45 protein-coding genes and 2 rRNA genes are annotated in these 46,251 nt (G+C 72.9%); 16 read left to right on the top strand and 31 right to left on the bottom strand.

Features of this window, described 5'->3' with window-relative positions:
* Window positions 1-72: 72 nt before the first annotated feature.
* The 7 genes from ccsB to hemL all read right to left on the bottom strand — a co-directional run bounded on the left by ccsB (window position 73) and on the right by hemL (window position 7,858).
* Entirely contained in the window at window positions 73-1,116 is a 1,044-nt protein-coding gene (gene ccsB / locus ABT160_RS17820; protein ID WP_351648607.1) for a c-type cytochrome biogenesis protein CcsB, read from the bottom strand.
* A gap of 32 nt (window positions 1,117-1,148) precedes the next feature.
* Window positions 1,149-2,828 carry a cytochrome c biogenesis protein ResB gene (gene resB, locus ABT160_RS17815; protein ID WP_351648497.1) on the bottom strand — a complete coding sequence of 560 codons (1,680 nt, stop codon included), beginning with the start codon at window positions 2,826-2,828 and terminating at the stop codon, window positions 1,149-1,151.
* 4 nt (window positions 2,829-2,832) lie between these two features.
* Window positions 2,833-3,606 (bottom strand): cytochrome c biogenesis CcdA family protein, encoded by a 774-nt coding sequence (locus ABT160_RS17810; protein ID WP_351648495.1) that lies wholly within the window; start codon window positions 3,604-3,606, stop codon window positions 2,833-2,835.
* Between the two features lie 5 nt (window positions 3,607-3,611).
* Complete coding sequence (locus ABT160_RS17805; RefSeq protein WP_351648494.1) at window positions 3,612-4,217, bottom strand: TlpA family protein disulfide reductase; 606 nt, start codon at window positions 4,215-4,217, stop codon at window positions 3,612-3,614.
* 87 nt (window positions 4,218-4,304) lie between these two features.
* Window positions 4,305-5,552: a polysaccharide deacetylase family protein gene (locus ABT160_RS17800; protein ID WP_351648492.1), complete on the bottom strand. Its 1,248-nt coding sequence runs from the start codon at window positions 5,550-5,552 to the stop codon at window positions 4,305-4,307.
* A gap of 297 nt (window positions 5,553-5,849) precedes the next feature.
* On the bottom strand, window positions 5,850-6,545 hold the full coding sequence (locus ABT160_RS17795; protein ID WP_351648490.1) for a histidine phosphatase family protein: 696 nt from the start codon (window positions 6,543-6,545) through the stop codon (window positions 5,850-5,852).
* Entirely contained in the window at window positions 6,542-7,858 is a 1,317-nt protein-coding gene (hemL, locus tag ABT160_RS17790) for a glutamate-1-semialdehyde 2,1-aminomutase (RefSeq protein WP_351648488.1), read from the bottom strand. The genes ABT160_RS17795 and hemL overlap by 4 nt, the downstream gene beginning before the upstream one ends.
* 189 nt (window positions 7,859-8,047) lie before the next feature.
* Here hemL and ABT160_RS17785 point away from each other — a divergent pair, with 189 nt between their 5' ends.
* The gene (locus ABT160_RS17785; RefSeq protein WP_351648486.1) at window positions 8,048-8,602 is read left to right on the top strand and encodes a hypothetical protein; all 555 of its coding nucleotides are present in this window, start codon (window positions 8,048-8,050) and stop codon (window positions 8,600-8,602) included.
* 40 nt (window positions 8,603-8,642) lie between these two features.
* Here the strand turns inward: ABT160_RS17785 and ABT160_RS17780 are convergent, their stop codons facing one another.
* Window positions 8,643-9,638, bottom strand: a complete 996-nt coding sequence (locus tag ABT160_RS17780) for a glycoside hydrolase family 6 protein (protein WP_351648484.1) — start codon at window positions 9,636-9,638, stop codon at window positions 8,643-8,645.
* 78 nt (window positions 9,639-9,716) lie between these two features.
* Window positions 9,717-10,562: a substrate-binding domain-containing protein gene (locus ABT160_RS17775; RefSeq protein WP_351648483.1), complete on the bottom strand. Its 846-nt coding sequence runs from the start codon at window positions 10,560-10,562 to the stop codon at window positions 9,717-9,719.
* Between the two features lie 251 nt (window positions 10,563-10,813).
* Between ABT160_RS17775 and ABT160_RS17770 the strand changes: the two genes are divergently transcribed.
* From ABT160_RS17770 to ABT160_RS17760, 3 genes are all read left to right on the top strand, one after another.
* Window positions 10,814-11,044 (top strand): hypothetical protein, encoded by a 231-nt coding sequence (locus tag ABT160_RS17770; RefSeq protein WP_351648481.1) that lies wholly within the window; start codon window positions 10,814-10,816, stop codon window positions 11,042-11,044.
* Between the two features lie 15 nt (window positions 11,045-11,059).
* The gene (locus ABT160_RS17765; protein ID WP_351648480.1) at window positions 11,060-11,659 is read left to right on the top strand and encodes a GNAT family N-acetyltransferase; all 600 of its coding nucleotides are present in this window, start codon (window positions 11,060-11,062) and stop codon (window positions 11,657-11,659) included.
* Between the two features lie 105 nt (window positions 11,660-11,764).
* Window positions 11,765-12,547, top strand: a complete 783-nt coding sequence (locus ABT160_RS17760) for a Mut7-C RNAse domain-containing protein (RefSeq protein WP_502984254.1) — start codon at window positions 11,765-11,767, stop codon at window positions 12,545-12,547.
* 64 nt (window positions 12,548-12,611) lie between these two features.
* Here the strand turns inward: ABT160_RS17760 and ABT160_RS17755 are convergent, their stop codons facing one another.
* Window positions 12,612-13,106 carry a MarR family winged helix-turn-helix transcriptional regulator gene (locus ABT160_RS17755; RefSeq protein WP_351648477.1) on the bottom strand — a complete coding sequence of 165 codons (495 nt, stop codon included), beginning with the start codon at window positions 13,104-13,106 and terminating at the stop codon, window positions 12,612-12,614.
* Window positions 13,107-13,245: 139 nt separating this feature from the next.
* Between ABT160_RS17755 and ABT160_RS17750 the strand changes: the two genes are divergently transcribed.
* Both ABT160_RS17750 and ABT160_RS17745 read left to right on the top strand, forming a co-directional pair.
* On the top strand, window positions 13,246-14,715 hold the full coding sequence (locus ABT160_RS17750; RefSeq protein ID WP_502984253.1) for an FAD-dependent oxidoreductase: 1,470 nt from the start codon (window positions 13,246-13,248) through the stop codon (window positions 14,713-14,715).
* Window positions 14,716-14,760: 45 nt separating this feature from the next.
* Window positions 14,761-15,480 (top strand): AAA family ATPase, encoded by a 720-nt coding sequence (locus ABT160_RS17745; RefSeq protein ID WP_351648475.1) that lies wholly within the window; start codon window positions 14,761-14,763, stop codon window positions 15,478-15,480.
* A 47-nt stretch (window positions 15,481-15,527) separates the two neighbouring features.
* Here the strand turns inward: ABT160_RS17745 and ABT160_RS17740 are convergent, their stop codons facing one another.
* The gene (locus tag ABT160_RS17740) at window positions 15,528-15,995 is read right to left on the bottom strand and encodes a hypothetical protein (protein WP_351648474.1); all 468 of its coding nucleotides are present in this window, start codon (window positions 15,993-15,995) and stop codon (window positions 15,528-15,530) included.
* Between the two features lie 64 nt (window positions 15,996-16,059).
* Here ABT160_RS17740 and ABT160_RS17735 point away from each other — a divergent pair, with 64 nt between their 5' ends.
* Together ABT160_RS17735 and ABT160_RS17730 are read left to right on the top strand one after the other, a co-directional pair.
* The gene (locus ABT160_RS17735) at window positions 16,060-16,395 is read left to right on the top strand and encodes a YnfA family protein (RefSeq protein ID WP_351648473.1); all 336 of its coding nucleotides are present in this window, start codon (window positions 16,060-16,062) and stop codon (window positions 16,393-16,395) included.
* Between the two features lie 53 nt (window positions 16,396-16,448).
* Window positions 16,449-17,213, top strand: a complete 765-nt coding sequence (locus ABT160_RS17730) for an SDR family NAD(P)-dependent oxidoreductase (RefSeq protein ID WP_351648471.1) — start codon at window positions 16,449-16,451, stop codon at window positions 17,211-17,213.
* 81 nt (window positions 17,214-17,294) lie between these two features.
* On the opposite strand, the gene ABT160_RS17725 is transcribed toward ABT160_RS17730, so the two are convergent.
* Window positions 17,295-18,488, bottom strand: coding sequence for an RtcB family protein (locus ABT160_RS17725; RefSeq protein ID WP_351648470.1), 1,194 nt, complete (start codon window positions 18,486-18,488; stop codon window positions 17,295-17,297).
* 191 nt (window positions 18,489-18,679) lie between these two features.
* Between ABT160_RS17725 and ABT160_RS17720 the strand changes: the two genes are divergently transcribed.
* The 3 genes from ABT160_RS17720 (at window position 18,680) to ABT160_RS17710 (ending at window position 21,883) form a co-directional block, all read left to right on the top strand.
* Window positions 18,680-19,528, top strand: coding sequence for a DUF3558 domain-containing protein (locus ABT160_RS17720; RefSeq protein ID WP_351648469.1), 849 nt, complete (start codon window positions 18,680-18,682; stop codon window positions 19,526-19,528).
* 135 nt (window positions 19,529-19,663) lie between these two features.
* The gene (locus ABT160_RS17715) at window positions 19,664-20,389 is read left to right on the top strand and encodes a DUF3558 domain-containing protein (RefSeq protein ID WP_351648467.1); all 726 of its coding nucleotides are present in this window, start codon (window positions 19,664-19,666) and stop codon (window positions 20,387-20,389) included.
* A gap of 168 nt (window positions 20,390-20,557) precedes the next feature.
* Window positions 20,558-21,883, top strand: coding sequence for a DUF2637 domain-containing protein (locus ABT160_RS17710; protein ID WP_351648466.1), 1,326 nt, complete (start codon window positions 20,558-20,560; stop codon window positions 21,881-21,883).
* 7 nt (window positions 21,884-21,890) lie between these two features.
* Here ABT160_RS17710 and ABT160_RS17705 read toward each other — a convergent pair whose 3' ends face one another.
* Both ABT160_RS17705 and lysS read right to left on the bottom strand, forming a co-directional pair.
* Window positions 21,891-22,130, bottom strand: a complete 240-nt coding sequence (locus ABT160_RS17705) for a hypothetical protein (protein WP_351648465.1) — start codon at window positions 22,128-22,130, stop codon at window positions 21,891-21,893.
* A gap of 242 nt (window positions 22,131-22,372) precedes the next feature.
* The gene (gene lysS, locus ABT160_RS17700; protein ID WP_351648463.1) at window positions 22,373-24,100 is read right to left on the bottom strand and encodes a lysine--tRNA ligase; all 1,728 of its coding nucleotides are present in this window, start codon (window positions 24,098-24,100) and stop codon (window positions 22,373-22,375) included.
* Window positions 24,101-24,324: 224 nt separating this feature from the next.
* On the opposite strand from lysS, the gene argS reads away from it, so the two are divergent.
* Window positions 24,325-26,088, top strand: coding sequence for an arginine--tRNA ligase (gene argS, locus ABT160_RS17695; protein WP_351648462.1), 1,764 nt, complete (start codon window positions 24,325-24,327; stop codon window positions 26,086-26,088).
* Between the two features lie 180 nt (window positions 26,089-26,268).
* Here the strand turns inward: argS and ABT160_RS17690 are convergent, their stop codons facing one another.
* Window positions 26,269-27,669: a helix-turn-helix domain-containing protein gene (locus ABT160_RS17690; protein WP_351648461.1), complete on the bottom strand. Its 1,401-nt coding sequence runs from the start codon at window positions 27,667-27,669 to the stop codon at window positions 26,269-26,271.
* A gap of 354 nt (window positions 27,670-28,023) precedes the next feature.
* Between ABT160_RS17690 and ABT160_RS17685 the strand changes: the two genes are divergently transcribed.
* Complete coding sequence (locus tag ABT160_RS17685; protein WP_351648460.1) at window positions 28,024-28,722, top strand: DUF4232 domain-containing protein; 699 nt, start codon at window positions 28,024-28,026, stop codon at window positions 28,720-28,722.
* Between the two features lie 30 nt (window positions 28,723-28,752).
* Here ABT160_RS17685 and hemB read toward each other — a convergent pair whose 3' ends face one another.
* The 6 genes from hemB to ABT160_RS17655 form a co-directional block, all read right to left on the bottom strand.
* Entirely contained in the window at window positions 28,753-29,748 is a 996-nt protein-coding gene (gene hemB / locus ABT160_RS17680; protein ID WP_351648459.1) for a porphobilinogen synthase, read from the bottom strand.
* Between the two features lie 123 nt (window positions 29,749-29,871).
* Complete coding sequence (locus ABT160_RS17675) at window positions 29,872-31,527, bottom strand: bifunctional uroporphyrinogen-III C-methyltransferase/uroporphyrinogen-III synthase (protein WP_351648458.1); 1,656 nt, start codon at window positions 31,525-31,527, stop codon at window positions 29,872-29,874.
* A complete protein-coding gene (hemC, locus tag ABT160_RS17670) occupies window positions 31,524-32,483 on the bottom strand; it encodes a hydroxymethylbilane synthase (RefSeq protein ID WP_351648456.1) in 960 nt (319 codons plus the stop codon). Before hemC ends, ABT160_RS17675 begins: the two co-directional genes overlap by 4 nt.
* Window positions 32,480-33,835 (bottom strand): glutamyl-tRNA reductase, encoded by a 1,356-nt coding sequence (locus ABT160_RS17665; protein ID WP_351648455.1) that lies wholly within the window; start codon window positions 33,833-33,835, stop codon window positions 32,480-32,482. The genes hemC and ABT160_RS17665 overlap by 4 nt, the downstream gene beginning before the upstream one ends.
* Window positions 33,832-34,593 (bottom strand): redox-sensing transcriptional repressor Rex, encoded by a 762-nt coding sequence (locus ABT160_RS17660; protein WP_351648454.1) that lies wholly within the window; start codon window positions 34,591-34,593, stop codon window positions 33,832-33,834. The genes ABT160_RS17665 and ABT160_RS17660 overlap by 4 nt, the downstream gene beginning before the upstream one ends.
* A 271-nt stretch (window positions 34,594-34,864) precedes the next feature.
* Window positions 34,865-35,143 (bottom strand): glutaredoxin family protein, encoded by a 279-nt coding sequence (locus ABT160_RS17655; RefSeq protein ID WP_351648452.1) that lies wholly within the window; start codon window positions 35,141-35,143, stop codon window positions 34,865-34,867.
* Between the two features lie 125 nt (window positions 35,144-35,268).
* On the opposite strand from ABT160_RS17655, the gene ABT160_RS17650 reads away from it, so the two are divergent.
* The 3 genes from ABT160_RS17650 to ABT160_RS17640 all read left to right on the top strand — a co-directional run bounded on the left by ABT160_RS17650 (window position 35,269) and on the right by ABT160_RS17640 (window position 38,779).
* A complete protein-coding gene (locus ABT160_RS17650) occupies window positions 35,269-36,201 on the top strand; it encodes an HAD family hydrolase (RefSeq protein ID WP_351648451.1) in 933 nt (310 codons plus the stop codon).
* Between the two features lie 404 nt (window positions 36,202-36,605).
* Window positions 36,606-37,391 (top strand): ECF subfamily RNA polymerase sigma factor, BldN family, encoded by a 786-nt coding sequence (locus ABT160_RS17645; protein WP_351648450.1) that lies wholly within the window; start codon window positions 36,606-36,608, stop codon window positions 37,389-37,391.
* Between the two features lie 215 nt (window positions 37,392-37,606).
* Window positions 37,607-38,779: a DUF5667 domain-containing protein gene (locus tag ABT160_RS17640; RefSeq protein ID WP_351648449.1), complete on the top strand. Its 1,173-nt coding sequence runs from the start codon at window positions 37,607-37,609 to the stop codon at window positions 38,777-38,779.
* A gap of 83 nt (window positions 38,780-38,862) precedes the next feature.
* Here the strand turns inward: ABT160_RS17640 and ABT160_RS17635 are convergent, their stop codons facing one another.
* The 10 genes from ABT160_RS17635 to ABT160_RS17590 form a co-directional block, all read right to left on the bottom strand.
* Entirely contained in the window at window positions 38,863-39,957 is a 1,095-nt protein-coding gene (locus tag ABT160_RS17635; RefSeq protein WP_351648448.1) for a lysophospholipid acyltransferase family protein, read from the bottom strand.
* A gap of 62 nt (window positions 39,958-40,019) precedes the next feature.
* Window positions 40,020-41,063 (bottom strand): NAD-dependent epimerase/dehydratase family protein, encoded by a 1,044-nt coding sequence (locus ABT160_RS17630; protein ID WP_351648447.1) that lies wholly within the window; start codon window positions 41,061-41,063, stop codon window positions 40,020-40,022.
* 288 nt (window positions 41,064-41,351) lie between these two features.
* The gene (locus ABT160_RS17625) at window positions 41,352-41,450 is read right to left on the bottom strand and encodes a 30S ribosomal protein bS22 (protein WP_003948845.1); all 99 of its coding nucleotides are present in this window, start codon (window positions 41,448-41,450) and stop codon (window positions 41,352-41,354) included.
* A 151-nt stretch (window positions 41,451-41,601) separates the two neighbouring features.
* Entirely contained in the window at window positions 41,602-41,811 is a 210-nt protein-coding gene (locus ABT160_RS17620; protein ID WP_351648446.1) for a helix-turn-helix domain-containing protein, read from the bottom strand.
* Window positions 41,812-41,939: 128 nt separating this feature from the next.
* Window positions 41,940-42,755 (bottom strand): phosphatase, encoded by an 816-nt coding sequence (locus tag ABT160_RS17615; RefSeq protein ID WP_351648444.1) that lies wholly within the window; start codon window positions 42,753-42,755, stop codon window positions 41,940-41,942.
* Between the two features lie 94 nt (window positions 42,756-42,849).
* Window positions 42,850-44,028: an acetoin utilization protein AcuC gene (locus ABT160_RS17610; protein ID WP_351648443.1), complete on the bottom strand. Its 1,179-nt coding sequence runs from the start codon at window positions 44,026-44,028 to the stop codon at window positions 42,850-42,852.
* Entirely contained in the window at window positions 43,997-45,193 is a 1,197-nt protein-coding gene (locus ABT160_RS17605) for an MFS transporter (protein WP_351648442.1), read from the bottom strand. Before ABT160_RS17605 ends, ABT160_RS17610 begins: the two co-directional genes overlap by 32 nt.
* 43 nt (window positions 45,194-45,236) lie before the next feature.
* Entirely contained in the window at window positions 45,237-45,881 is a 645-nt protein-coding gene (locus ABT160_RS17600) for an HAD family hydrolase (protein ID WP_351648440.1), read from the bottom strand.
* An 84-nt stretch (window positions 45,882-45,965) separates the two neighbouring features.
* Window positions 45,966-46,082, bottom strand: a 5S ribosomal RNA gene (rrf, locus tag ABT160_RS17595).
* Window positions 46,083-46,157: 75 nt separating this feature from the next.
* Window positions 46,158-46,251 (bottom strand): 23S ribosomal RNA (locus ABT160_RS17590); the annotation flags it as partial.

Raw genomic sequence — 46,251 nt, 5'->3', positions numbered from 1 at the left:
ACACCCCCCCCCCGCGCGCCCCGCCCTCCGCGCGCCGCGCCCCCCCGCCGACTCGTACGTACGCCTACGGGCTCAGACGCCCGCGTAGGAGTGCTTGCTGCTGACGAAGATGTTCACGCCGTAGTAGTTGAACAGGAAGCACCCGAAGGCGATCAGCGCGATGTAGGCGGCCTTGCGGCCCTTCCAGCCGGCCGTGGCGCGGGCGTGCAGGTAGGCCGCGTACGCCACCCAGGTGATGAAGGACCAGACCTCCTTGGCGTCCCAGCCCCAGTAGCGGCCCCAGGCGTCGCCCGCCCAGATGGCGCCCGCGATGATCGTGAACGTCCACAGCGGGAAGACCGCGGCGTTGATGCGGTACGAGAACTTGTCCAGCGACGCCGCCGAGGGCAGCCGCTCCAGGACCGAGCGGGCGAAGGAGCCCGGGTTGCCGCCGGAGGCCAGCTTGTTCTCGTAGCTGTCGCGGAACAGGTAGAGCACCGTGGCGACCGCGCCGAGGTAGAACACCGCGCCGCAGAAGATCGCGGTGGAGACGTGGATCCACAGCCAGTACGAGTGCAGCGCCGGGACCAGCTGGTCGCTGTCGGTGTAGAGCCAGGTGGTGGCGATGCCCAGGTCGAGCAGGACCGTGGTGACCAGCGGCAGGCCGATCCAGCGCACGTTCTTCTTGGCGACCAGGAAGCCCAGGTAGGCGCCCACGATCACGGTGGAGAAGGTGGTGGAGAACTCGTACATGTTGCCCCAGGGGGCGCGCTGCACCGACAGGGCGCGGGTGACCACGCCCACCGCCTGGACCAGGAACGCCAGGACGGTCAGCGAGATCGCGATGCGGCCGTACAGGTCGCCCTTCTCGGTGCCACCCGCGGCGCCCGGGCCGTCCGGCACGTCGCGGCGCCCGGCCGCGGACCGGGTCACCACCTTCGGCTTCTCCAGCACGGCGGTCCCGCCGCCCTGCTGCTCGACCCGCACCTCGACCGCGGCGGCGGTCTGCTGCTCGGCGGTCAGCGCGGCGGCCGTGCGGCCCACCTTGCTGCGGCTGCCGAGGACCCACTCGGCGATGTGCGCCAGGAAGGCCAGGGTGTACACGGCCATGGACGAGTAGACGAGCACGTTGCTCATCTGCGCCAGGTTCTCGTTGGCGGCGGCGAGGATCACTTCTCGGCCCCTTCGGCAGGAACGTCAGCTGGTTCGGGCGCGGTCGGCGCCTGTTCGTTGAGCGTGACCGCGAGGTCGGCCAGCTCCTCGGCGAGCTTCGGCGACTCACTGCGCCCCAGCCCCGCCATCTCGACGACGGTCACCCCGTCGTCCCCCCGCACGGCCCTGACCCAGACCCGGCGCCGCTGGATGAACAGCGAGCCGACCAGGCCCAGGATGGCCGCGATCGCGCCGGTCAGCGCGAGGCTGTTGCCGGGCTGCTGCGACACCTGGAAGCTGGCCCACTCGCGGACCTCCTTCTCGAAGGTGATCGAGCCCGCCCCACCCGGCAGCTTCATGGTCTCGCCCGGGAGCAGCCGCTGCGCGAGCGCCTGGCCCTTCCCGGCCGTGAACTGCTTCATCTCCTTGGTGTTGAGCTGGTACACGTTCTGCGGCAGGCCCGAGTCGACGCCCAGGTCGCCGTGGTAGCCGGTGAGCGCCATGACGGGGAAGTCCAGGCCCGGGTACTGCGAGAACATGCTGCCCTTGCCGGCGCCCGCGAAGGTCGGCACGAAGAACGCCTTGAAGCCGAGCTGCTCCTTCGCGCCCTTGGCGTCCCGGTAGCCGTCCATCACCTTGATCGCGCCGGTGGAGGTGATGTTGTTGTCGATCGGCAGCAGCGGCACGGCGCCGTTGAAGACCACCTTGCCCCTGCCGTCCTTGACGGTGACGACCGGCGCGTAGCCGTGCGAGATCAGGTAGACCTTGGAGCCGTCCACCTGGAGCGGCTCGTTGACGCGGATCACCGCGTCCTTGTCCGGGCCGCCGTCGACGTGGTACTTCACGGCCGCCTCGAAGGTGCGCGGGGTGCCGCGCTGCGGGCCCGAGCGCTCGTAGGTGCCGGTGAACTTCTTCAGCGTGAAGCCGAACCGCGCCAGCTCGTCGGTGTCGAAGAGCGAGCCGGAGCGGAAGTCGTCGTACTGGGTGAGCGTGTTGGAGAAGCCGTCGCCCTCGACGATCAGCTTGCCGCCCTCGGACTTGAAGAGCTGCCCGGTGGCGAAGGCCACCAGGATCACGATCAGCGCGACGTGGAAGAGCAGGTTGCCCGCCTCGCGCAGGTAGCCCTTCTCGGCGGCGACCGCGTCCCCGGCGACGTGCGCCCGGAAGCGGCGGCGCTTCACCAGCCGCAGCGCCGCCTCGCGGACCTGCTCGGGGTCGGCCTCGGTGCGCCAGGTGGTGTACGCGGGCATCCGGGTCAGCCGGCCCGGGGCGCCCGGCGGGCGGTTGCGCAGCTGGCCGACGAACTGCCAGGTGCGCGGCACGATGCAGCCGATCAGCGAGACGAACAGCAGGATGTAGATCGCGGAGAACCACACCGAGCTGTAGACGTCGAACAGCTGGAGCTTGTCGTAGAGGGGGCCGAGCGTGGTGTGCGCCTGCTGCCAGGTGCGCACCTTCAGCTCGTCCGCGCTGTTCTGCGGGATCAGCGAGCCGGGGACGGCCGCCAGGGAGAGCAGGAACAGCAGGATCAGCGCCACCCGCATCGAGGTGAGCTGGCGCCAGTACCAGCGGATCCAGCCGATGACGCCGAGCCGGGGCCCGCCGACGGCCGTCTCCTCCCGGGGCGCGGTGGAGAGCTGGGCGCCCGCGGCGGCCTCGCCGGGGTCCTTCTCGTCCTGTGTCTCTGTCGTGCTCATGTACCTAGATCCCCACCGTGAAGCCGGACGACCAGACCTGCATCTGCTGCACCACTGTGTCCCACGCGCCTGTGAGGAGCAGGAGACCGGTCGCGATCATCATTCCGCCGCCGATCCGCATGACCCACGCGTAGTGCTTCTTGACCCAGCCGAAGACGCCCAGCGCCTTGCGGAAGGCGATCGCGGCGAACACGAAGGGCAGTCCGAGCCCCAGGCAGTACGCGACCATCAGCAGGGTGCCACGCCCGGCGCTGGCCTGGTCGGTGGCGAGCATGTTCACCGAGGTGAGCGTCGGCCCGAAGCAGGGTGTCCAGCCGATGCCGAACAGCGCGCCGAGCAGCGGTGCCCCGGCGAGCCCGGACACCGGCCGCTTGTGGATGCGGAACTCGCGCATCGTGAGACCGGGAACGGCGCCCATGAAGAAGAGGCCCATCACGATCATGAGCCCGCCGAGCACCTTCGTCGTGACGTCCCGGTAGAGCAGCAGCTCGTTGCCGAAGGCGCCGAAGAGCGCTCCGGTGGAGACGAAGACGGCGCTGAAGCCGAGGACGAACAGCGAGGCCCCGGCGACCATGCGGCCCCGGCGCGCCTGCGCCAGGTCGGTGCCGCTGACCCCGGTGACGTACGAGAGGTAGCCCGGGACGAGCGGCAGCACGCAGGGCGAGAAGAAGGAGACCAGGCCGCCCAGGACGGCGATCGGCAGGGCGAGCAGCAGCGCGCCGCTGTAGACGGTCTCGTTGCGGCCCAGCTCGGCGGCGAGGGTGGTGACGGGGTGCACGGGGGTCACTTCTCCGCGAGGACCGGGTCGATCATCGCGCGGAGCTTCTCCTCGGTGAGCGCCTGCTGGGCCCGCGCGGCGATCTTGCCCTCGCGGTCCAGGACGATCGTGGAGGGGATGCCCATGGGGTTCAGCGACCCCTTGGGGAACCCGGTGAGCACCATCCGCCCGTCCGGGTCGTACAGGCTCGGGTAGCCGATCCCGTAGCTCTCCTCGAAGCTGCGCGCGGGCGACTTGCTGATGTCGCGGGTGTTGATCCCCACGAACTGGACGTCCTTGCCCTTGAGGGACTCGGACACCTTCTTGAAGTTGGGTGCCTCGGCCCGGCAGGGCGAGCACCAGGAGCCCCAGACGTTGAGGACGACGACCTTGCCCTTGAAGTCGGCGACGTCGAGCCGCTTGTCGTCGATGGTCTCGCCGGCGATCTCGTTGACGCCGACGCGCTTGCCCTTGGCGACGGTCGCGATCCCGCTGGAGTTCGTCACGAAGTTGGTGTTGCCACCGCCGCCGGACTTGCCGTTGGAGTCGCCGCCGCACCCCGACAGGGCGAGCGCTGCGGCGAGGGCTCCGACGGCGAGCAGGGTGCGTCGGGGGGCACGGCTAAGGCTCATGTGAAAAGTTTCGCATGGGCGTTCCAGGGATCTTCCGCGCCCCCCTCACTGCCCGCAAAGCCCCTTGTCAAGAGGGCGTGAGTGAGGTTATGCGGTCGCCTTGAGGAAGGTGTTCCAGCCTCCGGCGGGCTTCTGTCCCACTTCCAGCCCGCGCAGCTTCTCCAGCACCTTCGGGTCCTGTACGTCGAGCCAGTCCACGAACTGCTTGAACGACACCAGGCGTACGTCCTTCTTGCCCGCCATCCCCTTCAGCGCGGCCTCCACGGCGTCCATGTAGATGCCGCCGTTCCACTGCTCGAAGTGGTTGCCGATGTAGAACGGCGCGCGGTTGGTGTCGTACGCCCGCTGGAATCCCGCGAGATACGCCTCGGTGGCCTGCTTCTTCCAGCCCGGATAGCGCGAGGGCATGCCCTTGGTCGAATTCTTCGACTGGTTGGCGAGCATGTTGTAGTCCATCGAGAGGACCTCGAAGGAGTGGCCGGGGAAGGGCACCTGCTGGAGCGGCAGGTCCCAGATCCCCTTGCGCTTGACGGGCCACATCTGCCGGCCGCCGGGCGAGGAGGCGTCGTAGCGCCAGCCGAGCTTCTTGGCGGTGGGCAGCAGGTTGTCCTGGCCCAGCAGGCAGGGGGTGCGGCCGCCGACGAGCTCCTTGCGGTAGTCGAAGGGCAGCGGGTCCTCGTCCTGCCAGCCGGTGTTCGTCTTCCACTCGGTGACGAACTTCACGGCCTGGTCGATCTCGCTCTGCCACTGCGCGGACGTCCAGTGCTCCACGGAGCCGTGCCCGGCGCAGAAGTGGCCGTTGAAGTGCGTGCCGATCTCGTGGCCGTCGAGCCACGCCTGGCGCACGTACTTCAGCGTCTCCTTGACGTGGCCGTCGGTCAGGTAGCCGATGTCGGAGGCGCCGGTGCGGTTGTTCGGCGGCTTGTAGAGGTTCTTCTTGCCCTCGGGCAGCAGGTAGATGCCGGAGAGGAAGAAGGTCATCGCCGCGTCGTGGTTCTTCGCGAGCTCCAGGAAGCGCGGGAACAGGCCGTTGCCGACCTCGCCCGCCCCGTCCCAGGAGAAGATCACGAACTGCGGCGGGGTCTGCCCCGGCTCCAGCGGCACCGGCTTCTCCGGCTGGTGCGGCTGCTTGCCGGTGTCGGAGGTCGAGCCGTCGCCGATCGGGCGGCCCTCGGGCTTCTGCGACGGCGACGCTCCACCGCCGCCCGACTCGTCCTTGCCCGGGCCCGACCGGCCCTCCTTGTCGTTGCCCGTGAGCCCGCACCCGGCGATGCCGACCGCCGCGGCCGCGCCCAGGCCCGCGCCGAGCAGGTTCCTACGACTCATGTCCCGCATTACGTCCCCATCCGCGCTCGCTTCGCGCCCGAAATCCCGTCCAGACGGCAACGACTGAGATGCGGTGCGGAACACGCGGGTTCCGGGATTTAGCACGTCTTTGCCAAAGCGGACTGGATTTTCGACAGCATTCGACGTGCGCCCCTACCCGTGAGGGGCGCGGTTACTCACGTATGTCCCATGAGTTCTACCGCGCCCCCCCGGCGCGCGCCGGTACCGGCTGATATTCCGTCAGCGGAATCTGGCCGAAAACGCGCGCCGGTCCGGGCGCACCGGAAAACGACCCCGGCAGCCCCGTCAGGCGCCGAAGGCCTTCGACTTCCCCTTCACCGGCTTCGCGCCCGCCAGCAGGTGCGCGGGCACCAGGTCCCTGGCCGGCTCGCCGTACCCGACCGAGACGATCTCGTCCCCGCGGTACGTGAACGTGGTCAGCGACGCCAGCGTGCACTGCCTGCGGCGCGGGTCGTGCCAGAGCCGGCGGCCCTCCACGAAGCTGCGCACGATCCAGATCGGCAGCTGGTGGCTGACGCAGACCGCCTCGTGGCCGCGGGCCGCGTCCTTCGCCGCGTTCAGCGCGCCCATCATCCGTACGACCTGCTCGACGTACGGCTCGCCCCAGGACGGCCGGAACGGGTTCGTCAGGTGCTTCCAGTTGGCGGGCTTGCGCAGCGCGCCGTCGCCCACCCCGAAGGTCTTGCCCTCGAAGACGTTGCCCGCCTCGATCAGCCGCCCGTCGGTCGCCAGGTCCAGGCCGTGGCTCTTGGCGACCGGCGTGGCCGTCTCCTGCGCCCGCTCCAGCGGCGAGGCCACCACGTACGTGACGTCCCGCGACGCCAGGTGCTCGGCGACCTTGTCCGCCATCCGGCGGCCCAGCTCGGACAGGTGGTAGCCCGGGCGGCGGCCGTAGAGCACGCCCTCGGGGTTGTGCACCTCGCCGTGGCGCATCAGGTGCACCACGGTGATGTCGTCGGCGTTCCCCGGCTGCTCGCTCATGCCGTGGCCTCCGCGGCGGCGCGGGCGGCGGCGGGCAGCGCGGCCGCGATCCGCTCGATCGCGCGCTCGTCGTGGGCGGCCGAGACGAACCAGGACTCGAACGCCGAGGGCGGCAGGTAGACGCCGTCCGACAGCATCGAGTGGAAGAACGCGTTGAAGCGGAACGCCTCCTGCTTGCGGGCGTCCTCGTAGTTCCTGACCTCGCGGTCGGTGAAGAACACCGAGAACATGTTGCTCGCCGTCTGCAGCCGGTGCGCCACGCCCTCCTTGGCCAGCGCGTCCGTCACCAGGGAGCGGACCTCGGCGGAGACCGCGTCGACCTTCCCGTACGCGGCGTCGTCGAGCAGCCGCAGCTGGGCCAGGCCCGCCGCCGTCGCCACCGGGTTCCCCGACAGGGTGCCCGCCTGGTAGACCGGGCCGGCCGGCGCGAGGTGCGCCATCACGTCGGCGCGGCCGCCGAACGCCGCGGCCGGGAAGCCGCCGCCCATCACCTTGCCGAAGGTCATCAGGTCCGGGGCCACCCCGTCGACGCCGTACCAGCCGGCCTTCGAGGTGCGGAAGCCCGTCATCACCTCGTCGGAGACGTACAGCGCGCCGTTCTTCGCGCAGGCGTCCTTGAGCGCCTGGTTGAAGCCCGGCAGCGGCGGCACCACGCCCATGTTGCCGGGCGACGCCTCCGTGATCACGCAGGCGATCTCGCCCGGGTGCGCGTGGAAGGCCTCGTGCACGGCCTCGATGTCGTTGTACGGCAGGACGATGGTGTCCCCGGCCTGCGCGCCGGTCACGCCCGGGGTGTCCGGCAGCGCGAACGTCGCCACGCCCGACCCGGCCGCCGCGAGCAGCGCGTCGACGTGGCCGTGGTAGCAGCCGGCGAACTTCACGACCTTGGCGCGGCCGGTGAAGCCGCGGGCCAGCCGGATGGCCGACATGGTCGCCTCCGTACCGCTGGAGACCAGGCGGACCTGCTCCACCGGGGCGACCCGGGCCACGATCTCCTCGGCGAGCGCGACCTCGCCCTCGCCGGGCGTGCCGAACGAGGTGCCGCGGGAGACGGCGGCCTGGACGGCGGCGGTGACCTCCGGGTGCGCGTGGCCGAGGATCATCGGCCCCCACGAGCACACGAGGTCGACGTACTCGCGTCCGTCCGCGTCCGTCAGGTACGGACCCGTACCGGACACCATGAACCGGGGCGTACCGCCCACGGCGCGGAACGCGCGGACCGGAGAGTTCACGCCGCCGGGCGTCACGAGGGACGCGCGGTCGAAAAGCGTCTGCGAAACTGGGGCGTCATAGGGAAAGCTCACGGAATCCATGGTGTCAGAGCCTCCGACGGATCCGCGGACCGGTGTTTCGCCGCACGTCCACTGGGGAGGTCACTGTCACGATGATCGGATCGCGCGGGCGCCGGGCCGGTCCCGGCCGGTGCCGTCCGGACCGGGTTGCGCGGCGAGGGCCGCTGCATCTACAAAACAGTCGGGCGACAAAGCAGTCGGGTGAAAGATATGCATCGCGGTGGCGGACTGGGCGAGGGGACCGACGACCTGGGGCCCGAGCCTGCCCGGCGGGGGAAGCACCGGCGACGTGAGGCGCGCGAACCCGCGGGGAGCAGGGGTGGCCGGTTGGGGGTGACGTACAAGTACTTCGGTGCGCCCGACGGTGCCACGGCGGCACGCGTGCCCATCTCGATGCGCCCGGAGGAGCTGGGCGGCGACGAGCTCGGCATGGGCGGGATGTTCACCAAGATCAAGCCCGAGACCATAGCCGCGATGGTGCTCACCGGCATCCAGGGCATGCCCCTGCACAAGGTGCCGCCGCTGGAACTGGTCGTCCTGCACCCCGACTACGCCGTGGTGAAGCTGCCCATGACCGTGGTCGACCCGCTGCGCGGGATCGGCGAGGAGTCGGTGGGCGCGGCGGCCTTCATCTGGTCCACCGTCCCGGACCGGGGCGGACCGCGGGACGCCTTCAACGTCTACCGACTGCTGCACGAGTGGCAGCAGTTCAGCGAGCGCCTCCACGAGAACGGGCACCAGCCCTACTGCCTGGTCTGGCCGTAGACCCTTCCCCCCTCCCCCGAGGCCCCCTCCCCCGATGGCGCTAGCGCTTGGCGTTGCGCGCCAGGGACAGTGCCGACGCCGGCCACCAGTGCCCGGCCGGCGGCCCCCCGCGGCAGCTGCCGTCCGACTCGCCCGGCCGCTTGACCCACAGGTAGGCGTCCAGGAGCCGGTCGCGCGTGCGGCGCGTGGGCGCGGTCCCCAGTCCCCGCCCCGGCGGATTGCACCAGGCCTCGGGCCCGGCGAACGGCCCCCGCCCGTTGCGGCTGCTGTCGATCACGAAGTGCTTGCCGCCCAGCGCGCGGCTCAGCGCCCTGCCGTACGCCAGACTCGTCGCGTCCGTCTGGTAGTTGGAGACGTTCAGCGCGAACCCGTGCGCCCGCGCGATGCCCGCCTTGCGCAGCGGCGCCACCAGCCTGCGGTGGTCCGGGATCCAGCTCGCGTTGCCCGCGTCCAGGTACACCTCGGCGCGCGGCTGCCGGCGCAGCCGCTGGACGGCGTACGAGAGCAGCGCGAACCGCTCGTCGGCGTCGCGCACGGCCCGGCACCCGGCCTCCAGGTGCGCCACCGCGTCCGGCTCCACGACCACCAGCGCGGGCCGGTCGCCGATGCCCGCCGCGAACGCGTCGATCCACCAGCGGTACTCCGCGGCGTCCCCGGAGCCGCCGTGCGAGTAGGCGCCGCAGTCCCGGTCGGGGATGTTGTACGTGACGAGGACGGCCATCCGCCCCACCCGCGCCGCACTGGTGGTGAGCCGGCGCACCGTGGGCCCCGGGTCGGGCCCGCCGGGCCACTCGGCGAGCGGGCGGCCGGAGATCCTGGTGAGCAACCGGGCGTCCCCGCCGCGCCCCTGGCGCCGCCAGGCGGAGACCTGCTGGGCGGCGACCGAGTCGGGGTTGATCCAGAACGGCGGCGGCCCGGGCCTGACGGGGGCGGGTCGCCGCCCGGCCAGGGGGCCGGTTTCCGGGGCGTGCGCCGCCGGGGCCAGCAGGCCGGCGAGGGCCGCCAGGGCGACGGCGGCGGTACGGACGGACGGCACGCGGCCCCTCCTCGGTGAGCGCTCGGCGCCGTGGCGCGGGGGCGCCGGGCGCGGTCACCTCGGAGTGTGCGGCCGGGGTCAGCGTTCGGCGCGCAGGTGCTCCAGCGCGTCGGCGACGGCCCGGAAGAACCGCCCGTACGCCACGGGGCTCGGCGGCGTCTCCGGGTTCCACGGCAGCGCCGCCGCGTCCAGGGCGGGGGGCCGCGCGGCGTGCGCGCGGTCGTCGACGAGCAGCAGGTCGGGGCGCAGCTCGCGGACCCGGTCCCAGCCGGTGGTCAGCCAGTTGACGCCGGGCCCCTCGTCCGGCTCGGCCAGGTCCACCCCGAGCGCGCGCAGCCGGCGCAGCTCGGGCCAGGTGTCGGGGCGGGCCAGGTAGACGGTGTCGGGGCCGGCGCCGGACAGGGCGAGCACCCGGGGCCCTCCCCCGTCGCCCGCGGCCCGGCGCACCGCGTCCTCGGCGTCCGCGTCGAGCAGCGCCCCGGTGCCGCCGAGCGCCGCGGCCAGGTCCCCGAAGCGCTCCACGACGCCCGCGAGGGGGCGGTCGCCGGAGACCGCGAGGGCGGCCACGGGGACGCCGAGGCGGGCGAGCGCGTCCTCGTCGCACGCGTACGCGCCCTTGCCGTCGTAGGTGACGTCCACGACCAGGTCCGGCCGCTCCCGCTCCAGCGCGGCCAGCGCGCCGGCGTCCGGGAAGCCGGTGCCGAGGTAGCCGGTCGCGGCGGGCAGCCCGCCCGCCTTGGCCGGGTCGAGGCGCGGTCCGTCGTGCCCGGAGCCGTACACCGCGACGGGCGTCACGCCCAGGTCGTGCAGGGCCGCCCCGGCCCGTACGTACGCCACCACCCGACGTGGCCGCGCGGGCGCGCGCACCAGCGCGCCCCGGTCGTCGGTGAACCGCCACTCCGTCGCTCCGGCTGTGCCTGCCATGCCCACGCTCCTCCCGGCCCGTTCCCTCCCCCACCTTGGTGCGGGCGCGCACCGGCGCACAAGGGCGCCGTGGGCAGCGGGCGTGCGGTGCGGGGGTGCCCGGTGTGACGCGTCCCTCGGGACTTTCGTCCCGGCCCCCCTGCCGAAGGTCCCGGTCGCTGGTGTTCACTGGGGCCGTCGGGAGGAAGCAGTGGGGACCGTGCGGTCCCGCCTGTTCGCGTTGCCTGCCTGGTACCCAACTGGAGGCCCTCATGTCCGACCACCTCACCGACCCGCGCGTGCTCGCCCTGATCGCCGCCCTGGCCGGTCTCGCCGTCGCCGCGGGCGTGCGCACCGTGCGCCGGATGCGCCGCCCGGTGGCACCGGTCCTCGAACGGGTCTGGCACCCCCTGGAGTCCACCCGCCTCAGCCTCGACGAGCAGGCCGCGTTCGGCCGACTGACGGCGGGGCTCTCGTTCCGCGCACCGGGCCGGCTGGGCTAGGCCCGGGAGCGCGGCGTGGTGTCGACGCGGGACCGGGGGCCGGGCGCCGGGCGTCCGGCGGGTCCGTCGGGTTCGGTGCGGATCGACCCGTGGAGCGAGGACGACTGGGACCTGCTGGTGGCCGCCAACGCCCCCGCGCTCATGGGCCACCTGGGCGGTCCCGAGACCCACGAGCAGCTGGTGCGGCGCCACCGGCGGTACGTGGAGCTGAGCGCGGACCGCACCGGGGCGGGGCGGATGTTCCGGGTCGTCGTGCTGCCCGAGGGCGTGCCCGCCGGGACGATCGGCTTCTGGGAGCGCCAGTGGGACGGCACGGCCGTGTACGAGACGGGCTGGGCGGTCCTGCCGGGCCACCAGGGCCGGGGCGTCGCGACGGCGGCCACGCTGGCGGTGGTCGAGCAGGCGCGGGCGATGGCCGGGCACCGCGACGGCCACCGCTACCTGCACGCGTTCCCCTCGGTGGACAACGCGCCCTCCAACGGGGTGTGCGCGAAGGCCGGGTTCACGCTGCTGGGCGAGCGGGACTTCGAGTACCCGCCGGGGACGCCGCTGCGGACGAACGACTGGCGCCTGGACCTGTGGACGTCGGCACCGGTCAGCGCGCACGGGTCCTGAGGCGCGTCCCGGGTCGTTCCCCGGGGCGCTTCCCGGGCGCTTCCCGGAGCGCCCGCCCGCGACGGCGTTCCTCCGTGGCGGCATGCCCGGGGCGCGCGCCCTGAAATGCCGTGGCCGGGACGGTGTCCGCGCTGGCATCCTGCCCCCGTGACCGCGCGCCCCGAGATCCGCATCAGCTTCGCCCCCGGCCTCCACCTGTTCGTCCCGCCGAGGCACCGGGGCGCCCCCGCCGCCCACCCCACGGACGGCTCCTCCACGCTGGGGCACGTCGTGGAGTCCCTGGGCGTCCCGCTCACCGAGGCCGGGATGCTGCTCGTGGACGGCCGTCCTGTCCCGTCCTCGCACGTGCCCGGCGCGGGGGAGGACGTGGAGGTGCGGGGCGTGGAGCGCCCGCAGCGGGTGCCGGGCGCGCCCCTGCGGTTCCTGCTCGACGTGCACCTGGGCACGCTCGCCCGCCGGCTGCGGCTGCTGGGCGTCGACGCGGCGTACGAGAGCGAGGACATCGGCGACCCGGCGCTGGCCGCGCTGTCGGCGCGCGAGCGGCGCGTGATGCTCTCGCGCGACCGGGGGCTGCTGCGGCGCCGTGAGCTGTGGGCCGGCGCGTACGTCTACAGCGACCGGCCGGACGACCAACTGCGGGACGTGCTCTCCCGGTTCGCGCCCGCCCTCGCGCCGTGGACCCGCTGCACGGCGTGCAACGGGGAGCTGGGGGCCGCGGACAAGGACGACGTGCGCGAGCACATCGAGCGGGGCACGGAGCGCACGTACGACGTCTTCGCCCGGTGCACCGCGTGCGAGCGCGTCTACTGGCGCGGGGCCCACCACGCCCGCCTGGAGGCGATCGTGGACGGGGCGCTGGAGGAGTTCGGCGGCGGCGCGGCCGCCTGACGCGGACGGTCCGGTGGCCGGGTCTCGCGGGCGGTGCGGCCCGTGGCGGGCGGGCCCGGTCGGGTCAGGTGCGGAACTCGTCGCCGCGCAGCCGCTCCACCTGCGCCGCGCTGAGCTCCACCGTGCGCCGCATGTGCGCGGTGAGCAGGGCGACCTCCTCGTCGTCGTAGACGTCGAACATGGTGCTCCAGGCCTGGTTCAGCCGCCCCCAGAAGGCGCCCAGCTCGGCCGCCTTCTCCGGGACGGTCCGTACGAAGACGCGCCGCCGGTCCTCGCTGTCGCGCTCGCGCGTGACCCAGCCCGTGCGCTCCAGGCGGTCCACCAGCCGGGTGGCCGAGCCGGTGGTGAGGCCGGTCATCTCGGCGATGCGCCCGGTGGTGACGGGCCCCTCCTCCAGGGACAGCAGGTTGAGGCACTGCAGGTCGGTGGGGTGCAGCCGCAGGTGGTCGGCGACGGCCTGGTTGAACAGGGCGTAGGAGGCCATGTAGCGGCGGGACTGCGTGGTCAGCTCGTCCATCAGCCGCTCGCGCCCGGACCCCGGTGACTTCTTCTGCGACATGCAGAGAGTGTACGGCGCAGACGTGACCGGCACGGCGCGGACGCACGCGCGGAGACGGCGGAGACGGCGGAGACGTACGCGCCGGGGACGGCGGAGACGTAGCGTTGAGCGACGACCGTCGGCAGTCGGGGAGGCAGCCGTGAACGGACCGACGCACGACCGCACCAGCACCAACAGCGGCACCAGCACAAGCACCGGCACCGGCTCGGACCCCGGGCTCCTGGACGTCCTCGTGGTGGGCGCGGGCCCGACCGGCCTGCTGCTCGCGGGCGACCTCGCCGACCGCGGCCTGCGCGTCGCGCTCGTCGAGCGCCGCCCGGGCACGGGCACCAACACGACCCGCGCGTTCGCCGTGCACGCCCGGACGCTGGAGCAGTTCGACGCCCGCGGCCTCGCCGACGAGCTGGTCAAGACCGGCACCCCGCTGTCCCGGCTGCGCCTGTTCGGGCGGCTCGCCCTGGACCTCGGCCGGCTGCGCTCCCGCTTCCCGTTCGTCCTGATCACCCCGCAGTACCAGGTGGAGGCGGTGCTGGAGCGGCGGGCCGCCTCCGCGGGCGCGGACTTCCGGTACGGGACGGAGCTGCTCGCCCTGGCCCAGGACCACGAGTCGGTGACCGCCCAGGTGCGCGGCCCCGACGGGCGGCCCGCGGCGCTGCGCGCCCGGTACCTGGTCGGCACCGACGGGGTGCGCAGCACGGTCCGCGAGGCCCTCGGGCTGCCGTTCCCCGGCGAGTCGGTGATCCGCTCCCTGGTCCTGGCCGACGTCCGCCTCACCGACCGGCCGGACACGCTCCTGACGGTCAACGGCAACGGGAAGGCCTTCGCGTTCGTCGTCCCGTTCGGCGACGGCTGGTACCGGGTCATCGGCTGGAACCCGGAGCACGAGGCCCCCGACACCGCCCCGGTCGGCATCGACGAGCTGCGCGAGATCTGCCGGCGCGCGTTCGGCACGGACTTCGGGATGGGCGAGGCCCGCTGGATCTCCCGCTTCCACAGCGACGAGCGCCAGGTCCCCGCCTACCGCACCGGCCGCGTCTTCCTCGCCGGGGACGCCGCGCACGTCCACTCCCCCGCGGGCGGCCAGGGCATGAACACCGGCCTGCAGGACGCCGCCAACCTCTCCTGGAAGCTCGCCGAGGTGCTGGGCGGCCGGGCCGGGGACCCCGAGGCGCTGCTCGACAGCTACCACGCCGAGCGCCACCCGGTCGGGGCCGCCGTGCTGCGCAGCAGCGGCGCGCTGGTCCGCCTCGCCATGGCGCACACCCCGCTGCGGCTCGCCGCCCGGGACGCCGCGGCGCGCCTGGCCGGTGCGCTGGGCCCGCTGTCGGGGCGGGCGATGGGGCAGATCAGCGGGATCGGCATCCGTTACGGGGCCGGGCGCGGCGCCCACCGGCTGACCGGGCGGCGCGTGCCGGACCTGCGGCTCGCCGAGGGGCGGCTGTACGAGCTGCTGCGCGAGGGCCGGTTCGTGCTGGTCGCCCCGGAGGGCGCGGACACCTCGGACGCCCCGGCCACGGCGGCCCGGGCGGTGCGCGCGACCTGGACGGGCCCGCGGCGCACGGCCCTCCTGGTCCGCCCCGACGGGTACGCGGCGTGGGCCCGGGACTGAGGCGGACGGTTCGCCGGAGGGGCGGGGGTTGCCGACAATGGGGGCGTGATCGTCGAACGCGCGTACGCCCACATCGCCTCCCACGACGAGGCCGAGTGGCCCTGGTCCGTGCCCTGCGTGCGCCAGCTCCTCGCGGAGGGGCTGCGCTTCACCGCCCCGGTGACCTTCCTGGTCGGGGAGAACGGCTCGGGCAAGTCCACCCTGGTGGAGGCCCTCGCCGAGGGCTTCGGCCTGGACTCCTGGGGCGGCTCGCACGACTGGCGGTACGCCACCCAGCGGGGCAAGTCCGTCCTGGGCGAGCGGGTCCGCTTCGACGCCGCGCCCGGCGGGCGCCGGATGCTGGGCAGCCGGGCCGCGCGCAAGGGCTTCTTCCTGCGGGCCGAGACCGCGCTGGACGCCCTGGACCGGGAGGGCCTCGGGCCCGACGAGCTCAGCCACGGCGAGGGGTTCCTCGCGGCGTTCCGCGGGAAGTTCCTGGTGCCCGGCCTCTACGTGATGGACGAGCCGGAAGCCGCCCTGTCCTTCACGTCCTGCCTCGAACTGATCGGCCACCTCGACCGGCTGGTGGCCCGGGGCGGCCAGGTCGTCTGCGCCACCCACTCGCCGCTGCTCACCGCACTGCCCGGTGCCGACGTCGTGGAGGTCGGCGAGCACGGGATGCGCCGCACCGCCTGGGGCGACCTGGCCCTGGTCGACCACTGGCGCCGCTACCTGGCCGACCCCCGCGCCTACCTGCGCCACATCGTGGGGCCCGACGCGGTCTGAGGACGCGCCGGCCGGTCCCGGCGGCCGGGGGGTGATGGCCGCGGGCCTCAGAACACGTACGCGTCGCCCGTGGCGGGCACCAGGACCTGGTGCTCGTTGTTGTCCGGGTTCCCGTCGACCGCCCCGCCGTTCCACTGCGTGGAGATCCGCACCGTCACCTCCTGCGGCAGCCCCGCCGCCTTCAGGTCGAGCGCGATCTCGTGCGCCGCGCCGTCCGCCCGCAGCGGGCCCGTCCGGCACACCACGGCTCCCGCGCCGCTCCACGCGCAGCCCCGCGGCAGCGCCTGCGCCGCCGCCAGCGGCACCGAGAAGGCGAGCCGGACCGTGGTGTTCGGGACCGTCGAGGGGCCGTGGTTGCCGCTCGCCAGCCACACTCCGATCCGTCCGTCCCACAGCGTCACGTGTCCGTGGTGCGCCACGTCCGCCTCGGGACCGGCCGCCCGGGCCGCCCCGCCCGCACCCATCACCGTCGCCGCCGCGACGGACACCAACAGCGCCTTGCGCATCGCCACCATGTCGCGTACATACCCATTTCCACCCAAATGTGTTCATGATCGACCGTCATGACACCCTGAGCCCATGCTGATCGCCCGTTCCGCCGCCCTCTTCGTCGCCGCCGCCCTCTTCGAGATCGGCGGCGCCTGGCTCGTCTGGCAGGGCGTGCGCGAGCACAAGGGGTGGATCTGGATCGGCGCCGGGGTCATCGCCCTCGGCGCCTACGGCTTCGTCGCCACCCTGCAGCCCGACGCCGCGTTCGGCCGCGTCCTCGCCGCCTACGGCGGGGTCTTCGTCGCCGGCTCCCTCCTCTGGGCCAGGGTCGCCGACGGCTACCGCCCCGACCGCTGGGACGTGGTGGGCGCCCTGGTCTGCCTGGCCGGGACGGCCGTCATCATGTACGCCCCCCGCGGCCGCTGACCACGCCGCCTGCCTATCCTGGCGGCACACCGACCCACCGCGAGGAGCACGTCATGACTGCCGCCGGGACCCCCATCGCCGTCGTCACCGGAGCGAGCAGCGGCATCGGCGCCGCCACCGCCCGGCAGCTGGCCGCCGCCGGGTACCGCGTGGTGCTCACCGCCCGCCGCACGGACCGCATCGAGGCACTGGCCGCCGAGATCACCGAGGCCGGCCACCAGGCCACCGCGTACGCCCTGGACGTCACCGACCGCGCCGCCGTCGACGAGTTCGCCACGGCCTTCCGCAGCCTCGCCGTCCTGGTCAACAACGCCGGCGGCGCGCTGGGCGCCGACCCGGTGGCCACCGGCGACCCCGACGACTGGCGCCGGATGTACGAGACGAACGTCATCGGCACGCTCCACGTCACCCAGGCCCTGCTCCCCGCCCTCACCGCCTCCGGCGACGGCACGGTCGTGGTCCTGTCCTCCACCGCGGGCCACGCCACCTACGAGGGCGGCGCGGGCTACGTCGCCGCCAAGAACGGCGCCCGCGTCCTGGCCGAGACCCTCCGCCTGGAGATCGTCGGCACCCCGGTCCGGGTGATCGAGGTCGCCCCCGGCATGGTCAGGACCGAGGAGTTCGCCACCACCCGCTTCCGCGGCGACGCCGACAAGGCCGCCAAGGTCTACGCGGGCGTGGCCGAGCCCCTCACCGCGGACGACGTCGCCGACACCATCACCTGGGCCGTCACCCGCCCCCCGCACGTCAACATCGACCTCCTGGTCGTCCGCCCCCGCGCCCAGGCCTCCAACACCAAGATCCACCGGGAGCCGTAGGCCCGGACGGGCCCGAGCGGAAGGGGCGGCGCCGTACCCCCGTACCGGCGCCGCCCCCGCTCTCCCCCGTCCGCGTGCGGGTCAGCCCTTCACGCAGATGACCTGCTTCAGCTTCGCGACCACCTGGACCAGGTCGCGCTGCTGGTCGATGACCTTCTCGATCGGCTTGTACGCCCCCGGGATCTCGTCCACCACCCCGGAGTCCTTGCGGCACTCCACGCCCTGCGTCTGCTCCGCCAGGTCCCGCGTGGTGAACCTGCGCTTCGCCGCCGACCGGCTCATCCGGCGGCCCGCGCCGTGCGAGGCCGAGTTGAAGGACGCGTCGTTGCCGAGGCCCTTCACGATGTACGAACCGGTGCCCATCGAGCCCGGGATGATCCCGTACTCCCCGGACCCGGCCCGGATCGCGCCCTTGCGGGTGACCAGCAGGTCCAGGCCGTCGTACCGCTCCTCCGCCACGTAGTTGTGGTGGCAGGAGATCTCCTGCTCGAAGGTCACCCGCGCCTTCTTGAACTCCTTGCGCACGACGTCCTTGAAGAGCGCCATCATGATCGCGCGGTTGTTCTTCGCGTACTCCTGCGCCCAGAAGAGGTCGTTGCGGTACGCCGCCATCTGCGGGGTGTCCGCCACGAACACCGCCAGGTCCCGGTCCACGAGACCCTGGTTGTGCGGCAGCTTCTGCGCCACGCCGATGTGGTGCTCGGCCAGCTCCTTGCCGATGTTCCGGGAGCCGGAGTGCAGCATCAGCCAGACATTTCCCTCTGAATCGATGCACAGTTCACAGAAGTGGTTTCCGGACCCGAGCGTCCCCATCTGCTTCGCGGCCCGCTCCTGACGGAACTTGACCGCGTCCGCGATCCCGTCGAACCGCCCCCAGAAGTCGGCCCACCCCGACGTCCCGAACCCGTGCAGCCTGCCCGGGTCCACCGCCTCGTCGTGCATGCCGCGGCCCACCGGGATGGCCTGCTCGATCTTGGTGCGCAGCCGGGAGAGGTCGCCCGGGAGGTCATTGGCCGTCAGGGACGTCTTCACGGCGGACATGCCGCAGCCGATGTCCACGCCGACCGCCGCCGGGCAGACGGCGCCGCTCATCGCGATCACCGAGCCGACCGTGGCGCCCTTGCCGTAGTGGACGTCCGGCATCACGGCCAGGCCCTTGATCCACGGAAGGGTCGCGACGTTGTGCAGCTGCTGCATCGCGGACCCCTCGACCGTCGAGGGGTCGGCCCACATCCGGATCGGGACCTTGGCGCCCGGTACCTCTACGTACGACATAATTTCCTCTATCCCCCGAAAAGTCCGTGATCGCAGAGCCGGTGCCCTGGCCGCGAATGGACGGCGGCCCGGCAGCGACGGCCGTGCGTGCGATAGACATTGTGTCCACCGCCGCGCGAGGGGCGGCAACCCGTTTTCGGCGCGGCCCGCGCCGGAACAGGGGCGAGAGCAGCGTGAGAGGAGTCCGACGCGTGCAGCGGAAGACGTACGTTTCCGGTCGCGTCCCCGGCGTGGCGGTGCTCCTGGCCGCGCTCGTCACGGGCTGCTCCACGGGCGGCGCCGACGACGGCGCCCCGGGGGACACCAAGCCGAACGGGGAGGCCCAGTCGGCCGCCGCGCCGGGCAGGTACCGGAACCTGTTCGAGCCGTGCGGCGCGGTGTCCAGCGCGACGCTGAAGGACCTGCTGCCGGGCGCCGCGGAGCTGCCGCAGGCCCAGCAGGAGCGGGTGCTGCGGGGCACGGCCGCGCTGACGTACGACAACGACCGCCGGGTGGGCTGCTCGTGGCAGGCGGAGTCGCCGGACGCGACGCACCAGCTGTCGGTGGACATCGAACGGGTGGTGTCGTACGACGCGTCGGTGAGCGACGACACCCGGGCGCAGGAGGTGTTCGCGCGCAAGCAGGCGTCGTCGTCGCTGGGGACGGCGTCCGCCCCGCCCGCGACGGGCGGGAAGCAGCCGCTGGGTTCGCCCGGGCCCTCGGCGCCCGCGGGCAGCCCGTCGGGCACGCCGTCGCCGTCCTCCTCCGCACCGTCAGGGACGCCCTCGGGCTCCGCCTCGGAGGGCGCGGACCAGGAGGACCTGCGGCCGCGGGCGCTGGAGGGCCTGGGGGACGCGGCGTTCCTCGACGACGTCGCGGGGAAGGCCGGGTCGGCGGCCCAGGGGCGGACCGTGAGCGTGGTGTTCCGCACATCCAACGTGATCGTGACGGTGCGGTACGCGGAGCAGCCGGGGCGCTCCGCGGAGGCGCCGGACAGCAGGGAACTGCAGGACAAGGCGCGGGGACTGGCCCGGAAGCTGGCCGAGCGCTTCAACGAGTAGCGGCGTCCGGGCGGGCTCCGCGGCCGGGGGCGGATCGCCCGCAGTGACCCCGGCCACGTCCGCTGTCGGGCTAACGTGGCCGGGCTGTCCGTTCTGCCGGACGGTGGACCCGTACGCCGAGCGACTGAAGGAACCATGCGCCGATCTGCCCGACTCTCCCGCATACTCGCCTGCGCAGCCGTCCCGGTGGTGCTCGTGGCCGCCGGCTGCTCGTCGGACTCGGACAAGGACGCGAAGGGCACGAAGGACGGTGCCGCGTCGGCGTCGTCGTCGGATGGCTCGGCGAAGAAGGAGTCGGCGCCCGCCGTGGCCCCGGCGAAGTACACCAAGCTCCCGGTGGCCTGCAAGGTCGTGGCGGCGAAGACGGTGGACGAGCTGGTGCCGAAGGCGGCGTCGAAGTCGGGGACGCCCGGGACGTCGAAGGACCTGATGAGCCGGGCGAGCTGCCGGTGGAACGGTCTGGTGGACAAGGGCGTGGACGGTTCGCAGTACCGCTGGCTCGACGTGTCGCTGCTGCGCTACGACTCGGACGCGGCGCTGGGCTCCGGCGAGAAGCGCGCGCAGCAGAACTTCGCCAAGGAGCTGTCGAAGGCCCAGGCGACGCAGGGCGCGAAGAACGTGAAGACGGCGCCGGTGGCGGGCCTGGGCAGCCAGGCCAGCGTGGTGACGTACGACCTGGAGCGGGGCGCCTCGTTCCGGTACGCGACGGTGGTGACGCGTACGGAGAACGCGGTGGTGACGCTGTCGTACAACGGCGCCGGCTACGCGGGCGCGGACAGCCCGAAGGGCTCCGACGTGCTCGCGGACGCGCAGAAGGCCGCGAAGGAGGCCGTCGCCGCGGTCGTCGCGGCCAACAAGTGACCGGTCGTCACGGCTGACGGCCGACCCGTCGCGTGACCCGTCGCGCGCCCCGCAAGTGGACGGCGGCGCAGGCGTTTTGCGGAGCCCGGACCTCCCCAGGGGGCCGGGCTCCGCACGCGTGTGCCAGGCTGTGCCCCGCAGTATGCCGACGACGGGAGGGGATCGCGGGTGGCCGCGATGCAGTTGACACGTACGCACCGGATACTCATCGGCGTGGTGGTGGCCGGTGCGGTCGTCATCGCCGGGATCGGTTTCGCGGGCTCGTACGCGGCGGTGCGCGAGCTCGCGGAGCAGAAGGGGTTCGGCGACTTCTCGCTGGTCTTCCCGATCGGGATCGACGCGGGCATCTGCGTGCTGCTCGCCCTGGACCTGTTGCTGACCTGGATCCGCATCCCGTTCCCGCTGCTGCGGCAGACGGCGTGGCTGCTGACGGCGGCGACGATCGCGTTCAACGGCGCGGCGGCCTGGCCGGACCCGCTGGGCGTGGGGATGCACGCGGTGATCCCGGTGCTCTTCGTGGTGTCCGTGGAGGCCGCCCGGCACGCGGTGGGCCGGATCGCCGACATCACCGCCGACAAGCACATGGAGGGGGTGCGGCTGACCCGCTGGCTGCTGTCGCCGGTGCCGACCTTCCGGCTGTGGCGGCGGATGAAGCTGTGGGAGCTGCGCTCGTACGAGCAGGTGATCAAGCTGGAGCAGGAGCGGCTGATCTACCAGGCCCGCCTCCAGGCCCGCTACGGGCGCGGCTGGCGCCGCAAGGCCCCGGTGGAGGCGCTGATGCCGCTGCGCCTGGCGCGGTACGGGGTGCCGCTGGCCGAGACCGCCCCGGCGGGGCTCGCGGCGGCGGGCGTCGACCCGGTGCTGCTGCCCCCGGCGCCGCGGCCCGAGCGGCCCGAGCTGGAGCAGGCGCCGGCACCGGTGGAGCGGCCGGGGGCCGAGCCGCCGGTGGAGCCGGAGCACCAGGCGGCGGGGGCGCCGCTGCCCCAGGAGCAGGGGGCGGCGCAGCACGGCAGCCCCTGGTTCGCGGCGCAGCAGCTGCCGCAGCAGGCGTACGAGGGCGCGTACGACCCGACGTACGTGGAGGGTCTCGAACCGACGCCGGTGCGGGTGCCCGCGGGCCCCGGGCCCGAGCAGCAGCCGCGGCCCGAGCCGGTGGCGCAGCAGGTCCAGGAGCAGGTCCCGGCGCAGAGGCCGGGGCAGGTCCCCGCACCGATGCCGGCGCAGGTCCCGGCGCAGGCCGGGGCGCCCGCCCAAGAGCCGCTGCCCGAGGAGGAGTACGAGCCCTCGGAGGCGGAGTTCGCCAAGCTGGCGTACGACGTGTTCGGCACCTTCGTGAAGGAGCAGGGCGCCTTCCCGAGCCCGGAGCAGCTCGACATACTCCTGGCCGACAACTACGGCTTCCAGCACCCGCGCAGCGCCTCGATGCTGCGCAAGCTGACGCCGGAGTTCCAGCAGCGCTACAACGCCGACATGGCGGCCGAGCACATCGCCTGACGGCCGGTCAGGCCCCTGGGGCCCCCGGGGCCGCCTTGGCCCCGCGCTTGCGCCCGGCCTCGGCGGTCAGCGCGATCGCGAGGCCGACGGCGAGGAGCACGACGTACCCGGGGGTGGGGATGTCCCACCACTTGTGCAGCAGCCCCCAGGGCTGTTCGCCCCAGAGGCGTCCGGCGGTGCCGAGTCCGCCCTGGACGGCGCTGATCCAGCCGACGGCGCTGACGATTTCGTAGGTGGCCTTGTCCATGGCTCCACGCTCTCGCGCGGACCTGCGGCTTTCGTCGTGCGCGCGGGGGAAGCGCGGGTACGCCGAAGGGTGCAGTCCGGGTGGAGCGCCCGCGGCCCGGCGGGTGGAGCGGGGTGCGGACGAAAGGCGCCGCCGCCCGTCGCGTCCGGTGGGCGCGGTGGTACGCGTCAGTACGCGGAAGGGCCCGCGCCCCGGTGGGGTGCGGGCCCTTCCGCGCACGCCTCGCGCGCGTACGTCCTCGGTTACGCGCCGAGCAGCTTGCGCACCCGGTCGGCACCGACCGCGAGCAGCAGGGTGGGCAGGCGCGGGCCGGTCTCGCGGGTCACCAGGAGCCGGTAGAGCAGGGCGAAGAACTCGCGCTGGGCGACCTTGAGCTCCGGGGTGGGCTTGGCCTCGGGGTCGAGGCCGGCCATCACCTTGGGGACGCCGTAGACCAGCGTGGTGAGCCCGTCGAGCGACCAGTGGCTGTCCAGGCCCTCCAGGAGCAGCCGCAGCGACTCGCGTCCGCTGTCGTCGAGGCCGCCGAGCAGCTCGGCGTCGGGCTCGGTGCGCACGATGGTGCGGGCGTCGGCCGGGACCTGGGTGGTGATCCAGTTCTCCGCGCGGTCCAGGCGCGGGCGCACCTCGTCGAGGCCGGCGACCGGGTGGGCCGGGTCGAGCTCGGTGAGGATGCGCAGGGTCTGGTCCTCGGCGCCGGCGGTGATGTCGGCGACGGAGGCCAGCGTGCGGTACGGCAGCGGGCGGGCGGTGCGCGGCAGCTCGCCGGCCGCGGTGCGGGCGGCGCGCGCGTGGGCGGCGGCGTCGGCGGGCAGCACCGTGCCGTCGGCGACCTTGGCCTCCAGCTTGTCCCACTCGTCGTACAGCCGCTGGATCTCCTGGTCGAAGGCGATCTTGAAGGACTGGTTGGGCCTGCGGCGGGCGTAGAGCCAGCGCAGCAGCTGCGGCTCCATGATCTTCAGGGCGTCGCCGGGGGTGGGCACGCCGCCCTTGGAGGAGGACATCTTGGCCATGCCGGAGATGCCGACGAACGCGTACATCGGCCCGATGGGCTGCTCGCCGCCGAAGATGCCGACGATCTGGCCGCCGACCTGGAAGGAGGAGCCGGGCGAGGAGTGGTCCACGCCGGAGGGCTCGAAGACCACGCCCTCGTACGCCCAGCGCATGGGCCAGTCGACCTTCCACACCAGCTTGCCGCGGTTGAACTCGCTGAGCTTCACGGTCTCGGTGAAGGAGCACTCCGCGCAGACGTAGGTCAGCTCGGTGCTGTCGTCGTCGTAGGCCGTGACGGTGGTGACGTCCTTGCCGCAGCCGCCGCAGTAGGGCTTGTACGGGAAGTAGCCGGCGGAGGTCGCGCCGTCGTCCTCGGAGGCGGCGCCGGAGCCCTCGGCAGCCTCCAGCTCGGCCTCGTCGACCGGCTTCTGGGACTTCTTCTGCTGCTTGGGCTTGGTGCGGTACTGGGCCAGGATCGCGTCGATGTCGCCCCGGTGCCGCATCGCGTGCAGGACCTGCTCGCGGTAGACGCCGGAGGTGTACTGCGCGGTCTGGCTGATGCCGTCGAACTCCACGCCCAGCTCGGCCAGGGCGGCCACCATGGCGGCCTTGAAGTGCTCGGCCCAGTTGGCGTGCTCCGAGCCCGCCGGGGCGGGCACCGAGGTCAGCGGCTTGCCGATGTGCTCCGCCCAGGACCCGTCCACGCCCTCGACGCCGTTGGGCACCTTGCGGTAGCGGTCGTAGTCGTCCCAGGAGATCAGGTGGCGCACCTCGACGCCCCGGCGGCGGATCTCGTCCGCGACCAGGTGCGGGGTCATGACCTCGCGCAGGTTGCCCAGGTGGATGGGGCCCGACGGGGAGAGGCCGGACGCGACCACGACCGGTTTCCCAGGCGCACGTCGCTCCGACTCGGCGATGACCTCGTCCGCGAAACGGGAGACCCAGTCGGTCTCGGTGCTGCTCTGAGCCACGATCGGCACGTCCTTGGTTGCTCGGGATTCTCGAAGCTGTGTGTAGCCATCCTCCCAGACGGAAGAACCCGCTCCGGGGTTGTCCACAGGGCGGCACCGGCTCGTCCACAGGCGAGGGAAACAGGTTGCCCGCCCGTGGGACACTTGACTACCTGATTCAGGGACGTCAGCGCCGGGACACCGGACCCGGCGCGGCGGCCCAGCCCGACCAGACTCGACCAGAACGGAAGCTCATGGCCTCGGTCCCTTCCCTCGCTTCGACCGTTCAGCAGCACCTCGCGGACGCCCTCGCGGCAGCCCTGCCGGACGCCGGCGCCGCGGACCCCCTGCTGCGACGAAGCGACCGGGCCGACTTCCAGGCCAACGGCATCCTGGCGCTGGCCAAGAAGCTGAAGGGCAACCCGCGCGAGCTGGCGACCCAGGTCGTCGGGGCGCTCGGGGAGAGCGGCACGCTGAAGGAGGTCGAGGTCTCGGGCCCCGGCTTCCTGAACATCACGGTCGCCGACCGGGCGATCACCGAGACGCTGGCCGCCCGCTGGGCCGACGACCGGCTCGGCGTGCCGCTGAAGGAGAAGCCGGGCGTCACGGTCATCGACTACGCCCAGCCGAACGTGGCGAAGGAGATGCACGTCGGCCACCTGCGCTCCGCGGTGATCGGCGACGCCCTGCGCGGGATGCTCGACTTCACCGGCGAGAAGACGATCGGCCGCCACCACATCGGCGACTGGGGCACCCAGTTCGGCATGCTCATCCAGTACCTGATCGAGAACCCCGAGGAGCTGGACGCCGACGCCCCCGACGCCGACGGCGCCCGGGCGATGTCGAACCTGAACCGGGTCTACAAGGCCTCGCGCGCGGTGTTCGACGCGGACGACGACTTCAAGGAGCGCGCCCGCAAGCGGGTGGTGGACCTGCAGTCGGGCGACGAGCGGACCCTCGCGCTGTGGCAGCGGTTCGTGGACGAGTCGAAGGTGTACTTCTACTCGGTCTTCGAGAAGCTCGACATGGAGATCCGCGACGAGGAGATCGTCGGCGAGTCCGCGTACAACGACATGATGGCCGAGACGGCGCGGCTCCTGGAGGAGTCGGGCGTCGCGGTGCGCTCCGAGGGCGCCCTGGTGGTGTTCTTCGACGAGATCCGCGGCAAGGACGACCAGCCGGTGCCGCTGATCGTGCAGAAGAAGGACGGCGGCTTCGGCTACGCGGCCTCCGACCTGTCCGCGATCCGCGACCGGGTGTTCGGCCTGCACGCCACGTCCCTGCTGTACGTGGTGGACGTGCGCCAGTCGCTGCACTTCAGGATGGTCTTCGAGGCGGCCCGCCGGGCCGGCTGGCTGACCGACGAGGTCACCGCGCACAACATGGGCTACGGCACGGTGCTCGGCGCGGACGGCAAGCCGTTCAAGACCCGTGAGGGCGAGACGGTGCGCCTGGAGGACCTGCTGGACGAGGCCGCCGAGCGGGCCACGGCCGTGGTGCGCGAGAAGGCCGAGAAGGTGGGCCTGAGCGAGCAGGAGATCGTGGAGAACGGACGGTACGTGGGCATCGGCGCCGTGAAGTACGCGGACCTGTCGACCTCGGCCAACCGCGACTACAAGTTCGACCTGGACCAGATGGTCTCGCTCAGCGGCGACACCTCGGTCTACCTGCAGTACGCGTACGCGCGCATCCAGTCGATCCTGCGCAAGGCGGGCAAGGCGAAGCCCGCGGCCCACCCGGAGCTGGCCCTCGACCCGGCCGAGCGCGCGCTGGGCCTGCACCTGGACTCGTTCGGCGAGCAGCTCGCGGAGGCCACCGCGGACTACGCGCCGCACAAGCTGGCCGCGTACCTCTACGAGCTGGCGACGCACCTGACGAAGTTCTACGACCAGTGCCCGGTGCTGAAGGCGGACACCCCGGAGCAGGTGGAGAACCGGCTGTTCCTGGTGGACCTGACGGCGCGCACGCTGCGCCAGGGCATGGCCCTGCTGGGCATCCGCACGCCCGAGCGCCTCTGAGCACGCACGCGTGACGAACGGCGCGGGGCGCCACCGGGATCCCGGTGGCGCCCCCCCCCCCCAAACCCCGGGGGCGGCCCCACCAGGGCGTTGACCCACCCCCGCCCCACCCCCGCGAGGGGGCGGGGAGCCACCGGGATCCCGGTGGCGCCCCGCGCCGTCATGCCGTGGTGCCGGACCTCAGGAGGCCTTGCCCCAGGCCGTCCACTCGCCCTTGTCGGGCAGGTACTGGTACTGGTCGTGGCCCGCGATGGCGCTGAGGCGGAACGGCTTGCCGTCGTCGTCGATCCGCAGCGTGCCGTGGCGGTCGCCCAGGCTCCAGTCCAGCTCCAGGTACCAGCTGACGTCGTGACCCTTGGTGTGCAGGTCCAGGTTGAAGACCTGCGGGTCACTGGCGGACACCTTGTACGGGAAGTCCTTGGCGGGCACCTTGAGTTCGCCGTCGGTGCCCGCGACCGCCCTGGCCACCGGCCGCCCCGCGTCGAGGTCGACGTCGAAGGTCTGCGGGGTGATGCCGCCGCCGCAGCCGTTGTCCAGCGTGTAGACGTCCCAGTCCAGCGGCTGGGAGCGGCCCACCATCCGCACGTGCAGGCCGTTGAGTACCGCGGCCCGGTCGAGCTTGCCGGTGGCGGTCAGCTGGAGGTACATGCTGCCGCCCTGGACGGCGCCCAGGGTGCCGGCCCAGCGGTGGGCGTCCTGCGGCGCGGGCGGCGGCACGACCTCGTCGGGCTTGCGGTCCATCAGGTAGTTCTCGCCGCAGGGCAGTTCCCAGTTGTACGCGCTGATGCCGACGGCCACCGGGGTGCCCGTGTACTCCGGCCCGGAGTCCCGGCCCCGCGCGTCGTCCGACGGCGAGGGCGGACCGCTGGGCGCGGGGGCCGAGGAGGACGCGGAGGCCGACGGCGAGGGGGACTTCCGCGCCGGCAGGTCACGGGGGGCGGCGGTGCCGGTCGGGGCGCTGGCCCCGGCGACGGGGCGGCGGCCGGGGTCGGGGTCCTCGTCCCGCTGGGTGACGACGGCGGCGGTCGCGGTGACGGCCAGCACCACGACGGCGGAGGCCGCCGCGACCAGCACGGCACGCTTGCGCGGGAAGCGCCCGGAGGAGCCGGAGGAGCCGGAGGGCGGGGCGGCGGGGCGGTCGGTGACGACGACGGTGGCGTCCGGGTCCGCGCCGGAAGCGCTCCCGGGAGCGGGCTCGGGCTCGGTCGCCGAAGCGGGCTCGGGCTCCGCAGCGGGCCCCGGGGCCTGCGCGGCCGTCACGGCCTCCGGCGCGGGACCGGGGGCCGCCGGGGCCGGTGCGGGCGTCGGGGCCGCCTCCGCCGCGCTCCCCCTCCCCCGCCGGGCCTCGTCCGCCAGGATCCAGCTGCGGTGCAGGGCCACCATCTCGTCGCGGGTCGCCCCGCACGCCCGGGCGAGCCGCTCCACGGGGGCGAACTCGGTGGGGACCGCGTCGCCGTTGCAGTAGCGGTGCAGGGTCGACGTACTCATGTGGAGCTTCTTGGCCAGGGCCCCGTAACTGAGCCCCGAGCGCTCCTTGAGCTCCCGCACCCGCTCGGCGAAACCGCCCGCAGCAGTCGTCACGCCGCCGTCCCCCTCACTCGTACCGTCCCGGGAACGCGTTCCAGGCGGTGGTCTTCGCCGCAGGTCACCGTGTGCGCGACCGTTCCAGCTTCCCCCATTGTCCCGTGCCGATTGCGGGCCCCTGACGGCGCCCCACAGGCTGGGGACATGCGAACAAGCCCCGTCGACGCGATGGCGCTGACCGTGCTCGTCATCTGCACCGCGATCGTCATCGCCCTGCTGCACCGGCACTGAAGCGCCCGGCCGCGCCACCACGAAGACCTCACGCACCGGTCACCGGACGCACACCGCCGGACCGGCCCACCGCCCCACTCCCACCACGATCCGCACCACCCACGGGGAGACCTCACCGCCATGCGCACCGCCAGGAAGCACGCCCTCGCCGCCGCCTCCACCCTGCTGGCCGCCCTCGCGCTCACCGCGTGCCAGGGAAACGACGCGGCGGCCCCGGCCGCCGACAAGCCCGCCGCCGCACCGTCCGCCCAGGGCGCCGCCGACAACGCCCCCGGCAGCGACGGCAGTACGGACCAGGCCCCACAGGCCCCCTCGACGCCCCGGCCGGAGAAGCCCGCGCCGAGGCGCGAGGCGCCGAAGCCGGTGTCGAAGCCCAGGCCCAAGCCCGACACCACCCCGGTCACCTGCACCGGCGCCAACGTCAAAGTGCGCGCCACCGTGGTGGCACGCCCGCTCGATCACCTGCTCGTCACCGCGACCAACACCGGCTCGCGCCCCTGCTACGCGTACTACGCCCCGGCGCTGCGCTTCGGCGACGCCCAGGCCGCCGCGCGGGTCGACCGCGACTCGGTGCCGCAGGCGGTGGTGACCCTGGAGCCGGGCGAGTCGGCGTACGCGGGCGTACGGACCTCCCGGGCCGACGGCGGCGCCGGGAAGGGCTACACGGCCACGTCCCTGGAGGTGTGGTTCACCGGGCGCGACGACAAGGGCTCGGAAGGCCCGGCGGCCCGGCCCGCCCTGCCGGCCGCCGGGGTGTACGTGGACCCGTCGGTGACGGTCTCGTACTGGCAGACGTCCATGGACGCGGCCCTCGACTAGGACGGAACGCGCGGACCGGCCCTGCGGAGCCTACGGGCGCAGCATGAGGGCGGCCTCGGTCGCCCAGTAGGTGAGGACCATGCGCGCCCCGGCCCGGCGGATGCCGGTGAGAGTCTCGATGATCGCCTTGTCCCGGTCGATCCAGCCCTTCTCGGCGGCGGCCTCGACCATCGAGTACTCCCCGCTGATCTGGTACGCCGCGACCGGCACGTCCACCGCGTCGGCGACCTTGGCCAGCACGTCGAGGTAGGGACCCGCGGGCTTGACCATGACCATGTCGGCGCCCTCCTCCAGGTCCAGCGCCAGCTCCCGCAGCGACTCGCGGACGTTGCCGGGGTCCTGCTGGTACGTCTTGCGGTCGCCGCTCAGCGAGGAGGCGACGGCCTCCCGGAAGGGCCCGTAGAAGGCCGAGGAGTACTTCGCGGTGTAGGCCAGGACGGAGACGTCCTCGTGGCCGGTCTGGTCCAGGGCGTCGCGGATGACGCCGACCTGGCCGTCCATCATGCCGCTGGGGCCCACCACGTGGACGCCCGCGTCGGCCTGGACCTGGGCCATCTCCGCGTACCGCTCCAGGGTGGCGTCGTTGTCCACGCGCCCGTGGGCGTCCAGGACCCCGCAGTGCCCGTGGTCGGTGTACTCGTCCAGACACAGGTCCGACATGATCACCAGGTCGTCGCCGACCTCCGCGCGCACGTCGCGGATCGCGACCTGGAGGATGCCGTCGGGGTCGGTCCCGGCGGTGCCCTGGGCGTCCTTCTTGGCGTCCTCGGGGACGCCGAACAGCATGATCCCGGAGACCCCGGCCTCGACGGCCTCGACGGCGGCCTTGCGCAGGGTGTCCCGCGAGTGCTGCACGACGCCGGGCATGGCGGCGATCGGCACGGGCCCGGCGGCACCCTCGCGCACGAACGCGGGGAGGATCAGGTCGGCGGGGCTCAGCCGCGTCTCGGCGACCATGCGGCGCATGGTGGCGTTGGTACGAAGCCGGCGGGGCCGGGCGCCGGGAAACGATCCGTACGAAGTCATGCCCCCCACGCTACGCCGCGCACCACCCCCCACTTGCCGACCGCCTGTGGGCAACCGGCGGGCCCCGCGCGGGACATGGGTGAGGGCCCGCACCCCCGTCGGGGTGCGGGCCCTCACGGTGCCTCAGGTGGTGCGGCGCCTGCGCGCGCCGGGGCGGCGCTCGCTCGGGCGGGTGACCGGGTCGCCCGCCTCCAGGGCCGCCTCGCGGCGCCGGGTGCCGAAGTCGGCCAGCGCCTCCGCCAGCTTGTGCACCGACGGCTCGGGCGAGAGGACGTCGACCCGCAGGCCGTGCTCCTCCGCCGTCTTCGCGGTGGCCGGGCCGATGCAGGCGATGACCGTCACGTTGTGCGGCTTGCCCGCGATCCCGACGAGGTTGCGGACCGTGGAGGACGAGGTGAACAGGACCGCGTCGAAGCCGCCGCCCTTGATCGCCTCGCGGGTCTCGGCCGGCGGCGGCGACGCGCGCACGGTCCGGTAGGCGGTGACGTCGTCGACCTCCCAGCCCAGCTCGATCAGGCCCGCCACCAGCGTCTCGGTGGCGATGTCGGCGCGCGGCAGGAAGACGCGGTCGATCGGGTCGAAGACCGGGTCGTAGGGCGGCCAGTCCTCCAGGAGGCCGGCGGCCGACTGCTCGCCGCTGGGCACCAGGTCCGGCTTCACGCCGAACTCGACCAGCGCCTTCGCGGTCTGCTCGCCCACCGCCGCGACCTTGATCCCGGCGAAGGCCCGCGCGTCGAGCCCGTACTCCTCGAACTTCTCGCGCACCGCCTTGACCGCGTTGACCGAGGTGAAGGCGATCCACTCGTAGCGCCCCGTCACCAGGCCCTTGACCGCGCGCTCCATCTGCTGGGGCGTGCGCGGCGGCTCGACGGCGATCGTCGGGACCTCGTGCGGCACGGCGCCGTACGAGCGCAGCTGGTCGGAGAGCGAGGCCGCCTGCTCCTTCGTGCGCGGCACCAGCACCCGCCACCCGAAGAGCGGCTTCGACTCGAACCACGACAGCTGGTCGCGCTGGGCGGCGGCACTGCGCTCACCGACCACGGCTATGACCGGCCGGTGGCCCTCGGGCGAGGGCAGCACCTTGCCCTGCTTGAAGACCTGCGCGATGGTGCCGAGCGTGGCGGTCCAGGTGCGCTGGCGGGTGGTGGTGCCGGCCACGGTCACGGTGAGCGGGGTGTCGGGCTTACGGCCCGCCGACACCAGCTCGCCCGCGGCGGCGGCCACGGCGTCCAGGGTGGTGGACACCACGACGGTCCCGTCGCTCGCGCCCACCTCCGTCCAGCAGCGCTCCCCGGCGGTGCGCGCGTCGATGAAGCGCACGTCGGTGCCCTGCGCGTCGCGCAGCGGCACCCCCGCGTAGGCGGGCACGCCGACGGCCGCGGCGACGCCGGGCACGACCTCGAAGGGGATGCCCTCGGCGGCGCACGCGAGCATCTCCGAGCCGGAGTTCCCGTCGAGTCCGGGGTCCCCGGTCACCGCACGGACGACCCGCCTGCCGCCCCGCGCGGCCTCCATGACAAGATTGGTGGCGTCCCTGAGGACCGGGACCGCGGATGCTGACGCGTCGTCAACAACCGTCAGTTCAGGCGTGCTCACGCCCGCGCGCGCATGCGTGCGCACGACGTCGAGGACGTCCGGCTCGGCGATCAGCACGTCCGCGGCCGCCAGCGCCTCCACGGCGCGCAGGGTCAGCAGCCCGGGGTCGCCGGGTCCCGCACCCAGGAAGGTGACGTGCCCGTGGCTCCAGGGCGCCGAAGTTGCAGAGGTGGTGGGGCTCAAAGTGCTCGCTCCCCCATAAGACCGGCCGCACCCTTGGCGAGCATCTCGGACGCGAGTTCGCGCCCGAGCGCCACGGCGTCGTCGTGCGACGTGGGTACGGGACCGGTGGTGGACAGCTGCACCAGCTCGGAGCCGTCGGTGGTGCCGACGACGCCGCGCAGGCGCATTTCGTTGACAATCTGCCCGTCGGCCAGCAGGTCGGCCAGCGCCCCCACGGGTGCGCTGCAGCCGGCCTCCAGGGCGGCGAGCAGGGATCGCTCGGCGGTCACGGCGACCCGGGTGTACGGGTCGTCGAGCTCGGCGAGCGCGGCGGCGAGTTCGGGGCTGGACGCCGCGCACTCGATCGCCAGGGCCCCCTGGCCGGGGGCGGGCAGGACCGTGTCCACCGAGAGGTGCTCGGTGATCTCCTCGGCCCGGCCGATCCGGTTGAGCCCGGCCGCGGCAAGCACCACGGCGTCCAGCTCTCCCTTGCGTACGTATCCGATCCGCGTGTCGACATTGCCGCGGATCGGCACGGTCTCGACGCGCAGGCCGTGGCTGCGCGCGTACGCGTTCAGCTGGGCCATGCGGCGGGGCGAGCCGGTGCCGACGCGGGCGCCGTCGGGCAGCGCCTCGAAGGTCAGCCCGTCGCGGGCGACCAGCACGTCGCGCGGGTCCTCGCGGGGCGGGACCGCGGCGAGCAGCAGCTCGTCGGGCTGGGCGGTCGGCAGGTCCTTGAGCGAGTGGACGGCGAAGTCCACGTCGCCCGCGACCAGCGCCTCGCGCAGGGCCGCGACGAACACACCGGTGCCGCCGATCTGCGCGAGGTGCTCGCGCGAGACGTCGCCGTAGGTGGTGATCTCCACCAGTTCGACGTCCCGGCCGGTGAGTCGCCGCACCGCCTCCGCGACGTGGCCGGACTGGGACATGGCGAGCTTGCTGCGCCGCGTCCCGAGCCTCAGTGCCCTCTCGGTCATACTCGCCCTCGGTTCTTGACGTCGGTGTCGTTCGTGTCGGCCCGGCTGACGGACGCCACCGTCTCCGGGTCGAGGTCGAAGAGTGTGCGCAGCGCGTCCGCGTACCCGGCGCCGCCGGGCTCGCTGGCCAGCTGCTTCACCCGCACGGTCGGCGCGTGCAGGAGCTTGTCCACCACGCGGCGCACGGTCTGGGTGATCTCGGCGCGCTGCTTCTCGTCGAGCCCGGGCAGCCGGCCCTCGAGGCGGGCCACCTCGCTGGCCACCACGTCGGCGGCCATGGTGCGCAGGGCGACGACGGTGGGGGTGATGTGCGCGGCGCGCTGGGCGGCGCCGAAGGCGGCCACCTCGTCGGAGACGAGGGCGCGGACCTGGTCGACGTCGGCGGCCATGGGGGCGTCGGCGGACGCCTCGGCGAGCGACTCGATGTCGACGAGCCGGACGCCGGGGACGCGGTGCGCGGCGGCGTCGATGTCGCGGGGCATGGCGAGGTCGAGCAGGGCGAGCGGGGCGGCGCTGCCGCGGCGCGCCTCCTCCATGACGGCCCCGGTGAGCACCAGGCCGGTGGAGCCGGTGCAGGACACCACGATGTCGGCACGTGTCAACTCGTCGGCCACCGCGGCCATCTCGACGACCCGGGCGGCCACGCCGGTGGAGCCGGGCTCGGTGAGGATCTGTACGAGGCGGTCGGCGCGGGCACGGGTGCGGTTGGCGACCACGATCTGCTGGACGCCGGCCCTGGCGAGGGTCGCCGCGGCCAGCGAGGACATCGAACCGGCGCCGATGACCAGCGCGGTCTTGTCCTTGGCCCAGGCGTCGACGGCCTCGCCCGCGGCCAGCTGCTCCAGGCCGAAGGTGACGAGCGACTGCCCGGCCCGGTCGATGCCGGTCTCGCTGTGGGCGCGCTTGCCGACCCGCAGGGCCTGCTGGAACAGGTCGTTCAACAGCCGCCCGGCGGTGTGCAGTTCCTGGCCGCGGGCCAGGGCGTCCTTGATCTGGCCGAGGATCTGGCCCTCGCCCACGACCATCGAGTCCAGTCCGCAGGCCACCGAGAACAGGTGGTGGACGGCGCGGTCCTCATAGTGCACGTAGAGGTAGGGGGTGAGCTCCTCCAGGCCGACGCCGCTGTGCTGGGCGAGCAGCGTGGACAGCTCGGCGACCCCGGCGTGGAACTTGTCCACGTCCGCGTACAGCTCGATGCGGTTGCAGGTGGCGAGCACGGTGGCCTCGGTGGCCGGCTCGGCCGCGAGGGTGTCCTGCAACAGCTTGACCTGGGTGTCCGTGGCGAGCGAGGCGCGCTCCAGGACGCTGACCGGGGCGCTGCGGTGGCTCAGCCCGACGACGAGGAGGCTCATGCGGGCATCACCGCGGGCACGTCCCCGTCGGGTCCCTTGCGCTCGCCGTCGGCGGTGCGCACGGCGGGCGGCACGGCGCCCCCGGCCGCGTGCTCCTCGCCGGCCTTGCGCTGCTCGTGGAAGGCGAGGATCTGCAGCTCGATGGAGAGGTCGACCTTGCGCACGTCCACGCCCTCGGGCACCGAGAGGACGGTGGGCGCGAAGTTCAGGATGGAGGTGACACCGGCGGCGACCAGGCGGTCGCAGACCGGCTGGGCCGCGCCCGCGGGGGTCGCGATGACGCCGATGGAGACGCCGTTGTCGCTGATGATCTTCTCGAGCTCGTCCGTGTGCTGCACGGGCATGCCGGCGACCGGCCGGCCCGCCATCGCGGGGTCGGCGTCGATCAGGGCGGCCACGCGGAAGCCGCGGGAGGCGAACCCTCCGTAATTGGCCAGTGCCGCACCGAGGTTGCCGATGCCGACGATCACGACGGGCCAGTCCTGCGTGAGGCCGAGCTCGCGGGAGATCTGGTAGACGAGGTACTCGACGTCGTAGCCGACGCCGCGCGTCCCGTACGAGCCGAGGTAGCTGAAGTCCTTGCGCAGCTTCGCGGAGTTGACCCCGGCGGCGGCCGCGAGCTCCTCGGAGGAGACCGTGGGCACGGAGCGCTCCGACAGTGCGGTGAGCGCTCGCAGGTACAGCGGAAGCCGGGCGACGGTGGCCTCGGGGATTCCTCGGCTGCGGGTCGCCGGTCGGTGAGTTCGGCCAGTTGCCACGGTGCTCCTGCGGGATGAGCGGGGCTGCAGGCGGCCATGTGTCCCGAGGCCGCCCCGTCGAATGCAGGCTATGTCTTTGTGAACGCGTGCACAAAGATGGTGTCCGCTTTGTCCGCGCAAAGTGACCGGGCTCACGCATATGGATCGCGTCATCGCGGAACCGGAGACGGTTGCGACCCGTTGGGGGCCCGAAGGGGGCAAAGCCGTACACACCTCTCGCGACCACGCCCCCAAAGCCAACAAAACGTCCACGATGGTAACCGTCTTTCGGTCACGCACCCAGTTCGCGCCTGAGGCGGGCGGGGTCCACGCGCCAGAAGGTGTGCTGCTCCCCGTCCACCAGGACGACCGGAATCTGCTCCCAGTAGGCCCGGTACAGCTCCTCGTCCGTACTGATGTCCTTCTCCTCCCACACCGCACCGGTCTCTGCGCACACCTCCTCGACCACCGCGCGCGCGTCGTCGCACAGGTGACACCCCGGCTTGCCGATCAGTGTCACCACCCGGGGCCCCTCGGCCCCCTTCCGCTGGTTCTTCCTTCGCCCGAACATGCCCCCATTCTCGGGGGCGCGCCGAGGTGTCCGATTGGCCCGGTTAACAGAGCGGCCGCCGAGAGTTCACGCCATCGCACCAGGACGAGTCGGGAAGTACCGAACACAGTGGCTATGCTCACGGCATGGCCGCACTTGGATGGCTCACCCCCCGTAAGCGATCGGCGACGGCCCGGAGCGTACTGGCCGGCGAGGCCGCGGCCGAGGCCGCGCGCAAGACCTCCCGCGAACTGGAGGAGGCCGCGCCCCCCGAGAAGGGGGACGAGCCCCAGTTCCCGGTCGTCGGCGACGACCGGGCCGCCGCGTTCTTCGACCTCGACAACACCGTGATGCAGGGCGCCGCGCTCTTCCACTTCGGCCGCGGCCTGTACAAGCGGAAGTTCTTCCAGCGCCGCGAGCTGGTCCGCTTCGCCTGGCAGCAGGCGTGGTTCCGGCTGGCCGGCGTGGAGGACCCCGAGCACATGCAGGACGCGCGCGACAGCGCCCTGTCCATCGTCAAGGGGCACCGCGTCTCCGAGCTGATGTCCATCGGCGAGGAGATCTACGACGAGTACATGGCCGACCGCATCTGGCCGGGCACCCGCGCGCTCGCCCAGGCCCACCTGGACGCGGGCCAGAAGGTCTGGCTGGTCACGGCCGCCCCGGTGGAGACCGCCACGATCATCGCCCGCCGCCTGGGCCTGACCGGCGCCCTGGGCACCGTCGCGGAGTCCGTGGACGGCGTCTACACCGGCAAGCTCGTCGGCGAGCCCCTGCACGGCCCCGCGAAGGCCGAGGCCGTGCGCGCGCTGGCCGCCGCCGAGGGCCTGGACCTGTCGCGCTGCGCCGCCTACAGCGACTCGCACAACGACATCCCGATGCTGTCCCTGGTCGGGCACCCCTACGCGATCAACCCCGACGCCAAGCTGCGCAGGCACGCGCGCGAGCGCGACTGGCGGCTGCGCGACTACCGCACCGGCCGCAAGGCGGCCAAGGTCGGCATCCCCGCGGCCGCGGGCGTGGGCGCCCTGGCGGGCGGCACGGCCGCCGCGGTGGCCCTGCACCGCCGTCGCCGCTGAGCCGTACGGCCCAGCCCGCGCGGACACCGGCGGTAGCTCCGGGTGGCGTCGCCCCCGGAGCCGTACCGACACCCGTACGTGGTCGAACAGGCCCGCGCCCGCGCATTCCGTACGTCCTACCCGCGCCCGGGCCCCCGCAGACACCCGTTCTCAGCTCGGCCACAACAGAGCACCCAGCTGACCAGATCGCGAAGTAATCCGATCAACAATCGGTCACGATGTGCGACTTGATCCGTCACCTAGAGGTAACAGAAGCGACGGAATCGATGATTTGAGCAACTGGGTGTAGCGCTCCCTGCACGAAGCGTTATTCTCCTCAGACGCATACCGGACCCCCACTCGTCGCCACGACGGGTGAACGGTCCCGCACTGAACGTGATGGAAGCTCTGCCTCTGGGAGTCCCGTGTACCCACACGTCGGGGTTGACGCCTCGGGCCTGGCTACGCTGCGCGCAACGGTCGTCGACCACTTGCGCGGCTTCGTCCCCACCGCGTACGCCACCCCCGCCTTCGCCGCACCGGCACCCGCCGGTCCCTGCTACGCCCTTGCCGACGGCGGTGCCGCCGTCGGCAGACGGGGCGGCCGGGGCGGCGCCGGCAACGGCACCTCGACGGCCGCCCGACGCCCCAGCGCGGACAGCGACAGCGCCCGCATGATGGACCTGGTCGAGCGCGCGCAGTCGGGCGAGGCCGAGGCCTTCGGAAGGCTGTACGACCAGTACAGCGACACCGTCTACCGCTACATCTACTACCGGGTGGGCGGCAAGGCCACGGCCGAGGACCTCACCAGTGAGACGTTCCTGCGCGCCCTGCGCCGCATCTCCACCTTCACCTGGCAGGGCCGCGACTTCGGCGCCTGGCTGGTCACGATCGCGCGCAACCTGGTCGCCGACCACTTCAAGTCGAGCCGCTTCCGGCTGGAAGTGACCACCGGCGAGATGCTCGACGCCAACGAGGTGGAGCGCAGCCCGGAGGACTCCGTCCTGGAGTCCCTGTCGAACGCCGCGCTGCTCGACGCCGTGCGCAAGCTCAACCCCCAGCAGCAGGAGTGCGTCACGCTCCGCTTCCTGCAGGGCCTCTCGGTCGCCGAGACCGCGCGGGTGATGGGCAAGAACGAGGGGGCGATCAAGACCCTCCAGTACCGGGCCGTGCGCACCCTCGCGCGCCTGCTCCCGGACGACGCCCGCTGACCGCGACGCACGCACGGTGACCGCTCGATGACGCACTGGTCCGATCATCTTTCGTGCGTAACCCAAGTGCCGCGCCGCTCGTTGTGCGGGATGCAGGCTCCCTGTGGTCACGCCATGTCCGCAGTCGCTCACTCGATCGTGTGGATGTGCTCAAGGCGTGCAACCTTCAGGACCCCCCGGGGAGTCGACCGTCATGACGAGAGGAGGTGCCGCCAGTGATCGCGAACGTATCGGCGCACCGGCGGGCGCACGCCTTCGCCCAGGCCCTGGAAGATCAGGCGGCCGAGCAGCCTGACGCACCGGTCGAACAGGCCGATCAGGGACGGCTGTTGGCCCTGGCGAACGGGCTCGGCGAGCTGCCGAAGCCGAAGATGGACCCCGAGACCAAAGTGGTGCAGCGGGCCCAGCTCGTCGCCGCCATGGAGGCGATGCTCGCCCAGGGGGGTGCGTCAGCGGGCCCCATGGTGCCCGAGCAGCGCACGACCCCGGGGCGGCACCGTGCTTCTCCCCTGCGCAAACTGCGCCCGCGCTCGCGCTGGACGAAGGGCCTCGCGGCCGGCGGCCTCACGGTCGGCGTCGCCGCGGGGGCGTTCACCGGTGTGGCCGCTGCCAGTTCCGACGCCCTTCCCGGTGACTCGCTCTACGGGCTGAAGCGCGGCATGGAGGACCTCAAACTCGGCATGGCCGAGGACGACTCCGACCGGGGCGAGATCTACCTGGACCAGGCTTCCACCCGGCTGAGCGAGGCGCGCCGACTGATGGAGCGCGGGCGCACGGGCGACATGGACCACGAGCACCTGGCGGAAGTCCGCCGCGCGCTCAACGGCATGAAGCACGACGCGTCCGAGGGCCACCGCCTGCTCCACCAGGCGTACGAGCGGGACGGCGCGATCGGTCCGATGGCCGCGCTCTCCTCCTTCGCCGACGCGCACCGCGACGCGTGGAACGGGCTGCGGGACCGCCTGCCCGTCCAGCTGACCGACGTCGGCCAAGAGGTGAGCTCGGTCTTCGACGCCATAGACGACGAGGTCGGCCCGCTGCAGTCGCTGCTCCCCCGCGCCCCGCAGAAGGGCCAGGCCCCGGCCACCGGGCAGGCGGACAAGCCCGGGACCGGCGGTCAGAGCCCGGGGCGGCACGCCCGCCCGTCGTCGTCCCCGGCCACGCACCCCTCGGGCAGCACCAGGCCCGCGCCGTCCGGCTCGGAGAAGGCGCCGGACGACGGGCTCCTCGGCGGGAACACCGGCGGTCTGCTCGACACGCCGTCCTCGGGGGCGTCGACCCCGGCGTCCGGCGGCGGCCAGACGCCCTCGGCACCGGACGTCACCCTGCCGCCGCTGCTGCCGGGCATCCTGCCGGGCCTCGGCATCGACGGCGAGGACGCCAAGTAGGGCCGTGCCTACGGGGGTGGGGCCGGGCTTCTGGAGAAGCCCGGCCCCACCCCCGTACGCGTACGTCCCGGACCTAGAAGAACCTAGAAGAACACCGACCGCCGCTGCACCAGCAGCTTGTAGAGGGTGTGCTGGATCTGCTCGCGCACCTGGTCGGTCAGGTTGAACATCAGCATCGGGTCCTCCGCCGCCTCCGGCGGGTACCCGTCCGTCGGGATCGGCTCCCCGAACTGGATGGTCCACTTCGTCGGCAGCGGCACCGCGCCCAGCGGCCCCAGCCACGGGAAGGTCGGCGTGATCGGGAAGTACGGGAAGCCCAGGATCCGCGCCAGCGTCTTGGAGTTGCCGATCATCGGGTAGATCTCCTCCGCCCCGACGATCGAGCAGGGCACGATCGGCGCCCCCGCCCGCAGCGCCGTCGAGACGAACCCGCCCCGGCCGAACCGCTGCAGCTTGTAGCGGTCGCTGAAGGGCTTGCCGATCCCCTTGAAGCCCTCCGGCATCACCCCGACGACCTCGCCGCGCCGCAGCAGCCGCTCCGCGTCCTCCGCGCACGCCAGCGTGTGCCCCGCCTTGCGGGCCAGCTCGTTGACCACCGGCAGCATGAAGACCAGGTCGGCGGCGAGCAGCCGCAGATGGCGCCCCGCCGGGTGGTTGTCGTGCACCGCGACCTGCATCATCAGCCCGTCCAGCGGCAGCGTCCCGGAGTGGTTGGCCACCACCAGCGCCCCGCCCTCGGCCGGGATGTTCTCGACGCCCTTCACCTCGACCCGGAAGTACTTCTCGTACACCGGCCGCAGCAGCGACATCAGGACCTGGTCGGTGAGCTCCTCGTCGTAGCCGAACTCGTCGACCTCGTAGTCCCCGGTGATCCGGCGCCGCAGGAAGGACAGGCCGCCGGCGATCCTGCGCTCCCAGCCGCCCTCCTCCCGCTCGCGGGGCTCGGGGGCCGAGGGCCCGGTCCCGGCCGTCCCCGCGGGCACCTGGCGCCCCTCGGGGGCCTCCTGGACCGGCCGGGCGCTCTGCTGGCCGGGCAGCGGGCTCACCGGGGACGGCTCGCCCGGGCGGGCCTGCTCACCGCTCCGCGGCTTCCCGGCCGGGGCGCGCCGCCGTGCCGGACGTGCCGTGCCGCCGCGCGACCGGTCGTCGTCGAACGGGATGACCTTGGCGTCCGCCATCGTTGCTTGCGCTCCTTATCCGGCGCTGTGGCCTGGTGCGTACGGGACCGCGGGCCCGGTCCTCAGGCGCCCGGGGGCGTACGGGGCACGGACGCGGCGATCCGGTCGACCGCCGCGGCCAGCTTGTCGGGCGGCAGCAGCCCGGGGCCCCTGCCGCGCGCGAAGTCCGCGAACGTCTCAGCGGTGCTGTACTTCGGCTCGAAACCCAGTGTCTCGCGCATCTGTACGGTGCTGACCACCCGGCCGTGGGTGAGCAGCCGGATCTGCTCCGGCGCGAAGTCCGTCACCCCGACGGTCCGCAGTGCCGAGCCGATCCAGGTGACCGCGGGCAGCAGCACCGGCACGGTGGGCCGGCCGAGCCGCCGCGAGCACTGCGAGAGCAGCAGCACGCCCTCGCCGGCCACGTTGAAGGTGCCGCTGTTGAGCGTCCCGCGGCGCGGGTCGTGCGAGGCGATGCGCAGCACCTCGATCACGTCGTCCTCGTGCACGAACTGCAGCCGCGGGTCGTAGCCGAGGACGGTCGGCAGGACGGGCAGCGAGAAGTACTCGGCGAGCGGCGAGTCCGGGCTCGGGCCGAGGATGTTGGCGAACCGCAGCACGCAGACGGCGACGTCGGGGCGGCGCCGGGCGAAGCCGCGCACGTACCCCTCGACCTCGACGGCGTCCTTGGCGAAGCCGCCGCTGGGCAGCGACTTGGGCGGGGTGGTCTCGGTGAAGACGGCGGGGTCGCGGGGCGCCGACCCGTACACGCTCGTACTGGACTTGACCACCAGGCGCTGGACGGTCGGGGACTTCTGGCAGGCGCCGAGCAGCTGCATGGTGCCGATGACGTTGGTCTCCTTGACCGACGCCCGGCCGCCGGTGCCCAGCGGTGTCCCGGTGACGTCCAGGTGCACCACGGTGTCGACCCGGTGCTCGGCGAGGAGCCGGCCGACGGTCGGCTGGCGGATGTCCGCGCGGACGAAGTCGGCGCCGCCCAGGTGGTGCTCGGGCGGCACCGCGTCGACGGCGATCACCCGCTCCACCTCGGGGTCGCGCTGGACGCGGCGCACGAGCCGCCCGCCCAGCTGACGGGCCGCTCCGGTGACGAGCACGACCTTCCCCAAGATCTGCGCCTTCCCTGTTCCTCGGCGTTGCCCGACGTTCCCCGGCGTCCCCGGGTACCCGCCCCGCGCGCTGCCATCCGGCACGGCGTACCCCGGGTCACGCTCCCTAGCCGCCACCGTAGCGGCTGGACGTTGCCCTGTGATGACCGCAGGCCACTCCTTGCGATTCCTTGGCCACGTCTCGCGCACGCCTCCGGCGCGATCCCGGGCCCGGCCCCGCCCCCGGAAACACCGCAGCCCTCCCACCGGACGGTGGGAGGGCTGCGAATGCCTCACGTACAGCGCCGCTTACTTCTTGTTGCGACGCTGGACACGCGTGCGCTTGAGCAGCTTGCGGTGCTTCTTCTTGGCCATCCGCTTGCGCCGCTTCTTGATAACAGAGCCCACGACTACCCTCGCTCACTTCTCTTCACTCGGTGCGGGGCGTCTGGGCCCACACGACCTACGTCGGCCTAGCCTACCCGCCGCCGAGTGAGGGACGTAATCCGAGGGGTTGCGACGGTCTCCCGGAACGGCGCCCGCGGACCTCAAATCCCCCCTAAGCGGTCTCGACCCCCACGTAGGACTCGCGGAGGTAGTCGTGCACCGCCTGTTCCGGGACGCGGAAGGACCTCCCCACCCGGATCGCCGGCAGATGACTGCTGTGCACCAACCGGTACACGGTCATCTTCGACACTCGCATCACCGAGGCGACCTCCGCCACGGTCAGGAACTTGACCTCGTTGAGAGGCCTCTCTCCAGCAGCCATGACCCACCTGTACCTTCCGCCCGCGACGCGCACCGGCTTCCCCTCCGGTGACTCTTCGTCGCGATGCGCTCACTCCCCAGACTAGGGGCGGGTGGTACGAGTGGGGAAGAGGAGCTGCCATCGGCCGCCTACTGTGACAGACACGCTCGATTGAGTACATAGCGAGTAAGCGGTCGGTAGTAATCAGACCGCACAGCGTCATCAAGCGGAACGGCGACCGACACCCGGCCCTCGGCCTCACCGACGAACAGCGCGGGATCGTCCGTATCGGCCAGGCCGATGGCCTCGATGCCCAGCTGACCTGCTCCGCAGACCCATCCGTGGTCCCCGACCACGAGCTCGGGCAGCGGCCCGCCGCCGTCCGCGGCGGCCTCCAGGGCCAGCCGAACCGGCAGTGGAGAATGCGTGTGCGCCCCCGTCTCGCGCCCCTCGCCCCGCGCGCCGGGTTCCCGCACCAGCGCGACTCCCCGTACGTAGTCAAGGTTGTACGTGCGTACCCCGAACCGGGTCACTATGTCGACACATCGCCCCTGCGCCGGGACGAGTACATCGCATCCCGCCGCCGACAAAGCGTCTGCGAGATCCGCATAGAACCCCAGCAGCCGGTGCGGATGGCCGGTTCCGAAGAGTACGGGAGCCCGCCGCGCCGCCGCCGCCGCGAGCCGCCCGGCGAACGCGTCCAGCGCGCCCAGCGTCCGCTCGGGATCGATCACGTCGGGCCCCGAGCGGTGCGCCGGATCCGCCGAGACCCCGCACTTGTCGGCCATCAGCGCCAGCAGGTCCCGCTCGCTCCACCCCCACTCGGGATCCAGACCGATCAGCACCCGCGGATCACGCGCGGCGAAGAGCCGGTAACTGCGCAGGCTCTCCTCGCGCGAGGTGGCCACGGGCCCCGCCAGTCCTGCCGCCAACAGATGCGCCCGCAGCGCCGCGACACTCAACATCCCGCCGATACTTCCGGACTCGGGAGGGAAAAGCCCCGGAACGGCCCGGGCGCCCCACAGTTGGAGTAACCGCGCCCGCCGGCGCCCGGGGCTTTCAGGCCAGCAGCCCCCGCAGCGGGAACGCCGCCCGCCGGGTCGCGAGCACCGCCTGGTCCACCCGGTCCGAGGGGTCGTACCCCGCGTCCCACGACGCCCACCCCACCGGCCACCGCCCGTCCGTCATCCGCCAGGGCCCCGCCTCCCGGGTCCGCGCGTACACCAGGTCGCGCCACTCCCCCGGGATCTCCGCCGTCGGCTCCACGGGCGCGTGCCCCGCGATCCCCACCAGGTGCGTCCACGACCGCGGCACCACGTCCACCACCGCGTAGCCACCGCCCCCCAGCGCCACCCACTTCCCGCCCGCCACGTACTCGTGGGCCAGGTCGTGACAGGCCAGCTGCACCGCCCGCTGCGCGTCCAGCGACACCGCCAGGTGCGCCAGCGGGTCCTCGAAGTGGGTGTCGGCACCGTGCTGGGTGACGAGCACATCCGGCCGGAAATCGGCGAGCAGCTCGGGCACCACCGCGTGGAAGGCCCGCACCCACCCGGCGTCCCCGGTCCCGGCCGGCAGCGCCACGTTCACCGCGGAGCCCTCCGCGGGGCCGTCCGCCCCGGTCTCCTCCGGCCAGCCGGTCTGCGGGAACAGCGTGCGCGGATGTTCGTGCAGGGAGATCGTCAGCACCCTGGGGTCGTCCCAGAAGGCCGCCTGCACGCCGTCCCCGTGGTGCACGTCCACGTCCACGTACGCGACCCGCTCCGCGCCCAGTTCGAGCAGCCGGGCGATCGCGAGGGCCGCGTCGTTGTAGACGCAGAAGCCCGCCGCCGCCCCCGGCATCGCGTGGTGCAGGCCGCCCGCGAAGTTCACCGCGTGCGCCGCCTCCCCGCGCCACACCGCCTCCGCCGCCGCCACCGACTGCCCGGCGATCAGCGCGGACGCCTCGTGCATCCCGGAGAACGCCGGGTCGTCCGTCGTACCGAGCCCGTACGCCTGGTCGGCGGCCCGCGGATCCGCCGAGGCCGCCCGCACCGCGCGCACGTAGTCCTCGCGGTGCACCAGCCGCAGCGTGGACTCGCCCGCGGGAGGGGCGGCGACCACGTCCACGGCGCGGTCGAGCCCGTACGCCCGTACCAGCCCCATCGTCAGCGCCAGGCGCACCGGATCCATCGGGTGGCTGGGCCCGAAGTCGTACGCCGTGACAGCTTCATCCCACATCAACAGTGCGCGGCCGCTCATGCCCGCCACCGTATCGGTCGCCCTCCGAGCCGAACGAGCGGGCGTACACCACCGTGACCAGCACCAGCGCCATCGGCACCAGCATCGCCCCGCGGTAGCTCCAGGCGTCCCCGATCACCCCGACCAGCGGCGAACCGACCAGGAAGCCCACGTAGTTGAAGACGTTCAGCCGCGCGATCGCCGCGTCGCTGCGCGCCCCCGGGAACAGCCGCCCCGCCGCCGCGAACGTCTGCGGCACGATCACGCACAGCCCGAGCCCGAGCAGCGTGAACCCGAGCATCCCCGTCCAGGCCCCCGGCGCCACCGCCACCACCGCGAACCCGCAGGCCGCGAGCACCGCACCGGCCCGCACCACCGCGGCCGCCCCGAACCTGCGCACCCCGAGGTCGCCCACGGACCGCCCGATCAGCGTGGTGACCATGTACGCGTTGTACGGCACCGTCGCCAGCTCCTCCGAGCTGCCCAGCACGTCCTGGAGGTACTTGGCGCTCCAGTTGGAGACCGTCGAGTCACCGATGTACGCGAACGCCATCACCAGGCACAGCGGCAGCAGCAGCCGGAACGAGACCCCGCCCGCGCCGCCCTCCGCCGCCTTCTCGGCCGGCGCCCCGTCCACGTACCACCGGCTCCCCACCAACACCGCGGGCAGCAGCAGGCAGACCACCGGCAGGTACGAGACGAACAGCGACAGGTGCCAGTGCGCCCCCGCCCAGGCCAGCGAGGCCCCCGCGATCCCGCCGAGGCTGTACGTGGCGTGGAAGCCGAGCATGATGCTGCGCCCGTACGCGTGCTGGAGGCTCACCCCCAGCATGTTCATGGACGCGTCCAGGGCGCCGACGAAGAGCCCGAACACCCCCAGCGCCAGCGCGGCCTGCCACAGCTCGTCCCCGGCGCCCGCACCGAGCAGCGCCAGCATCACCACGGGCTGGGCCCACCGCAGCACGACGCTGGGGGCCACCCGGTGGACGAGCTTCTCGGTCAGCACGCTGCCCGCGCCCGCCAGCACCGGCACGGCCGCCAGGAAGGCGGGCAGCAGCCCGTCGGAGATCCCGTACTGGTCCTGGACGGCCGGAATGCGCGTCACCAGGAGTGCGAAGGCCACGCCCTGCACGAAGAAGCTGAACGCCAGTGAGCCCCGCCCACGCCGCAACCGCGCATCCGTCATGGCCGCTCAGCGTAGGCCCGCGGGCTACCCATGGGTAGATGGATCACACGAGCAATTCGAGCAGCTGGTCCATCCGCGAGAAGGTCCCCTTGGCGCCGGCGAGCTTCTCGGCCGACGTCATCCCGGTGAAGCCGTACACGTCCATGCCCGCGGCGAGCGCCGCCGCGACCCCGAGGGGACTGTCCTCGACCACGACGCACCGCTCCGGCGCGACGCCCATGCGCTCGGCCGCGTACAGGAACAGGTCGGGCGCCGGCTTCCCGCGCCCCACGTCCTGCGAGCTGAAGATGATCTCGTCCCCGAACCACTGGTCGAGCCCGGTCCTGCGGTGCCCCACCCGGATCCGCTGGTGGCTCCCCGACGACGCCACGCAGTACGGCACCCCGTCGGCCACCAGCTTGCCCAGCACCTCGATGACGCCCTCCACCGGCCGGAGCTCCCGCTCGAAGGCCGCGAAGGTACGCGCGTGGAGCGTCTCGTCGAAGTCCGCCGGCAGCCGCTGCCCGGACCGCTCGAGCACCAGGTCGTGCACACGGTGCACGGCGGCGCCCATGTAGTCCCGCAACGAGTCCTCGTACGAGGTGGGGTGCCCCAGCTCGGTCAGGTACCCGGCCAGGATGGTGTTGGCGATCGGCTCGCTGTCCACGAGCACCCCGTCATTGTCGAAGACGACCAGTTCATAGCGCATGCCCTCAGCCTAAAAGGAAAAAGGGTCGTGAACGCAAAAATGCCTCAACCCCCGGACATAGTCCGGGGGTTGAGGCTAAAAAAAGTTCGGCGGCGTCCTACTCTCCCACAGGGTCCCCCCTGCAGTACCATCGGCGCTGAAAGGCTTAGCTTCCGGGTTCGGAATGTAACCGGGCGTTTCCCTAACGCTATGACCACCGAAACACTATGAAATTTGAACTCCAGCCGGATAGGCGAGTTCGTTACTTCAGAACTAACACAGTGGACGCGAGCAACTGAGGACAAGCCCTCGGCCTATTAGTACCAGTCAGCTCCACCCCTTACAGGGCTTCCACATCTGGCCTATCAACCCAGTCGTCTACTGGGAGCCT

The sequence above is a fragment of the Streptomyces sp. NPDC001941 genome (assembly GCF_040296945.1).
Lineage (GTDB): Bacteria > Actinomycetota > Actinomycetes > Streptomycetales > Streptomycetaceae > Streptomyces.
Note: the sequence above shows the minus strand (reverse complement) of the source record. Positions and strands in the feature narration are given on the sequence as shown.

Coding starts and splice junctions, on each gene's coding strand:
- ccsB (WP_351648607.1), bottom strand. CDS start 1,116: ATGAGCAACGTGCTCGTCTACTCGTCCATGGCCGTGTACACCCTGGCC.
- resB (WP_351648497.1), bottom strand. CDS start 2,828: ATGAGCACGACAGAGACACAGGACGAGAAGGACCCCGGCGAGGCCGCC.
- ABT160_RS17805 (WP_351648494.1), bottom strand. CDS start 4,217: ATGAGCCTTAGCCGTGCCCCCCGACGCACCCTGCTCGCCGTCGGAGCC.
- ABT160_RS17800 (WP_351648492.1), bottom strand. CDS start 5,552: ATGCGGGACATGAGTCGTAGGAACCTGCTCGGCGCGGGCCTGGGCGCG.
- ABT160_RS17795 (WP_351648490.1), bottom strand. CDS start 6,545: ATGAGCGAGCAGCCGGGGAACGCCGACGACATCACCGTGGTGCACCTG.
- hemL (WP_351648488.1), bottom strand. CDS start 7,858: ATGGATTCCGTGAGCTTTCCCTATGACGCCCCAGTTTCGCAGACGCTT.
- ABT160_RS17785 (WP_351648486.1), top strand. CDS start 8,048: ATGCATCGCGGTGGCGGACTGGGCGAGGGGACCGACGACCTGGGGCCC.
- ABT160_RS17775 (WP_351648483.1), bottom strand. CDS start 10,562: ATGGCAGGCACAGCCGGAGCGACGGAGTGGCGGTTCACCGACGACCGG.
- ABT160_RS17770 (WP_351648481.1), top strand. CDS start 10,814: ATGTCCGACCACCTCACCGACCCGCGCGTGCTCGCCCTGATCGCCGCC.
- ABT160_RS17760 (WP_502984254.1), top strand. CDS start 11,765: ATGCCGTGGCCGGGACGGTGTCCGCGCTGGCATCCTGCCCCCGTGACC.
- ABT160_RS17755 (WP_351648477.1), bottom strand. CDS start 13,106: ATGTCGCAGAAGAAGTCACCGGGGTCCGGGCGCGAGCGGCTGATGGAC.
- ABT160_RS17740 (WP_351648474.1), bottom strand. CDS start 15,995: ATGGTGGCGATGCGCAAGGCGCTGTTGGTGTCCGTCGCGGCGGCGACG.
- ABT160_RS17735 (WP_351648473.1), top strand. CDS start 16,060: ATGCTGATCGCCCGTTCCGCCGCCCTCTTCGTCGCCGCCGCCCTCTTC.
- ABT160_RS17730 (WP_351648471.1), top strand. CDS start 16,449: ATGACTGCCGCCGGGACCCCCATCGCCGTCGTCACCGGAGCGAGCAGC.
- ABT160_RS17725 (WP_351648470.1), bottom strand. CDS start 18,488: ATGTCGTACGTAGAGGTACCGGGCGCCAAGGTCCCGATCCGGATGTGG.
- ABT160_RS17715 (WP_351648467.1), top strand. CDS start 19,664: ATGCGCCGATCTGCCCGACTCTCCCGCATACTCGCCTGCGCAGCCGTC.
- ABT160_RS17705 (WP_351648465.1), bottom strand. CDS start 22,130: ATGGACAAGGCCACCTACGAAATCGTCAGCGCCGTCGGCTGGATCAGC.
- argS (WP_351648462.1), top strand. CDS start 24,325: ATGGCCTCGGTCCCTTCCCTCGCTTCGACCGTTCAGCAGCACCTCGCG.
- ABT160_RS17685 (WP_351648460.1), top strand. CDS start 28,024: ATGCGCACCGCCAGGAAGCACGCCCTCGCCGCCGCCTCCACCCTGCTG.
- hemB (WP_351648459.1), bottom strand. CDS start 29,748: ATGACTTCGTACGGATCGTTTCCCGGCGCCCGGCCCCGCCGGCTTCGT.
- hemC (WP_351648456.1), bottom strand. CDS start 32,483: ATGACCGAGAGGGCACTGAGGCTCGGGACGCGGCGCAGCAAGCTCGCC.
- ABT160_RS17665 (WP_351648455.1), bottom strand. CDS start 33,835: ATGAGCCTCCTCGTCGTCGGGCTGAGCCACCGCAGCGCCCCGGTCAGC.
- ABT160_RS17655 (WP_351648452.1), bottom strand. CDS start 35,143: ATGTTCGGGCGAAGGAAGAACCAGCGGAAGGGGGCCGAGGGGCCCCGG.
- ABT160_RS17650 (WP_351648451.1), top strand. CDS start 35,269: ATGGCCGCACTTGGATGGCTCACCCCCCGTAAGCGATCGGCGACGGCC.
- ABT160_RS17635 (WP_351648448.1), bottom strand. CDS start 39,957: ATGGCGGACGCCAAGGTCATCCCGTTCGACGACGACCGGTCGCGCGGC.
- ABT160_RS17620 (WP_351648446.1), bottom strand. CDS start 41,811: ATGGCTGCTGGAGAGAGGCCTCTCAACGAGGTCAAGTTCCTGACCGTG.
- ABT160_RS17615 (WP_351648444.1), bottom strand. CDS start 42,755: ATGTTGAGTGTCGCGGCGCTGCGGGCGCATCTGTTGGCGGCAGGACTG.
- ABT160_RS17610 (WP_351648443.1), bottom strand. CDS start 44,028: ATGAGCGGCCGCGCACTGTTGATGTGGGATGAAGCTGTCACGGCGTAC.
- ABT160_RS17605 (WP_351648442.1), bottom strand. CDS start 45,193: ATGACGGATGCGCGGTTGCGGCGTGGGCGGGGCTCACTGGCGTTCAGC.
- ABT160_RS17600 (WP_351648440.1), bottom strand. CDS start 45,881: ATGCGCTATGAACTGGTCGTCTTCGACAATGACGGGGTGCTCGTGGAC.